The sequence below is a fragment of the Jannaschia pohangensis genome (genome assembly GCF_900113875.1).
GTDB lineage: Bacteria > Pseudomonadota > Alphaproteobacteria > Rhodobacterales > Rhodobacteraceae > Jannaschia > Jannaschia pohangensis.
Genome location: NZ_FORA01000004.1, coordinates 274,718 through 330,328, shown reverse-complemented (window position 1 = coordinate 330,328; position 55,611 = coordinate 274,718). Strand labels below are relative to the sequence as shown.

The window sequence follows — 55,611 nt, the reverse complement described above, 5'->3', positions numbered from 1 at the left end:
GGCACCGTGGCCGGTGCGGGGGGCGGGGTCGTCGGCTCGGGGTCGGCACTGGCCTCGGTGCGGAACTGGTCCAGGTTCGGGCTGTCGGGAAGCGGCGCGGATTCAACGGTCTCCGGCAGTGCGGAAGAGGCCGAGGGCGGAACCGGCGTGGTCGTCCCCTGCCCGGGATCGGGTGTCGCGATTTCGGTCGCACCGTCTTCGCCGATGACCAGCGGGATCAGCAGGAACTGCCCCTCGCGCACGGCAAGGTCGGAGGGCAGGCCGTTCCACTCCGCGAGGCTGGACGGGCTGACACCGTAGAGGCGCGCGATGGAGAACGCCGTCTCGCCGCGCGCGACCTGATGGCGCACAGGCTCCTCGCCGCCCTGGACCGACACAGGCGTCGCCGTCGGACCGGAGGCACGGTCGATGGCTGCCCCAGCAATTGTCGTGATGTCCGTCCGACCGCCGGGCGCGGCACCGGGGTTCACCCGACGCGGAAGCGCCAGAACCGCGTCCTTGTTCAGCGTGTCGCCCGTATTCAAGCCATTGAATCGTGCCAATTCCCCCGCGGGAATGCCGACGCGCGATGCAACCGAGGCGACGGTATCGCCCCGCCGTGCCACGGCGACCTGATAGTTGGGATAGGTGATCAGCCCGCTGTCGTCGGGCCGGGGCCGGTCGGCCGGTGCCTGACGCACCGCACTGGAGGTATCCAGCGATCCGGCCGTGTTGCGCAGATCGAAATCCAGCCCGTTCGGACTGATCCCCTGACAGCCCGCCAGAATGATCACGCTTGAAAGAAGCCCCGCCAAACGGGTCTGCCTGCCTGTTCCGGACATCTCTGTCCCCCATGTCTTCACGCGATGTTTGCCGCGCGGCCCCGTGTTCGGGGTCTGCCCCAATGTCTGGCGGTGACGGTCTTCAGCCGTTCTCCACCCCTTCCACCAATGGCACGAAGCGCACGGTGGAGAGTTCGTCGTAATCGTACCCACCCGGCGTGCGCGTCACCTTGATCAAGGTCTGCACATGGTCGGACACACCCACCGGTACCACCATGCTACCCCCGATCCGCAGTTGTGCCAACAGGGGACCGGGCGGATCCTCTGCGGCGGCGGTTACAAGAATGCGGTCGAAGGGCGCCTGATCAGGCAGGCCGTGGCTGCCGTCGCCCGTGATCTGGGTCACATTGGTCAGGCCAAGCGCCTCGTGATTGGCCCTCGCGGTCTGTGCCAGCGCGCGGTGACGCTCCACGGTATAGACCCGGCGGGCCAGCTGCGACAGGATTGCGGATTGATATCCGGTGCCGGTGCCCACCTCCAGAACCTTGTCGCGCGGCTCCACGCCCAGGGCCTGGGTCATGATGCCCACGACAGATGGCTGGCTGGTGGTCTGGCCCGCGGCGATCGGCAGGGGCACGTCGGCATAGGCGCGCGACGCGAAGGTCTCGGACACGAAACGCGCGCGGTCCACCCGCTCCATCGCCGTCAACACCCGCTTGTCCGTCACACCGCGCGAGCGGAGCGTGACCAGAAGGCGCATCGTATCCTCGGGTGACATCCGCGCCCTACCCCCTGTAGTCGTCCAGAACACCGCGCAGCGCGGCAAGCGTCGCCTGGTCGGTCAGATCGCAGCGCATCGGCGTCACCGACACCCAGCCCTCGACATTGGCCTTCACGTCCGTGCCGGGCTGCGTCGGCTCACCCTGGGCGCTTCCCTGGATCCAGAGGTATTTGCGCCCGGAGGGCGAGGTTTGCGGCGCGACGCCCATGCGGCCATCCCCGCGGTAGCCCTGTGCCACGGCGGCAAGCCCGCGCACCTTGTCGGCCGGCAGCGGCGGAAAATTCACGTTGTAGAACAGCTTGTAATGGTCCCCGCCCCAGGGCGCATCGGACACAAGTCGGCGCACGCAGTCGGCTCCGTGGACAGCCGAGGCCTCGAAGGGATTGTCCAGATCGACATTTTCGGGGCCGTAGAACTGGCTCATCGCGATCCCGCGCACGCCTTGCAATGCCGCTTCCATCGCCGCGCCGATGGTGCCGGAATAGACCGTGTTCTCGCCTGCGTTGTTGCCCCGGTTCACGCCCGACAGGACCAGATCGACCGGCCCATCGACGATTTCGCCAAGGCCCGCCAGAACGCAGTCGGCGGGCGAGCCTTCGACGGCATAGCGCCGCTCTCCCATCTTCGAGACCATGGACGGCTTGACGTAGTTGATGCAATGCCCGACGCCCGATTGCTCGAACGCGGGTGCCACGGTCCAGACTTCGCCCCCCTCGCCCGCGACGTCGCGGGCAATCGCCTCCAGCACCTCGAGGCCGGGGGCAGCGATGCCGTCGTCATTGGTGATCAGAATTCGCATGCTTGTCCCCTTTGCCTAGCGCTTTACGGGGGTGGGTTCGGTCATGTCCAGCGGGGGGCACGCTTTTCCAGAAATGCCTGTATCCCCTCTGCCGTATCCGCGTGGCCCAGGTTCTCGACCATGGCGTCGCGGGCGAGCGTGTATGCGGCATCGACGGGCAATTCGGCCTGCGCATGAAAGATGCCCTTGCCGACCCGGACGGCTGTCGGCAGTTTTTTGGCCAAACGCCCGGCATAGTCGTCCACGCAATCGTCCAGCACCTCGGGCGGCACGGCCCGGTTGACGAGGCCCGCGTCCCGCGCCTCCTCCGCCGTCAGAAACAGACCCATCGACAACATCTCGAACGCGCGCTTGCGCCCGACATTGCGGGTGAGCGCCACCATCGGGGTGGAGCAGAACAGGCCGATATCGACACCGTTCACGCCGAATTCCGCATCCATGGATGCAATCGCCAGATCGCAGGTCGCGACCAGCTGGCACCCCGCAGCGGTGGCAAGGCCATGGACGCGGGCGATAACCGGCTGCGGCAGGTTGCGGATCTGACCCATCACGGCGGCGCAGCGGTCGAAGAGGTCGGCAAAGGCCGCGCGCCCGCCATCCTCGGCCTGTCGCATGGCCTGCATCTGTTTCAGATGGTGACCGGCACAGAACGCCCGCCCCTCGGCGGCCAGAACGACGACGCGGGCATCGCTGGCCGCGATGTCGGACAGCTGTGCCGACAGCGCGGCCAACATCTCGTCCGACAGGGAATTGAGGGTGCCCGGATCGTTCAACGTCAACCTGACGATGCCGCCTTGGTCATCCCACCTTAAGATGTCAGACATCGAATACACCTCCGCCACACGTGGCGAGGGTGCGCAGGCAGCAGAGGTTTTGCAATGACGAAGATGGACATCCCCGCGCTCGGTGCCTTCCTTGCAGAGGCTTTCCCGCAGGTCCGCGACGACTTCACCGTCGAAGAAGTCCGCGCGGACGGCCTGACCGTTCGCTTGATTGTATCAGAGCGGCACCTGCGGCCCGGGGGTACAATCTCGGGCCCGTCCATGTTCGCCCTGGCCGATGTGTCGGTGTACCTTGCCATCCTGGCGCGCATCGGGCCGGTGGCCTTGGCGGTGACCACGAATTGCTCCATCGACTTCATGCGCAAGCCCGTCGCGGGCGTCGACCTTTTGTGCGACGTTCGTCTATTGAAACTGGGCCGCGTTCTGGCCGTGGGCGATTGCCTGCTGCACTCGGTCGGCGACGATCGCCCCGTGGCGCGCGCATCCCTGACCTATTCGATCCCGCCTGTCACCTGAGCGAAAAAAGACCGGATATTCCTGGGAATACCCGGCCAGGGGGGAAGAGAATGGATATGGATCAGGCGCGCCAGAACGGCTTGTCAACTTCCAGCAGCACCTCGGCCGTGGTCAGACCCAGATCGGCATAGCGACTGGGGCAGATGTCGCGAAGATGCCGACGGGTGCGGCCCCGCATCTCCCATGTCGCGAGCACCGTGCCAGCCGTGACAAGCGCCTGGGCCACCGGGGATGCGGCGAAGGGGATATTGGCGTTGAGAGCAGGATTGGCGAAGACTGCGACAGTCATGGGAGGCTCCTTTCAAGGACCGAAGGGGCGTGATGCTCCGTGCTTGTGTTGATACAATTTCACCGATATGGTGTGAATCAGTGATACAATTCCGCACCTGAAACAGCCAGCGAAACATTGTCATGGGTACAATAACGGATCGGAATGTCATCGAGGTCGATTTCGACACTGACAACCGCGCGAAATACATCGTTCTGGAATCCGCGATCCGCGCGGCCATCACCCGGGGCGACCTGGCGCCGGGCACGAGGCTTCCGCCGGTGCGCGATCTGGCCTGGAAGATCGGGGTGACGCCCGGCACGGTTGCGCGGGCCTATTCGCGGCTGACCGACGGCGGCGTCCTCGAGGCCGCCGTGGGACGCGGCACATTCGTGGCCGAGGTGACGGGCCCTGCCCCGATCTACCGCGAATTTCAGGCGCTGGAGGTCGATTCGACCCCGCATCTGACCGGCACCGACGAGACGCGGGTGGTGAACCTGCTGTCACCGCATCTGCCGTCCGTCGGTCAGGCCGATCTGATCCGCAGACTTCTGGGAGAGATCGCCGCCGATCCGCCCTCGGGCATGATGCACTATCCCAGTCACGCCGCCGAACGCCCCGCACGCGAGGCGGTGCGCCGCTTTCTCGACCATCCGACGCTTGGCCCGCTGGAGGCTGATGACATCACCCTGACCAACGGCGGGCAGCACGCCATCGGGCTTGTCATGCAGGCGGTGCTGACCGGGCGACGGCCCGTCGTCCTGATCGAGGAGCTGACCTATCCGGGCTTTCGCCGGGTGGCCGAAATGCTGCGGGCCGAGGTGATCCCGGTCGCCATGGACAAGGACGGCATCCTGCCTGACGCGCTCGAAGTGGCGGCGCGCGGGGCCGATGTGCAGCTTTTGTGCACCTCGCCCGATGTCCACAATCCGACCTGCATCGCGACACCGGTGGCGCGCCGGCGCGAGATCATCGAGGTGGCGCGGGCGGCAAATATCCAGATCCTCGAAGACGACTGTTACCAGATGCAGCGCGGCGACGTGGACAGCTATCGCCTGCTGGCACCGGAACGGACCTGGCATGTCTCCTCCATCGCCAAGACGATCACCCCTGCCCTGCGACTTGGATTTGCGATGGCACCGCGCAGCCATCGCATGGCCCTGCGACGGGCGGCGGAATACAGCTCCTTCGGGCTGGCCACGCCGTTCAGCGATCTGGCGGCGCGGCTCTTCGTCGATCCGGCCCTGCCCGGTCTGATGGCCGAAACCCGCGATGTCGTCGGCACCTACGTGCGGGCCGCCGCCGCGATCCTGTCGGACCACGAGTTGCACTGGCGCGACGATGTCTCGTTCCTGTGGCTGATACTGCCCGACGGCTGGCGCGCCTCGGCCTTCTGCCGTGCGGCCGAGGCGGCGGGCGTCAAGGTCCGCGCCGCCGAGGAATACACGGGCCGGGACGCCAACGCCCCCCATGCGGTCCGTTTTGCCGTCAATTCGGGCGTGTCCCTGGCGATCTTCGAAGACGCGGTCCGCCGGTTGCGTCGCCTGCTGGATCAGCCGCCCGAGGGGCTTCGGGTGTGATGGATGTGGGGTAAAATAGAACCCCAATCACAACCTGTTGAAATAGAACATTTTTCAAAAGACCGGGGGCATTGACGCGGCCAATAGCCTGTCTATAAGCGCGCAATCAGCCGGGGTTCGCTCCGGACGGGGCCTCGGCCCGCCGATATTCACCGATCAGATAGGAATTGGGCCGTGAAAACCTTCACCATGACCCCCGACAAGATCGACAAGAAGTGGATCCTGATCGATGCCGAAGGCGTCGTTCTGGGCCGCCTCGCCTCGATCATCGCAATGCGCCTGCGCGGCAAGCACAAGGCGACCTTCACGCCGTCCATGGACATGGGCGACAACGTCATCGTGATCAACGCCGACAAGGTGCAGATCACCGGCAAGAAGCGTGACAAGCCGAACTACTGGCACACCGGTCACCCGGGCGGCATCAAGTCGCGCACCACGCAGGAGATCCTCGACGGCAAGTTCCCCGAGCGGGTCCTGACCCAGGCCGTCAAGCGCATGCTGCCGGGCAACAAGTTGTCGCGTCAGCTGATGACCAACCTGCGCGTCTATGCGTCGGCCGATCATCCGCACGAGGCACAGTCGCCCGAAGTCCTCGACGTCAAGTCGATGAACCCCAAGAACACCCGGAGCGCTTGATCATGGCTGAGCAACTGAACTCCCTCGAAGACCTCAAGGGCGCCGTCGAAGGCACCCCGGCCGACGGCGGCGACACCGTCCTGCTGGACACCTCCGCCCCGCGTGAGCCGGTGCGCGACTCCTTGGGCCGTTCCTATGCCACCGGCAAGCGCAAGGATGCCGTCGCCCGCGTCTGGATCAAGCCCGGCTCCGGCAAGGTCATCGTCAACGGCAAGGACGTGAACACCTATTTCGCGCGTCCCGTGCTGCAGATGATCCTGCGCCAGCCGTTCCAGATCACCGACCGCGAAGGCCAGTTCGACGTCATGGCCACCGTCAAGGGCGGCGGTCTGACCGGTCAGGCGGGCGCCGTGAAGCACGGTGTCTCCAAGGCGCTGCAACTCTATGAGCCCGGCCTGCGTGGCGCGCTCAAGGCGGCAGGCTTCCTGACCCGCGACAGCCGCGTGGTGGAACGCAAGAAGTACGGCAAGGCCAAGGCCCGCAAGAGCTTCCAGTTCTCCAAGCGCTGATTTCGATCACGATTTCAAAAAGGCCCGCCCGGTTTGGCGGGCCTTTTCTTTTGGTCTGTTGCATATAACTATATTTCTGGTTATTTAGTCTTCATGGACAGACTCGACACCACAGCCCGATCCCTCGCCGCCTTGGGGCACGAAGCACGACTGCAGATCTTTCGCCTGCTTGTCCGCGCCGGTGACACCGGGATGACGGTCGGCCAGATCGGGCACCACCTGGCCCTCGCCCCTTCGACGCTGGCCCATCATTTGCGAAGCCTGACCGACGCAGAGCTTGTCACGCAGGAACGACAGGGGCGCGAAGTGGTGAACCGGGTCGATTACGCCGTGATGAACCGGACGCTGGCGTTCCTCACCGAAGAATGCTGCGCCGGGATCGCAGATGCCAAAGATACGGCCTGACGTGCTTTCTATTTCCCTAATATAACTACAAAACTGGATATGTAGCCATGACTGACATCACCGCCCCTCCCCCGCCGAAGCCCATCTTAACCGCCATGAAGCGACAGAGAGTATGGCTGGCCTCTGCGACGATCCTTGCCATCATCGCCGCCCTCTCGCCGTCGCAAGCCACCGACAGCGCGACCTTCATCGCCTCCGCGCTGCTGTCGACCGGTCCCTTCCTCGCCCTGTCCGTTCTTGTCGCCGCAGGCGCCGGGGCGACAGGCGCCGATAGCCTGATCGCCCGCGCCTTCACCGGCTCGACCGCGGTGATGGTTTTCCTTGCCGCCCTTGCGGGCGGGCTCTCGCCCTTCTGCTCTTGCGGGGTGATCCCGCTGATCGCAGCCCTATTGACGATGGGCGTGCCATTGTCGGCCGTGATGGCATTCTGGCTTGCCTCACCGATCATGGACCCGTCGATGTTCCTGCTGACGTCGGGCGTTCTGGGCGCAGAGTTCGCAGTGGCCAAGACCCTCGCCGCCATCGGCCTCGGCCTCCTCGGCGGGTATACCGTTGCGTTGCTGATGGCCGGCGGATTTCTGACCAGCCCCCTGCGTGATGGCATCGGCAACGGCGGCTGCGCCTCGGCCTCGGTTCGCGCGCCGAAACCCGTCGTCTGGCATTTCTGGTCAGAGCCTGCACGGCTGCACCGCTTCAAGCGGGAAGCACTCAAGACGACCCTGTTCCTGCTGCAATGGCTGGTCCTCGCCTTCCTGCTCGAAAGCCTGATGCTTGCCTTCATTCCGGCCGAAGCCATCACGCAGATCCTGGGTGGACAGGGTCCGGGCCCGATCGCGCTGGCCACGCTCGTTGGCGTCCCTGCCTACCTGAACGGCTACGCGGCGCTCCCGCTCGTTGGCGGGCTGATGACGCAGGGCATGGCACCGGGGGCGGCGATGTCGTTCCTCGTGGCGGGTGGCGTCACTTCCCTGCCAGCTGCGATCGCGGTCTGGGCCTTGGTCCGTCCGCCGGTCTTTCTGCTCTACATCGCGATCTCTCTGGCGGGCGCGCTGGCGGCGGGATTGGCGTTTCAGGTGTGGACGATGGGCTGATGGAACCGGGCAGGCCCCGTGCAGATCGCCGCGCATCCATGGCCCCAAAGGCCACGCGCCTTGCCACTTGGGGGGAAGATCGCCCTAATCCTCGTCATGTTCGCCCCCTTCTCCCGCATCACCCTCTTCCTTGTCGCCTGCTGCGGTTGGGGCGTGCTGTTCTTCGGCGGCTGGATCGCCGGACGCGGGCTTCTGCTCTACGACTGGGATCCGGTCCTGATGGGCACCGGCGGAGGCTTGGCCATCGGCGGCCTTCTGGTCGTCGGGCTGACCATCGGGGCGAGCGCACAGGTCTCGACCGCCCGCGATACGGCTGCTGTTCGCAGGTTGATGGAAAGCGGGGCGACCGTCGCCCCCGCCACGGCCGGGTTGCGCGCCGTGCCGACATTGCGGCGTGATCCGCCGATGGGGCGCGGCGTCTCCTGATAGGCCCTTCGGAAAGCTGCGGACCGCAGCCTTCGATTTTCGCCCCGGATCGCGCGGGCCCGGCACGAACTCGACGGCGTACCGGAAAGCGGATCGCCGCCCGCGTGACGCCCACGTCCAGCACAAGAGCAGAAAATCCGTTGCCAGATGGAAGACCGTTGCTATGGTCTAACCATTCTTGGGGGAATAATTGGAGGTCAGTTTTGACCCGGGTTTCAAGTTGTTTTGCCGTGTTTTTTGCGGCCATGGTCTTCCACGCCAATCCAGTCGCAGCCCAGGGCACAGCCCCTGAGATCGGTGCCTGTGCTGTCGTCGCCCCGAACGGAGAGGTGACGGACTTCGCCACCTGCGAACGACTTCCCGACCTTTGTGGCCCCGAGGGATGCGACCTCTATTTCCGCTGGCCGTCAGGGTCGCTGACCGTGGTGTCATCCGCGACGCCGGACATGGCGGCCGGAACGCGGATCAACGGCAAACCCGCCCAGACAATCAGCAGCCGCCCCGTGAATGTCGGCGGCAGCTGCCTGCGCAACACGGAATCGGCGCGACTCTTCTGTTGGGACGCGGGCGTCGGCGCGCAGACGTCGGGCGCACCCGAGTCGACCCTCCCCGCGCAACCGGCACCCGCCGCCACGTCGCCCGCGTCCCTGGCCCGGCTGCAAGGGCTTTACCGGCTCAGCTCATCCTGGTCCTGCCGCGCAGACCAGATCGGGATGGACGGCGGGGCCATGGCCGTCGAGGGCGACAAGTTGATGGCTGTCGAATCGGTGTGCACCCTGGGCAGCCCCAGTCCCGTGGGCGCGACGGGTGCCGTGCTGACCCGCGCCGAATGCAGTGGAGAGGGCGAGGCCTTCTCCGAGGACATGATCCTGTTCCGCGACGACACCAGCCTGACCATCATCCGCCCGGCGGGCAAGATTACCTGGATGCCCTGTCCCTGAGATCGCATCACGGCCCTTGCCCCCGGCGCGACAGTCGCGCAATTCTATCCGCAGGAACCGGGGGCGCATTTGAATCAAGACAGCAAACGCGGACTGACGCTGATTGCCCCGCCGCTGGCCTATGCGCTGGCATTGCTTGCGGGGCCTATGCTGGCCATCGTCCTGTTCAGTTTCTGGACCCAGGATTACCTGACCATCAACCGCACGCTCAGCCTCAAGAACTATGCCGAGGCGCTGAGCGATCCGTTCTATCGCGCGATCATGGGGCGCAGCCTTGTCGTGTCGGGGTCGGTCACCGTCATCACCGTGCTTCTGGCGTTTCCGGTGGCCTATTACGTCAGCTTCCGGGTGCGGCCGGACCGCAAGTCGCTCTGGCTGTTCCTTATCACCATCCCGTTCTGGACCAGTTACCTGCTCCGCATCTTCCTGTGGAAGGTGATGCTCGGCTATAACGGGGTGGTCAATTCCGCCCTGACCGGCCTTGGCCTGCGGGACGAGCCGCTGACCTGGCTGCTGTACAATGCCAATTCGGTGGTCCTGACGCTCAGCCACGCCTTCGCGCCCTTTGCCATCCTGCCGATCTTCGTGGCCCTCGAAAAGATCGACCGCAGCCTGCTGGAGGCATCGCGCGACCTTGGCGAAAATGCCTTCACCACCTTCTTTCGCGTCACCCTACCGCTGGCCGCGCCGGGTGTGGTGGCGGCCCTGCTGATCGTCTTCATTCCGACCGTCGGCGACTATGTCACGCCCGCTCAGGTCGGCGGGCCGAACGGCATGATGATCGCCAACGTCATCCAGGCACAGTTCCGCGACCTGAACAACGCGCCCCTTGGCGCAGCCTTGTCGGTGGTGGCGATGCTGATCGTGACCGTGATCGCGCTTGGCACCGTCTGGCTGGCGCGCCGCCTGTCGCGAGGAACCTGACGTCATGCTGCGCACCTATGTCATCGCCTTCCTGATCTTCCTCTATGCGCCGATCGCGCTGCTCCCGATCTTTGCGTTCAACTCCGGGTCGGTCATCGCCTTCCCGCTCGACGGGTTCACGACCGACTGGTTCGCGCAACTGGGTCAGCAGACGGAACTGCACGCCGCCCTTCTGAACTCGCTGTTCGTCGGGGTGCTGGCGTCGATCCTGTCGGTCCTTCTGGGTCTGGCGGCGGCGCGGGCCAACGTGCGCTACCGCTTTCCGGGCAAGACAGCGGCCATGGGCCTGATCATGGTGCCGCTGGTGCTGCCCGAGATCATCGTGGCGACGTCGCTTCTGGTGGTGATCGTGCGGTTCTTCGACTGGCCGCTGTCGCTTTGGTCGCTGATCGCGGCCCATGTCCTGATCTGCACGCCCTTCGCCATCGCCATCCTGAACGCCAGCTTTCAGGCCCTCGATCCCGCGCTGGAAGAGGCGTCCATCGACCTGGGCGAGACGCGGCTGTCGACCTTCCGCCTTGTGACCCTGCCCCTTGTCATGCCGGGAATCGTGGCGGCGCTGCTGATCTCGTTCACCATCTCGCTGGATGAATTCATCATCGCGTTCTTCCTGACCGGGTCGGATGTCACGCTGCCGGTCTACATCTGGTCGACGCTGCGGTTTCCGAAATTGCTGCCGGTCATCATGGCGCTTGGCACCATCATGGTGGTCATCTCGATCCTGATCCTGACATTGGCCGAATGGAACCGCCGCCGAGGCCTGCGACGGGTCGGCGCCAAAGATACCGGAGGGTTCCTGTGAGCCTCGCACCCGAGACCGAACCGCTGATCCGCCTGCGCGGCATCCAGAAGTACTACGGCGAATACCATGCCCTGCGCGGCATCGACCTGGACATCAGGCCGGGCGAATTCTTCTCGCTTCTGGGGCCCTCGGGCTGCGGCAAGACAACCCTGCTGCGCACCATCGCGGGCTTCGAGGGGGTGAGCGAGGGGACGGTGACCCTGGGCGGCCAGGACATGACCCGGGTGCCGCCGAACAAGCGGCCCACCAACATGGTATTCCAGTCCTATGCCATCTTCCCCCATCTCAGCGTGGCGCAGAACGTGGGCTTCGGTCTGCGCAAACGCAGCGACCTGAACGCCGCCGCCCGCCAGACCATGGTCGAGGATGCGCTGGATATGGTCGGCCTCGACGGTTACGGCAGCCGGGGCGCCAACGCTCTTTCGGGCGGCCAACGGCAGCGCGTGGCCCTGGCCCGCGCCCTTGTCCTGCGGCCCAAGGTGCTGCTGCTGGATGAGCCGCTCAGCGCGCTCGACAAGAAGATGCGCGAACAGATGCAGGTTGAATTGATCCGCCTGCAACGACAGGTCGGCATCACCTTCATTCTGGTCACCCACGATCAGGAAGAGGCGCTGGTCATGTCCGACCGCATCGCCGTGATGTTCGAGGGCGAGATCGCGCAGCTGGCCGAGGCCGAGGCGCTCTATCGTCGCCCCATCGACCGGCGGGTGGCCGAATTCATCGGCACCATGAACTTCCTGCCCGCCAGCGTGTCGGGTGACCGGGTCACCGTCGCGGGTCTGGGCGACATGGCCCTGTCGGAGCTGCAATCGACGGCGACCACCAAGGGCGACACCGTGGCCGGATTTCGCCCCGAGACCGCGACCCTGCTCTTCGAGGGCCAGACGACATCGGACCGCGTGGCCGAGGGGACGGTGAGCGAAGTCGTCTATTTCGGCGACATGACCTATTACGACGTCACCTTGGAAGGCTGCGAACAGCCGGTCCGAATCTCCATGCGCAATGTCTTCGGCCGCCCGGTTCTCGAAATCGGAACCCGGGCCCGGCTCGCCTGGTCGCCGGGTGCGGTGACGCTGTTCCGCCCCGGCGGCTGAAGCGGCGCTTTCCTTCGGGTATCTTCCTGCGGCCCGCCCCCAAGGGTTGATCCGACCGGCCAGACAGGTCACCACTGGGACACCGCAATTCGACACCCGGAGACCGCGATGCGCCTTGCAACCCTCCTGCTCGTCCTGCTGCTTTCGCCGCTCGGGGCGATGGCACAGACGCTTTTTGTCTCGCAGAATGATGACGGCTACCTCAACCTGCGCTCCGGTCCGGGGACGCGGTTCGACATCCTGCGCCGCCTGTCGCCTGGCGATTCTGTCGCGGTGCTGGAAACCGTGGGACGCTGGTACCGGGTCCGCGTGTCGTCGGGACAGGAAGGCTGGGTCGCGGGCGATTTCCTGGAGCGGGGACCGGCAATCCCCAAGGCGTTGTTCGTCGACCAGACCAATGACGGATACCTGAACCTGCGCGCCGGGCCGGGAGTCGGGCATCCGATCCTGCGGCGGATGTATCCGGGCGACCGGCTCACGCCGCTGGCCACCTCGGGAAACTGGGTGCAGGTCCGCCACGTGTCGGGCGCGGTCGGTTGGGCGCACTCGGGCTACATCTCGCCCTGAGATCGCGCGTCAGAGCGAGATGATCTTGACCGTCTGCCCCTTGCAGGCGAGCGCGATCTGACCTTCGCACAGGCGCAGCGCATCGGCCCCGAAAACCTCAAGGCGCCAGCCATGCGCCCAGTCGCCGTCCCGCGACCCGGCGGCGATATCATCAAGGTCGGAGGCCGTCGCGATCAGCTTGGACGCCACGCCCGCCTGTTCCGCCTTGGCCTTGAGCAGCACGCGCAACAGGTCGGCAAGCGCCCCGTTGATCTGGTCGCGCGACTTCTGGTTCGGCGGCTCGGGCAGGTCTTCGCGCGGCATCTCCAGCCCCCTGGCCACGGCGGCGAGGATCCCATCGGCCACCGCACCGCGTCGCCCTTCGCGCAAAAGAAGGCGCGCCTTCGACAGCTCGGTCAGGTCCTTGGGCTTGAGCGAGACCAGCTCGATCAGCGCATCGTCCTTGAAGATCCGGGTGCGGGGAATGTTGCATTCCTGTGCGTGGGATTCGCGGAAGGCTGCCAGTTCCCGCGCAATGGCCAGAAACCGGGGCGACGGGTTGCGCATCTTGAGGCGCAGGTAGGCCTCGCGCGGCTCGACCCGGTAGGTGCCGAAATCGCGCAGGACGGCCATTTCCTCTTCGACCCAGGGGGTCCGGCCGGTCTTGGCCAGTTCCGCAGAAAGATGCTCATAAATCACCCGCAGATGCGTCACATCGGCAAGGGCATAGCTCTTCTGTGCATCCGACAGCGGGCGGCGCGACCAGTCGGTGAAGCGGCTCGACTTGTCGATCTGCGCCTTGGCGACGCGGCGGGCCAAGGTTTCATAGCCGACCTGTTCGCCGAAGCCGCAGACCATCGCGGCCACCTGCGTGTCGAACAGGGGTGCCGGAATGACCTCACCCTCGATCGCGAAAATCTCCAGGTCCTGACGGGCCGCGTGAAAGACCTTCACCACCCCTTCGTCGCGAAACAGGTCGTACAGCGGCGCCAGCGACAGACCATCGGCAAGCGGATCGACCAGCACCGCATCGGTCTTGCCGTCGCCCGGAAAGGCCAGCTGGATCAGGCAGAGCTTGGAGTAGTAGGTCCGTTCCCGCAGGAACTCGGTGTCCACGGTGACATAGGGTGCCTTGGCGGCCTCGGCGCAGAATGCGGCCAAAGCGTCGGTCGTTGTCAGCGTTGTGATGTGAGGGGCAGAAATTTGACGAAGCCTTTCAGATTTCGTCCCGGTCTAGGACAAATTCCCGTCCGGGGAAAGGTCAAGCCGACGGCGGTCGCCACACGCAAACCGGCGCAGGACAGCCGGATAGAGGCGATGCTCCTGCACCAGCACACGGGCGGCCAGCGTATCGGCGGTGTCGTCCGGCAAGATGGGCACCCGGGCCTGACCCAGGATCGGGCCACCGTCCAGATCGGCGGTGACTTCGTGGACGGAACACCCGGCCTCGTCATCGCCCGCCTCGAGCGCGCGGGCATGTGTGTGCAGCCCGCGATACTTGGGCAGAAGCGAGGGATGGATGTTGAGCATCCGACCGGCCCACTGCTCGGTAAATGGCGCGGTCAGGATACGCATGAACCCGGCCAGCGCCACGATGTCGGGAGCGGCCTGCTGCAACTGCGCCTGCAAGCCCGCCTCGAAGGCCGGACGGTCGGCAAAGGCGCGATGATCGACCACCGCGGTCGGGATACCCAAACTCGCCGCGCGCGCCAGGCCAGCCGCGTTCGCATCGTTCGACAGGACCAGAACCGGCACGGCGGGATGATCTGCGTCGGTCATATCCTCGACCAGGCGGAGCATGTTCGACCCGCCCCCCGAGATCAGGATGGCGACCCGCTTGCGCGTCTCGCTCACCAGCTGATGGCTCCGGAATAGCGCACGCCCGCACCCGGGGTCACGGTGCCAAGGCGCGACACCGTCTCGCCCGCGTCGGTCAGGAGCGCGGTCAGGGCTTCGGCCCGGTCGGGCGCGCAGACGAGGACCATGCCGATGCCGCAGTTGAAGGTCTTGAGCATCTCGCCTTCGGCCACGCCCCCGGCCCGGGCCAGCCAGCCGAACACCGGGTTCGGTTGCCAGGCGGTCAGGTCGATCTGTGCGCCCAACCCTTCGGGCAGGACGCGGGGCAGGTTCTCGGTCAGGCCGCCACCGGTGATATGGGCCAGCGCGTGCACCCCGCCCGCCCGCACCGCAGCCAGAACCGACAGCACATAAAGCCGCGTCGGCGTCAGCAGCGCCGCGCCAAGCGTGGCGTCCGCAAAGGGGGCGGCATCATCCCAGGTCAGGCCCGCGTGCTCCGCCACCCGCCGCACTAGCGAGAAGCCGTTGGAATGCACGCCATCGGACGCCAGCCCCAGAAGGACATCGCCCTCGGCCACGTTGCGGGGCAGGTCGTGGCCCCGTTCCATCGCGCCCACGGCAAATCCGGCCAGGTCGAAATCGCCCGCATGATACATGCCCGGCATTTCCGCCGTCTCGCCGCCGATCAGAGCCGTGCCGCTCGCGCGACAGCCGACCGCAATACCTTCAATGATCTGCGCGGCCTCGTCGGTGACCAGCTTGCCGGTGGCAAAGTAGTCCAGAAAGAACAGCGGCTCTGCCCCCTGACAGACCAGGTCATTGACGCACATCGCCACAAGGTCGACGCCCACGGTATCCAGTTGCCCCGTGTCGATGGCCAGGCGCAGCTTGGTGCCCACCCCGTCGGTCGCCGCCACCAGAACCGGGTCGGAATAGCCCGCGGCCTTCAGATCGAAGAGCGCACCGAAGCCGCCCAGACCGGACATGGTGCCGGGCCGTTCGGTCGCGCGGGCCGCAGGCTTGATCCGGTCGACCAGCGCATTGCCCGCATCGATGTCCACACCCGCTTGGGCATAGGTCAAACCGTTCTTGGCATCTGTCATGGCGTCTCCCGTGTGACTTGGCCCGCGCCCTAGCAGGCCGCCGGATGCGCTGCAATCCGGGGTATGCGACCTCAGGCCTTCAGCGCCGACTTTGCCCCGAACGTCAGGAACAGGCGTCCGACCCCCGCCGAGACGACGCAGAGGACGGCGAGCAACCCGAAGGTGATGAACAGCCGGTCAGGCGTCACCACGCCCTCGGTCACCCGCGACAGCGAAGCGAAGGCTCCGCCCGCGACCACGATCTGCATCATGAAATAGAGGAGCGCGCCGACGCAGGCCAATTTCCAGGCGGGTCCATTGGGCGGCAGCGCGCCGGTCTGGCGCGCCCAGGCCTGCCCGGTGACCATCGCCGCCGCGATCGGCGGCAGGATGGCCACGGCCCCGCCCGGCAGACTGATCCCGGCAAACCGCGACAACAGGACGCCCACCACCATCAATCCGCCCCAGGTCAGGACAAGGGTCAGCGCATAGCGCCCGATCCATGGTTGGATTTCCTGCATTTCGACCCCTCTCCTGCCCGTTCTTCTTGACCGTCCGTCCCTGTCTGCTACGCCCTAGCGGACGGGGGCCTGTAGCTCAATTGGTTAGAGCAGAGCGCTCATAACGCTTTGGTTGCGGGTTCAAGTCCTGCCGGGCCTACCAAAAATTCATCTCAATGCGTCTCAGATTGACGGTAATCTACTTCAAAACAGTAGGTTACCGTCATTTCGCCTGTTCATACGTCTCAGTGCGTCTCCATACGTCTCAGCTTTTGTTGGTATCATTTGTTGGTATGATGGCGGCGATACCAACAAATCAGAGTCGCCTGGATGCCCCTCACCGATGCCCAATGCCGCGCGGCTAAGCCTGCCCAAAAGGTCCAGAAGCTATCGGACGGACGCGGGCTATTCCTGCAAGTCACGCCAGCCGGATCGAAACTCTGGCGCATGAACTATCGATTTCAGGCCAAACAGCGCACCGCCGCATTCGGATCATACCCCGATGTGTCGCTTGCAACTGCTCGTCTCAGGGCCGCCGAACTCAAGGACAAACTGGCAGCCGGGGCTGATCCCGCCTTGAAGGACGGCGAAACCGCAACGCCCGTGAAGACTTTCAAGGAAGCCGCCCGCGAATGGTATCGCGCCCGCGAAGCGCAATGGGTCAGCGGCTACGCGGCGCGCCTCTGGGCACGGCTAGACGGGGACGTGTTCCCAAGGATCGGCCACAAGGACGTGGCAGCGGTCACCCCTGCCGAGGTGCTGGCGCTATTGCGTGAGGTTGAGGACCGGAACGCTTTGGAGATGGCAAAGCGCATCCGACAGACCATGAGCGCCGTGTTCAAGTATGCCGTGGCAAATGGATGGGCGACTTCTGACCCCGCCGCGCCGCTTGCCGGTGCGATGAAGTCGGCCCCGCGTCAGAAGCACCGCGCATCCCTCAAGGAAGATCAACTGCACGACTTCTTTGCAGCACTCGCCACCTACAGCGGGGACCGCGCAACCGCGCTGGGCTTGAAGATCATAGCGCATACATTTGTGCGAACGTCCGAATTGCGCCTGGCCACATGGAATGAAATCGACGGCGACACATGGCGCATCGAAGCAAGCAAGATGAAGATGCGGAAGGAACACATCGTTCCCTTGTCTCCGCAGGTCCGGGCCATGTTCGCAGAACTGAAAGACTTGGCAGGCACCTCCCCTTTCATCCTGCCCGGCCAGTCCGATCACAAACCCATATCCGAGAATACGCTAATCTATGGCCTGTATCGTTTGGGCTATCACAGCCGCGCATCGGTTCACGGCTTTCGCAGCACCGCGTCGACCATCCTCAACGAGTCTGGCTTGTGGCGCGCGGACGCAATCGAGAGACAGCTTGCCCACGTCCCCGCCAATGAGGTTCGCAGTGCATACAACGCAGCACTGTATTTGGAAGAGCGGCGGAAGATGATGGTTTGGTATTCCGACCTGATGGAACAGCACGAAAAGAGAAAGCCAAAAGGCCAGCCGGTGAGGAGAAAGTCAGACACTGACTTGACTGATCTGCTGTCATAGACTTTCACATTGAATGTGAAACTTTATTTTTTATTTTCAACGCCTTGACTGGATTTTAGGTCGCAACCATGTTGAGGCCGTGGCCCAATTCATTTTTCGCATGGTGCGCAAAAGGAAAAGGCCACCGGGGTGCAACCCGATGACCTTTAAGGTTTATTTATATGGATAGAGATAGCGATGACTCCGGCTTTTTTCAAGAGAGTAGCGCAACAAATCTGAGTAATTTACTCGGATTTGCAAAACCCAAAGCACTCTCCTCAATTAGCTTGCACGATCTGTTCGGGTTGAACGATCAAGGCTGCGATGTGCCTTTAGCGGTTTCTATGTTCGCTGATGTGAAAGCGCAGCGGATCGAACCGGCGCGGCTTTCCCTTCGGCAGATTCACGCCCGGTTGACTGCCACAACCGCCCCCGCAAAATCCGACCTGCCCCTTGTGAAGCTGGGCACCTTCGGGGATGTGCGAACCGAAAAGGGCAGCCTACGCCACGATGCGAACCTCTTGAGCGTGTCAGGGGTGGAAGGCGACTATGACGCGGGCGAGGTGTCACCGCAGGAAGCCGCTGACCGGCTCGACCGGGCTGGCATTGCCGCGCTGGTCTACACCACGCCTAGCCATACCGCAGAAGTGCCCCGGTTCCGCGTCCTACTGCCTCTGGCGACGGAAGTTGCACCGGCTGAGCGGGCAGCCCTCTGTGCCCGGCTCAACGGGGCGCTGGGCGGCATCCTTGCGGCTGAATCCTTCACCCCGTCGCAATCCTTCTACTTTGGCAGCGTGACATCGAACCCGGTAGAGTCGTTCCTTGTGGAAGGGCAGACGCTGGACCGCGTGCCCGGCCTTCCCTCTATCGGCCCGGCACCCAAGCCGGTGAAGTTGACCACCGATCTGTCAGACCTGTTCCGGGACCCGGCAGACCGGGCGGAAGTGCGGCGCGCTTTGGCGCTGGTCAAGGATGCGGACGACCGCGACCAATGGCTGAATATCGGCATGGCCCTTCATGCGGAATTCAATGGCAGCGATGAAGGCTATGACATCTGGTCGCATTGGTCGCGCCTGTCGCTGAAATTCGATGAACGCAGCCAGCGCAGAACTTGGAAATCGTTCCGGCATGGCGGAATCGGCATCGGGACGCTGTTCAAAATCGCAATGGATTATGGCTATGAGCACGGCCCGTTTATCCAAGATTCCGATTTTGACGATCTGCCTGCACTACCTGAACCCGAAAAACCGAAACCGTCGACGCTGACCTTCCTGACCCCAGACGAATGCGAAGCGTCCCCGGCGCGGAAATACCTCATTAAGGGCTTGCTGGCTGAAAAGGACGTTGCTTGCATCTTCGGCGCGCCAGGCGCGGGTAAATCGCTCATCGCGCCCTTCCTTGGCTACATGCTGGCTCAGGGCAATGGAGCCTTCGGGATACGCACCAAAGCGGGCGGGGTGTTCTATGTGGCGTCCGAAGATTCCCACGGAATGCGCGGGCGCGTGAAGGCGCTGCGGAAGGCGCATGGCAGCGCACAAGCCTTCAAACTGGTGGAAGGCGTGTCGAACCTGCTTATCAAGGACTCGCCCGACTATCTGGCGCTGAAAGAAGCGGTGAAGGCGGAACGCCCCGCGCTGATCTTTATTGACACGCTGGCAATGGCGTTCCCCGGCCTGGAAGAGAACAGTGCGGAAGCGATGGGCCGGGTTGTGGCGGTGGCGCGGGCGCTGACCCGCTGGGGCGCAGCGGTTGTCCTGATCCACCACGACACAAAGGCAGAGGGTGGCACACCGCGCGGGCATAGCCTGTTGAACGGGGCGCTTGATGTTGCCCTGCATGTGAAGCGCGACGATGAACAGAAGATCATTCGGGGCAGGTTGACCAAGAACCGGAACGGCACCTGTGATCGAGGCTTTGCTTTCACCATCGCCACTGATGACTTCGGATTTGACGATGATGGCGACCCGTTGACCTATCCGCGCTGCAACCCGCTTACCGGCATTCCGGCCAAGGTGAAGCGGCTTCCCCCGCAAGCTGCGGCTGCGCTGAAAATCCTGGAAGGCATGCCGCAGCCGGTCAACCGGGACGACTGGAAGAACGCTTGCATGGCGTCCGATGCGGTTTGCGCGAATGACGATCCGGCAACCCGACGAAAAGCGTTCAATCGGTCACTCGAAACGCTGGCACGGGATGGATTGGTTTCAGGCGATGATGGCTTCTATTCCATCCGCGACGGCTTTGATGATGGTCGGTCAGATGACGATGAAACGGGACGGACTGAGACATGAGCGGGACATGTCTCGCATGTCTCAACCGGCAAAAGGGCACACCGGCGAGACGGACAGGGACACACCCCTTAAGGGTGTCCCTTGTCTCGGTGCCATGCTCAGCAATGGAACTAGAAGATGAAGCACAATCAATCAGAAGCGCGGATGCAGCGCAGCCGATCATCGGTTTTCCGCGATCATCGCCCCCAAGCGATCATGGGTCCTTCCCTAAGGGCGGCACCCGCGGGGACTCCGAACCCCGGCCCGACCCTCTTTGCAAAGTATTTGGAATGAGGGGGCCAATCTAACTGTCACTAAATTGAAATCACGCGAATTGGGCGAGTCGGTGATCCCGCCCAGCGCACCCCCACCCCAAGAAGGACCCGAAGCCAAGTTGGGCCACACACAATCAACGCAAAGGAACGACTGAAATGACCGAACAACCTGAACGCTACTACCTGAACGGAGACCAAAAAGAAGGTGCCCCTGATCTTTGGTTCTGTTCGCGCTGCGACTTATTCGTATCCGAGGTTCACTTCTCCGAGGACCACCACAGCAAACAAACGCTGTCGAATTACGAAAAATACCTGGCGGAAATAAAGAGTCTCCCGATCTACATGAAAAACACGCGAGGTAAAATGCGTCGACCGGCAAATCCACCCAACTGCCTAGCCTGAACCGAGTCTGACGTGTCCCGTTTAAGTATACGCTGAGCGGACACGCGAAAGTCTCTCGAAAGTGTCCGATTGGACTTGTAGAATCACTTACCGGACGGTAGCGATTTACAGGACAGTCTAATCGGACATAAGGGGATAATACTGTGGGCGAGTTGATCGGATACGCGCGAGTTAGCAGCGTCGGGCAAAAGCTGGACGTGCAGGTTGCGGCGCTGACCGCTGCGGGCGTGAGTGCGGAACACCTCTACAGCGAGAAGGTCAGCGGCACCAAGCGGGACGGGCGGCAGGCGCTGGACGATCTGCTGACGCGCGGCATTCGCAAGGATGACACGCTGGTAGTAACCCGCTTAGACCGGCTAGCGCGGTCCACCCGCGACCTGCACAACATTGCCCACACGCTTACCGCCAAAGGCGTAGGACTGCGGGTGCTGGAACAAGCGATTGATACCACGACGCCGGAAGGGCGCATGTTCTTTACCATGCTGTCAGCGGTAGCCGAGTTTGAAACTGAAATCCGCAAGGCGCGCCAGCGGGAAGGCATAGACGCAGCTTTGGCCAAAGGACCGGACTCCCCGTTCAAAGGCAGGCCCGCGACAATAGATGGGGAAAAGGTGAACGCCATGCGCGCCAGAGGCATAACCCCCACAGCGATTGCCAAGGCGTTGGGCGTGGCGCGATCCAGTGTCTATCGCTACCTCCAAGAGGCGTCCTGACTCATTTTGAGACCCGCCACTCAGTGCTGCTCTTGGATGATGCACGATGCTCTCCCGAATGCAGTAGGTTTGCCTTAAAGAGTTTACTCTCAAACAAGTGTTCTGGAAGGATCACCACTTGATCGTCGACGCATTCGGGGAAATTCCGAACTAAATGGCTGCGAAAGCCAAGATGCAGGAGACCGCATGTCGGAAGTGATGAAATCCCTAAGAGGCAGCGCCGATCCGTTAGAAAACGATCTCGCCCGGGTCTACGATCATTGGCAAGAGGTCAAGCGCAGCCAAGGCCAGCGGGCGGGCCTCGGGTATGAACCCTGGGACATCAACGCCTTGGGGGCGGTCTCGGTGATTTCCAGCCGGGTCTTGAACGCCTCGGCCGGGTTCGAGGAGATTGACCCGGATCAGAGCTATGAAGCCTAGGTGCTCAGATACCCCGAGCGGTTCACCCCGGACGTGATCGCCGCCGCGCAGGAGCGATTGAAGCTCGGGGCGAGCAAGGTGCAGGAGTTCCGACGGCAGGACATTCAGTTCTTCGTCAAATCCAGTGCAATCGAGCTATTCGGAGAGCCGGACGTTCGCGCCACGGCCGAAAGCTGGATTGGTCGGGACGCTGCCCTGCCCGAGCTTCACAAAGAAAACAGCTATGCCGACGAGATATTCACCAAGGGCTTCCGGGGCCTCGTGTGGCTGCATGAGCAGCAGAAGACCAACGAGCGCGGGCGGGGCTTGACGGCCGTGGTAGAGTTCGGGCCCATGCAACTGGATCGCCGCGCCCCGGTGCTAGACGTTGTGTTCTTCGAGCGCCCTGTTGGGAAAGAACTCTTGGAAGCGCACAAGGATGACGGGACGTTCATTTCCGGTGTCGGAGCGAGCCGCCATAGCCGGATTTGGCCGATCTCCGATAGCGACGTGGACAGGCTTCTGTCCGCCGTTCGGGAAAAGGCCCACAAGATCGCGCAATATGAAAACCAGAACCCGGACCCGCACGAGCCCCTGAACCTTGGGAAGATCGAAGACGCCACGGTCTTGCGCCAAGTGGTCCTGCGGCGATACCAGAGCGCGTTCCGGCAGGCCCTCATGAGCAAGCGCCCGAACCGCTGCGCGATCACAGGGACGAGCGAACTTTCGGTTCTGGAAGCCGCCCATATCATCCCCTATTCGGAGCGGTTTGCCGACCGGGACATGCCCGAGAATGGCCTTCTGTTGCGTAGCGACATTCACAAGCTCTTTGACGCGCACCTAATTTCGATCAACCCCGAGACCATGGCTATCGAGGTTTCAGACCGGATCGCATCCCCGAATTACCAGAGCCTTCGCGGCAAAACCGTCACCGATAAAGTCTCGCCCAAAAGCCTCGGTTTCCACTTCGAGAACTTCCGAAAACAGCACTCATAGGGGTGAACGCTGGGCTATAGTGCCCAGCCCCGAAGCGCGTTGACCTGATCCACGAAAGCGGGTGACGGCCGATCAGCGCGATTGGGCGGCACTTCGATCATGGGGAACAGCCGCGCCCGGAATTCCGCCAAGCCACCGTCCAAACTTGCAGCGACAAGTTCCCTTTCCATCGGCTCGTTTCGATGAATTCGATAACCGGAGTCGAATGTCAACAAGCCACGGTCATAGGCCCGGTGATGCAGGGCACAAAGCGCAATGCCGTTGCTCGTTTCATCGGTGCTGTCGGGGTGCGCGGCTGGGAGGATGTGCGCGGCATCCAAGAGCCGAAGTTGCACCCCGCACATCGCGCAGGAATGAGAATAGGCAGTCAGAACCCGGTCTTTGAAATTCGCGTCCCTAAGCGCCTTCATCGTCGACACAACGCCATACCGGCGCGGCTCGGGCACTTGGTCTTCAATATCCTGATCGTCAACGCTTGCGGGGTCTTCGCAGAGTTCATCGAGAAGCTGCAATGCCTCCTCGGAAGAACCGCAGGCGTGTAGTTCGTCCATATTGTCCAGATACAAGCCCATGTAAGCAGGCTTGACTGCAAAGGCCACCTCCGCTTCGCCCTTGAAATGCGGCGCGAGCCCGTTGACCCGCGCGGATTCAAGAGCGGGCTGCCGAATTTGGATAGAAGGCGAACCACCAAGCGCCCCAAGGTGTTTGCTCACGTCATAGGCTGCGAAAACCCCGAGTTCGCCGCACCACCCGAGAACCGCAGTCCTTCCACCAAACTCGGGCACGAAGCGTTGAGCGCCACTAATCTCAGGCAACCCAGTGACTTGAATCCGCCATTCATCCGGGAGCGTGACACGCCCCCCGAAGGTCAAATTCCAGATATAAACGCGAACCCGAAATGAGGTTTGATCCCGGATGATCTGATAGGCAGCCGGATGATCCCCATCCGCCGATGGGCGCAAAAAGCTGAGCCCGCTTTTGCGCAATGAGTCCTCAAAAACCCGAAAAAGGGCGGCCTTTCTGAGAGGTGGCATCGTCTACTCGGCAGCCCGGATAATAGTTACGCTCTGGGTGCCTTTGGCCTTGTCGCGCATATGCTTCGGTCGCTGTCGGCCACCGTCCTCGGCCAGCGGGGCGCTCTCGCGTTCGTCGCCACCATTCCAAAGCAAACCCGGGTGCGGAACACGATAATAGCCGTCATCCTGATTCTTCTGAGCTTTACGCTTGGGAGGCTCGCTGGGGCACTCAAACCGCCCCTTGGCCCCTTCCAGGTATGCCGCAACTAACTCTGCGCATACCCACTTTCGCCCAAGACGTTCGGCAACCTCCCCTGTGATGCAACTGCCGCCGAAGGGATCAAGCACCACGTCACCGGGATCGGTAACCATGCGAATAAAATATTCAGGCAACGCAGAGGGGAACCGCGCCGGATGCGCTTTTATCCCCTTTTCCTTGCAATACCGCATATAGCTACTGTTGCTCTCGGTATTCGGAATGGCGATTAGGTTCGGCGGGATCGCGGCCCCGTTGTCGATTGCGAACTTCTCGCTAATGTCGTGCCCAGACGGCCGGAGCTTCGCTGTGTAACCATTGGTGAGGAGCGTCTTCATGCTTTCGCTATAGGGCTGAAGCACACGGCGGTTGCTTGCCCGGGGCCAAGGCGACTTTGAAAGCCACCAAACCGTGTTGATTCCGTCCTTAACGCGAATGCGGCGCACATTCACCCATTCGGCAGGGGTCGGAAGCTTTGACGGATTCCACCAATAGAACTCTTGAGCGAGGTGAAAACCGTATTCCTCGCAGAGCATAATCAATAGTTTGAAGTGGTAAAGGCTGCGCACCGGAATGCCTGGTTTCCACGCCCCGCCTAGGTCGATCACTAGGCTTCCGTCTTCCTTGAGGATGCGATGAAACTGGACGGCAAAATCCCGAAACCACTCAAGATAGGCATCTTCCTGTTCATTCCCGTAATCCTTCTTGCGCGTGAGAGCGAAAGGCGGACTGGTCATAATCAGGTCAACGGACTCCTTCTTGCGGCGCTTCATCACGTCTAAGCTATTGGCATGATAAATGCGCCCCAATTGGGTTTGGTGATAGATCGCAAGAGACTCGTTCTTGGTCATATTTGCCCCCTCAGAGCTCTAGCTTTTTTAAGTTCATAGCGTGCCGGGCTTCGCGGTCGAAAGAGCGAATGATCGTGGCCGGGCTGTCGCTGATCGCGCCCAGATCACCGCCATCGAGCATTACAATGGCAAGATTGGAATCGGCCATGATCTTGTTGGCATAGCGGCGCGCTTCGCTTCCAATGTTGCCCGTGGTCACCACGACGATCACATTACTCTTAAGAAAGTGTGTAAGGCCGACTTCTTTGGCCACATCATCAAGAGAGACGTGCGCGGTGTTCTTACATTGCACCTGCCAGCGGGAAAACACGAGGCGGGCACTCTCAAACACCAAATCGACTTCCGCCCCACCGGTTTGATTGGCCCGCAGGCGGGTCGCCACATAGGTCATATCGAGCAGCCGCATGATCTTGAACGCCAATGCCTCAAGCGCAAGCCCGGCCTTGTAGCGGTCTTTGTCCTTGATCTCGTCCAGAATAGCCGAAAGCGGAGTGCGGAGCAGCGCCAGCAACTTTGGGTCGGTTTGCCCTTTCAATTGCTCAATCAGCGGGTCCACCACATCGGCAATCAGCTTGCCGGTGGGCTTCACCTGAAAGGGCTTTGCCCCTCGGCCGGTCGTGGTCTTTTCCGCGACGATATACCCGGCACTTTCGAGTGCGTTGAGCACCAGTTTGGGCAGGCTTTTCTCAGGAAACCTCACCCCGTAGGTCGCTGCTGCCAATTTGGCGATTTCATTTGCGGGCTGCGGATCGGTGGTGCCGGTATTCGCAAGGGCGCGCAAGAACGCCCGTTGCTCGGCCGTAAACCCCGCCAACACCTCGAACTCGTCCGGGTTGAGCCCGAGGACAGTTTCAATGCGGAATGGATCAACCTGCCACCGACTGCCGACAAACACGCCCGCTTTCGCAAGCCACAGGCGCATCATGCTCGGGTGCTTGCCGCCCGGCGGATAGTGAACCCCACGGGCCGCAAGGCCGTCGCGCAACGTGGTCAAACTGACGACTTCACCGGCGGCCACCATGTCCTGAATGCAGCGCACAAGAGTCATGCCGTGCAAGTTCAGAAGAATGTGCTTGGCGAGGCACCCGTAAAGCTCTGCCCCGTCATCCTTGAGGGCATAAAGCTCCCGTCCGAAGTCGGTCAGGTTTGCGTCACGTTCTATGATCCCATAGGCAATCATGCCCAGCTTGGTATTATTGGCGAGCTTGCCTCGATTGTAGTCGGTGGTGCTATGGCCGTCGAAATACGCGGCGCGCACTTCAGCCTCAAATGCCTTCCAGTCACCACCATGAAGCTCGGCCATTTCCAAGACGGCCGAAAGCTCAATCTGCGAAGGCGAAAACTCACTACCGAATGGAAGGTCACTTCTCTTCATCGGCCAGCCACTTTCTCGGGCCAAACCTCATTCTGATCTGCCGACTTCCGATCCAAGAATTCAGAGACGGCGCGTCGCACGATCCAAGCGGCAGACACATCGTTCTTGTCTGCGATCTCTCGCAGCACCTGATAATCTTGGTCATCCAAGCTCACGCTGATGCGGGCGATCTTGCGATCTGTCCGAGGTCTACCCACTGCGGCCTCCCGTGGTGTTTTTTGCACCAAAAAACACATCATCTAGCTCGGAGCAAGCACAATTCTCCAAGATTTGGCTGTTTTCCCCGTCTATCACAGTCGGGGCAACGCGTGACGCAGGGCGGCCGCGCTACTGTGGCGGTTCGGTGCCTAGGTCGTGGCAGTCCCGCGCACTCTCGGAAAGCTGACCGATCTTATCCTGACATGGGGGCTATGCCGCCCTTAGGTGACGGACCAATGTGTTGGTATCGCAACAGTCGGACGAATCCGTGAAACAGCAACGGTTTTGTTGGTATTTCTGTTGGTATCCGCCACTTTTCTCTTTGAGATTAAGGTTATTCAAGTCCTGCCGGGCCTACCATCCTTCCCGTTCCCCTCTCGCGTGGCAAAACGATTTGCGCCGACAGACCGCCCAGGTCGGAATTGGCAAGTCGCAGCGCGCCGCCATGGGCGCGGGCGACGTCGCGCACGATGCTCAGGCCCAGGCCGACGTTGCCCGCGGTGTTGGATCGCGCGCTGTCGAGGCGGGCAAAGGGACGCATGGCGGCCTCCCGCTGGCCGATGGGAATGCCGGGCCCGTCATCCTCGACCGCGATGACAACGGCGCTGTCGCCCGCATCGACCGTGACGCGAACCACGGTGCCATAACGCTGCGCGTTCTTGACCAGGTTGGCGACCGCCCGCCGGATCCCGTCGGGATAGACCCGGATCCGCACCGATGGCCCCGCAACCGTCAAGCCTGCTCCGGGGGCGGCCATGTCCACCACCTCCTGCAACAGGGCGGTGAGATCGACCTCGGCCAGCGCGTCGTTGGCCGAATCGCGCGCGAAATCGAGGAAGGTATCGATGATCCGCTCCATCGCCTCGACGTCGCGGGTCAGATCGCCGGCCTCGGGCGCGTCCATCATCGACAGTTCCAGCTTCATCCGTGTCAGCGGCGTGCGCAGGTCGTGGCTGACCCCCGACAGAAGCAGCGTCCGCTGCTCGATGTGCCGCTCGATCCGATTGCGCATTTCCAGGAAGGCGGTGCCGGCCGCCCGCACCTCGGTCGCACCGGAAGGGCGGAACTCGGCCACATCCCCCCGGCCAAACGCCTCGGCGGCGCGCGCCAGTCGCCGGATTGGCCGGATCTGACCGCGCATGAAGAGGAACGACACCGCCGTCATCAACAACGCCGTGGCCATCATCAGGACCAGCAATTGATGCGGATTGGCCGCGGACACGTTGGATCGGGCGAACGCCATTCCGGTGCCGTCCTCGAACCCGATCATCACGACCTTGCGCGTCGTCAGAAGGTCGACCGTGGCCAGATCGGGAAACAGCAGATCCATCTGCTCGCGCATGGCACGGCCCGACAGATCCCAGAAACGCACCCGCGTTTCGGTCGGCGCCGGGACGAGTTGGATGCCGAGGTCGGGGGCAAGGCGCGGGTCGCTGCGGACCAGGTTGATCTCGCGCGACATGTTCGACGTCATCTGGACCGTGACGCCCTCGTAATGGCGTTGCAGGAACATCACCGCGACGGCAAGCTGCAAGGTGATGATCGGCACGATCAGGATCAGCGCCGCGCGGGCATAGAAGCTCCGCGGCAGCCAGCGGCGGCGCAATGTGCGGCGCGAGAGTTCGGAGGCACTGTCCATGAACGCAAGCTATCCGCCCGGCGGGGCGGTTGAAAGCGGCCTGATCCGTGTTCTTGCCCCGAACCCGTCGCCGATGACGCAGGCGGGCACGAACAGCTTCGTCCTCGGGACCGACGAGGTGGCGGTGATCGACCCCGGCCCCGAAAGCCCTGCCCATTGCGCCGCCCTTCTGGAGGCCATCGCCGGGCGTCCGCTGCGCGCGATCCTGGTGACCCATTCGCATCTGGACCACTCCCCCGGCGCGGCGGCGCTGGCGCGGGCGACGGGGGCGCCCGTGATGGCGTTTGGCCCCTCGGATGCGGGCAGGACACCGATCATGGCAGAGCTGGCGGACATCGGCGGCGGCGAAGGCGTGGACCGGGCCTTCGTGCCCGACGTGACGCTGACGGATGGCGCGACCGTCGCGGGCGATGGCTGGACGCTGCGCGCCCACTGGACGCCGGGCCACATGGCAAACCACCTGAGCTTCGAATGGGTGGAGCGGGGGGCGGTCTTTACCGGCGACACGGTGATGGGATGGGCTTCGACGATGATCTCGCCACCCGATGGCGACCTGTCGCAATTCATGGCCTCAATGGATCGACTGGAGGCCTTGGACGCGCAGGTCTTCCACGCGGGCCACGGCGCGCCGATCGCGAGCCCCGCCGCCCGGTGCCGCGACCTGCGGGCGCACCGCCTGGCCCGGACCGAAGCCTTTCTGGCCGCCCTGCCCGACCACCCGACGATCCCGGCGCTGGTCGCCCATGTCTATGCCGACACGCCGCCCGCCTTGCACGGCGCCGCCGCGCGCAACGTGCTGGCCCATCTGCTCCACCTGATCGAGGCTGGTCAGGTCGCCGCCGAACCGGGCGCCGCCCTTGGCACCAGATACACGCGGCTCTGAAAAATTCGAAACACCCTCTTGCGCCACGCGGCCGACCCCGGTAACCCCGCCCTCGGTATTCCGGCGTAGCTCAGCGGTAGAGCAGTTGACTGTTAATCAATTGGTCGTAGGTTCGATCCCTACCGCCGGAGCCAAATCTCCTCCTCATTGAACGTCCCGCTTATGCCCGTCGCCAGCGATGATTCATGGCGCGCGGTGTTGCCTCGGTCATGGGTTGGCCATGCCGAAAGCAGGAATTCGCCGAGCTTTGCAGGCCCGCGTCGTCTTGAAGAGGGAACGGATTTCACCGCCCGCACAAGCCGCGCCCTGACATCGCACACCGCAAATGGACCACTCGGAACGCCACGATTCCCCGATCTTGAGCTTTGGGTCGACATGAGGACCCCAAGCCGTCATGCTGGAATTCTAGTCTGCCAGGTCCGGCATTTTTCGGACCCGGCGCAACCGCACGAGGGGGGCGCGGGGGCACTTCGGTTTCCGTGAATGATCGTGCAAAGCCGACAGAGAGGACATTTCATGTCATCTGGTGACATCACGCCGCGCAAACCGTCATTCGGGCTTGCGCTTGTGCCGGTCGTACTCACGCTGATGGTTCTTGGTATTCAGCTTTTCTATTTCGGGGACTTCACCCCGCACATTCCCCTGGCCATCGGCCTTGCCATAACGGCCCTGGTCGGCATCTACCTCGGCCATGACTGGGGCAACATGGAAGACGGCGTCTTCCGGGTGATCAACGTCTCGCTTCCGTCGGTCTCCGTGCTGATCGTCGTGGGCATGATCATCGGGGTCTGGATCGCGTCCGGCACGGTGCCGTCGCTCATCTATTACGGGCTCAAGATCCTGTCGCCCGAGATCTTCCTCGCCGCGTCCATGATCATGTGTTCGGTCGTGTCGGTGTCGCTTGGCACGTCCTGGGGCACGGTCGGCACCGTTGGGCTGGCGCTGATGGGGATCGGCGCAGGCTTTGACGTTCCGGTCTACTGGACCGCCGGTGCGGTGGTGTCGGGCGCCTTCTTCGGCGACAAGATCTCGCCCCTGTCGGACACCACGAACCTGGCCCCTGCAGTGACGGGCGTGAACCTGTTCGACCACATCCGCAACATGATGCCGACGACGGTGCCCGCGATGCTTATCGCCCTGGGCATCTATGTCTGGGCCGGTTTCGCCCTGGTCGACGGCGGCAACACCTCGTTCGAGCGGATCGACAGCATCACCACGGCGCTGGACGACAACCTCACGATTTCGGTCTGGCTTCTGTTGCCTGCGGTCATCGTCATCGCGCTGGCGATCATGAAGAAGCCGCCGATTCCGTCGCTGTTCGCGGGGGTCGTGGCCGGTGCGATCACGGCGATGTTCGTTCAGGGCGCGTCCATCCACGACATCTTCGGCTATGCCAATAGCGGCTATTCCATCGAGACCGGCATTGCCGAGATCGACAGCTTGCTCAACCGGGGCGGCATCCAGTCGATGATGTGGACCATCTCGCTGATCCTGATCGCGCTCGGCTTCGGCGGCGCACTGGAGCGGACGGGCTGCCTGCAGGCCATCATCGCCAAGATCCTGTCGAAGGTGCATTCCTTCGCCGGTGTCCAGACGGCGGCCATCGCGACCTCGACGGCGACGAACCTGGTGGCGGGCGACCCCTACCTGTCCATCGCCTTGCCCGGCCGGATGTATTCGCCGGTCTATCGGGGCATGGGCCGCTCGACCCTGAACCTCAGCCGCGCGATCGAGGAAGGTGGCACGCTCATGTCGCCGCTGATCCCGTGGAATGCGGGCGGTGCCTTCGTCATCTCGGCCCTGGGCCTTGGCGTCGTCGACGGCAACTTCGAGAACCTGCTTTATATCCCGCTGGCCTTCGCCTGCTGGATGACGCCGGTGATTGGCATCCTCTTTGCCTGGACCGGGCTCTTTTCGCCCTATGCCAGCGATGCAGAGATCAAGGACTGGAAGGACCACAACCGGTCCGTCGCCGACATGAGCGAGTTCGGGTATGAAGACCCCTTCAAGGGAACGAACCCGAAGCCCGTCGCCGCCGAGTAACCGGCAACCCATGAACAGACCTGCGCCTATTCGGGCGCAGGTCACCCGCCAAGTCCCGAACGCTTTGGACTTGCGAAGCCCGGTGCCCTGTTGATATGCCCCGACGTGTGAGAGCGCGGGTATGGTGAAAAGGTATCACGGCAGCTTCCCAAGCTTTAGTTACGAGTTCGATTCTCGTTACCCGCTCCACGATTTCCGATCCTTGCGCCCGGGCCTGCGACCGCTAGAAGCGGGCGCATGACATTTCCGCTTCTGACACCGCTCGATACACCCACCCTGCGCACCGCGGGCGTGCCTGCCCCCTTTGCCTTCGGGCAGGCCGACCGGGTGAAGTTCCACGAACTCGACGTTCTGGATCATGTGAACAACGCCCGATACCTCAGCTGGTTCGAGACGTTCCGCATCGCCTATCTGCGCGCCTACGGGATCAGCGATTATGCCAAGTCCGAAGGACGCCCGGTGCTGGTCCTGAAATCCGTGGCGGTGGATTTCAAGGCACCCCTGCATCTGGAGGACGTGTATATCGTCACGGGCCGGACGCGGGCCTATCGCCGCACATCCTGGACGATGGATTACGCCGTCTATTCGGACGGCACACTTTGCGCGACATCGCAGGCCGTCATCGTCCTGATGGAGGACGACTTCGTCACGCGCCGCCCCCTGCCCCAATCCTACATCGACGTCTTCCGCGACCGCGACGGCGCGACGTTCTAAGGCTAGCCCTTCACCGCGCCTGCCGTCAGGCCCGAGACGATCTGGCGCTGGAAGATCATCACCAGAAGGAACAGCGGGGCCGTGATGCTGACGGCGGCGGCGATTGCCTCCACCTGGTCGGTCGTCGTCGTCTCGCGGTTGAAATAGCCTGCGATGGCCGGGACCATGGTCTGGTTCGACGCATCCAGCAAAAGCGACGTTACCAGAAAGTCGTTATAGGCCAGCAGGAAACTGAAAAGCCCCGTGGTGATGATGCCTGGCCACATGACCGGCATGATGACCCATCGGAACGCCTGAAAATGGGTGCAGCCATCGACGCGGGCGCTTTCGTCCAACTCGTGCGGGATGTTCTGGAAGAAGGACCGCAGCATCCAAATCGTGAACGGCTGGTTGATGGACACCAGAACCGCGATCACTGCCAGCGGCTGACCATAGAGCGTCGGGGCATTCTCCCCCAGGAATGGCCGCAGGATTTCGGCCGAATTGATGAAGACCGGCAGATAGCCTGCCACCAGAACCGAATGCGGCAGGGCCCGGAATACCAACGCGATGATCAGGATCCAGAACGCCAGCGTGCTGCCCGACCTTGCCAGTCCATATCCTGCCAGGGTGCCGACGGTCAGGGATACGGTGACCACGCCGAAGGTCACGATCATCGAATTGCGGAAGTTCTCGTAGAACGCATTCTCGACCCAGACCGATTGATAATGCTGCGTCGTCAGGCCCAGGATCGGTTGACCCAAGGGGCCCAGAAGCCCCTCGATCGGCGTTGCCACCCAAGGCAGGGCGACAAAGAAACCCAGTATGAACAGCAGCGCGAAGCCCAGGCTGACCACGATCCAGCTGAAGGCCTTTTGCGCCAGCCCCTCGCCCGCCGCCATCGGCATCAGCCAGCGGGTCGCGGCCCGGATCGCACCCCAGGCGACCGCGATCCCGAGGACGATATCCACGATCGACAGGCCATTGCCATCGGCCAGCGTGCGCGGCCCGCTCAGGACCGCCCAGGCCGAGGACGAAAAGGCATCGACCGGCGACTTGAACGACATCGCCAGAACCCAGACCAACGGAAAGGCCGCCAGCAAAAGCCAGAACAGCAGGAAGACATTGGACGCCAGCCGCAGCGAAACCGGCTGCCGCATGGCCAGCGGGACGGATGTGTCGGCCATGGCCTAGGCCCCCCTCTGGTCGCGCCAGGTCCGCCGCAAGGGCGCCGCCAGCAGTATGACGACCCCGATCATCGTCAGCATCGCCGACGCCGAGGCGGAACTGATCTGACGGTTTCCGGCATCGTCGGGCTGAAGATAGTCATAGGTCAGGTATTGCAGCGTGATCCGGTGGCTTTCGGAGGAGAAGCCGATGACCTCCTCGAAGGCGCGGTAAGCGTCCATCAGGTGGATCAGCGTGATGAAAACGATCAGCGGCATCAGGTGCGGGATGATGACGAAGCGCAGACGCTCCCACCGGCTGGCCCCGTCGATCATCGCCGATTCCAGCGTGTCCCGGTTCACCGTCTGAAGCCCCGCATAGAGGATGACGAAAGCAAAAGGCGCGACATGCCAGACGCGGTAGAACATCATCAGGAACTCCACCGCCCATCCATTGGCGGCCACCGACAGGTTGGTGTCGAACAGCGCCTCGAGCCAGACCGTCACGATCCCGTCGCCATAGAACAGCCAGCGGATCGACAACGCGCCGATCACGGGCGTGATGATGAACGGCAGCAGCGACACGAAGATCACCGGCCCCTTGATCGACTTGGACGCATTGTTGACCACAAGCGCGATGGAGAGCCCGAGGACCAGGACAAAAGGCAAGGTGACAAGCGTGAAGGTCAGCGTGAAGCGCAACGCCTTCCAGAAATCGATGTTGGCCAATTGCCCCAGATCGAGATCGGCGATGGCCCGGCTGAACCGCTCGCCGCCCAGAACATTGGCATAGCTGCTGAACCCCACCCACTGCGTGACGCGCACGACATCTCCATCCTCGTCGAGCACCGGGATCGTCTTGACCTCCGTGGTGCAAGTCTGGGTGACGAAACCCGGGGTGCAGGTCTCGACCTCCTGCGTGATGAAGACGGGGTTCGTCACCTGGAACGAATTGATGAGGACGGTCACCAGCGGAAAGGCGATGAACAGCAGCATCAGGACGACCGATGGGCCCACGAACATGGCGAATGTCTTGAACTTCATGACGACTCCCCCGAGCGGATCGCACCCTGACGACAAGACTTGCATACGTAGTCAGGGCCTGTCACGAATTTTTGCCCCAAGGCCCGCATTCCGCATCGATCCCATATCTTGCAATGCAAGTCGCGGCATCGTCCAGTCGACGTTGAATGCCCGGTCGTTGCAAGCCCCATAGGGCGCAGTAAAATCGGCCTCGTCATCAAGGATCGGGACCATGATCTCCGAAGACGACGCATATGCCCGCGCCAAAGATGCCGTGGCCGGTGAAGCCTCCGGGATGGTGGCCTCCCGCAGGCCGCTCGGCCAGAGCGCATCCGCTTGGGTCTTCGGCGATCACAGCAAGTCCTATGCAGCCAGCGGGGAAATCCGGGGCCCGCTTGCCGGGAACGCCCTGATCGCCATCAGCGACTGCCGTGCAGGCGGACGCCCGATGGTGACCTGCCAGACGCCCGAGGGTGCCGCGACCTTGGTGGAAGCCCTCGCACCGCATGATGTCAGCGCAAGACGGCTGAAACGTCCTCGCTGATCATCGACCGGTATTGCTCTTGACGGAAAAAGGGCCCCGCCGGATTTCCCGGGCGGGGCCCTGTCCTCTGACGCGGTCGCCTACTGAAGCAGACCGGCTTCCTTGGCTGCGGAGGTATAGGCCTCCTCGATGGCGGCCAGCGTCTCTTCGGCGCTGCGGTCGCCGGTAAAGAAGCTGTCCAACTCGTTGCCGATGGCGGTGTGCATCAGGCCCATCTGGCTGGTCGAGGGATAGCTGATCGGGGTCGGCGTCGCGGTGGCGGTCGCAATCGCGCCCGCAGCCATCTCGTCGGGCACATAGCCGGGGATCAACCAGATCGCGTCGGCGTTGTTGGCGGTGACCATCTCTTCGTCCAGACCTTCCATAGCGACGCGGAACGCCGCTTCGGCCAGATCGTCGGGGATGTTCTTGGCGATGACGATGCCGTCCCACCAAAGCGTGGTCGCGGGCGCGCCGCCCTCCATCGCGATCGGGGCCATGGCCGAGCCGACCTTGCCGACGACCTGGCTTTCCGCCTCGTCGTTCATGGCCGCGCCGCGCGACGCCCAGAGGTTCGCCATGGCGATCTTGCCCTGCTGGAACTGCTGCTGGACATAGGTGGAATCGGACACGAGGTATTCGGGGTCCATGTATTCCGTCAGCGCCTTCATCATCTCGAGCGCCTTGACCCCGGCTTCGGAATTCACGGCAGGCGTGCTGTCCGCGTTATAGAATGTGCCGCCGAAGCCCAGGAACATGTTGTTGAAGTCCTGCGCCAGGTTCCACCCCGAGGCCATCGTCGCCCCGAGCGGGTATTCCACGACGCCCGCCTCCTTGATCGCGGCGGCGGCGGCCAGCACCTCGTCATAGGTGGTGGGCACGTCCAGCCCCAGATCCGCGAAGATGTCGGTCCGGTACATCAGGTGCTGCGTGTTCACCATCATGGCGATGGCCATGATCTGCCCGTCCACGCGGATCAGCTGGTTCGGCGTCAGGTTGCCGCCATACTCGGCCACCAGATCATCGAGCGGCCGGATCGTGCCTTCGTTGATCAGGGGCGTCACGGTTCCGTTCGACACACCGCCCACGGCATAGAGCGAGGGATCGGCGGCAAAGGCGGCGGGTTGCTTGGTGCGGAATTCCTGGTCCAGCTCGGCCGAGACGTTGCCGCATTCGGCCATGGCGTCGGTCACGGCCTTCCAGGCCTCGAAGCCGGCGGACAGCGTCTTGACCTCCTGGCTGTTTTCAAACGCGCAGGCCGCCATGGCGGTGGACGCGCTCAGCGCAAAGATGCCCGCAAGGGCAAGTTTCTTGATCAGCATCGGTTTCTCCCCATCGACAACTGCCGGTTTGCGGGTCCGGGACGTCCCTTCCCCTCTCCCACCACACTAGCCGCGGTCCGGTGATATGCCAAAGCGAAAGCACTTTCCTTCCTCTGGCACCTAGGTAGGGTGGCCACTTGCATACGTTTGCAACTCTGTTGCCCAATATCAAGCAAATCCTTTGGACCCGCCGATGACCGACTTCCGCGCCACCACCCGCACCGGCCTTGCCTCCCTCCTATCCGCAGATGATCCGGCAGAGGCGGCTGAAGCGATCCTGACCGAATACGCCCAGTGGGACATGATGGCCCCGGTCAATGGGATCAGCGGCAGGCAGGCGATCCTGAACCAGGCGATCCTGCCCCTCCGCGCGGCCCTGCACGGCGCGCATCGCCGCGACGAGATCGTGATCGGCGGTGACAACATCCGTGCGCCGGGCGGACGATGGGTCGCCACGGTCGGGCATATCGTCGGCACCCATGTGGGCGACCTCTGGGGTGTCGCGCCGTCGGCTCGGCTGGCCTTCCTGCGCTACGGCGAATTCCACAGGCTGAATGGCGCAGGGCGCATCGCCGAAAGCCGGATCATCCTGGACCTGCCGGACCTCATGCGTCAGGCTGGGCGCGCCGCCTGGCCAGAGCTCCTGGGCACCGAGATGCTGTTTCCCGGCCCCGCCACCCATGATGGCGTCTGCCCGACGACCGGCGACGGGACCGCCTCGCTCGACCTGGTTCAGCGCATGTTGGGGGACCTCCACGTCTACGACCCCAAGACCGGCGCCTCCAGGGGCCAGACCGGGGCGGACGGAACCTGGGCCGACGATATGCTATGGTACGGGCCCGGCGGGATCGGGTCGAACTTCCGGTGGGACGGGTTCGTCAGGGATCACCGCACGCCCTTCCTTCGTGCCTTCCCGGATCGCAAGGGCGGCAACCATTACTGCCGCATCGGCGACGGCAACTATGCCGCCGTGTCCGGCTGGCCCTCCATGACGATGACGCACCGGGGCGACTATCTCGGCGTGCCCGCCACCGAACGCGCCCTGACCCTGCGGGTGATGGACTTCTATCGTTGTGCAAACGGACGCATCGCCGAGAACTGGGTCCTTCTGGACTACGTCGACCTGTTCCGGCAAATGGGCCACGACATCCTGCACTAGGGCCAGGCTCCTCCCGCTTGGGCGTTGCGGGACCGCTCGCATCCGCGTATCTGGCCCCCATCCAATACCCGGAGACGATCATGACCACTGCAGTATTCATCGATGGCGAGGCAGGCACCACCGGCCTCCAGATCCGCGACCGCTTGCATGACCGCTCCGACATTCGCCTGATCCAACTGGGCGAGGCGGACCGCAAGGACGAGGACGCGCGGCGGGAAGCCTTTGCCGAAGCCGACGTGGCCATCCTGTGCCTGCCCGACGATGCCGCGCGGCAGGCCGTCACGATTGCGGGCGACACGAGGATCATCGACGCCTCGACCGCGCACCGGGTCGCGCCGGGCTGGACCTATGGCATGCCCGAACTCCCCGGCCAGCGGGCCGCCATCGCCAAGGCGCGGCACGTGGCCAACGTCGGCTGCTTTGCCACCGGGTCTATCGCGATGCTGCGTCCGCTGACCGATGCGGGCATTCTGCCTCCGGATCATCCCGCCGTCCTGACCGGCGTGTCGGGCTATACCGGCGGGGGCAAATCGCTGATCGCCGAGCACGAGGCGGGTCAGGCCCCGGACTTCTACCTCTATGCGAGCGGCCAGTCGCACAAACACGTGCCCGAAATCATGGCGTATGGCGGCCTGACGCGTCGGCCGCTGTTCCAACCCGCCGTCGGGAACTATGCGCAAGGCATGATCGTGCAATTGCACCTTCATGCCGACCTTCTGCCCGGAAATGTCGCGGGCTACGCCCGGATCGAGGCAGCCTTGCGCGACTTCTACGCGGGCGACCCCTTCGTCAGCGTCGCCCAATCCGGGGATCGAATCGATCCGCAGGCGGTAAACGGGACAAATCGAATGGTATTGTCGGTTCAGGGAAACGGCACCACACATGTCACGATTGTGGCGGCTCTCGATAATCTGGGCAAAGGTGCGTCAGGAACGGCGGTCCAAAATCTGAACATCATGATTGGGACACAAGAAGACGCGGGCCTGTCATAATCGGTCCGTATTTCGGTCAGCTTGCGGCGTCATAAGGCTTGGGAACCTTAACCAACCCCTGAGGCCACCTGCCATGCTTCGCCTGCCCCTGATCGTCCTGATGCTGACCTCTGGTATCGCCCAAGCCCAATCAACCCAAGGCCAATCAAACGGAAACGGACAGCCCGTCCAGGTCCAAGACGTCCAGAACGTGTCGCAGCCAAGCAGCGGTGGCCAGTCGTCTGTCGTCGACCCCGTCGGGACACCCAACTCGGGCAGCACCGTGATCCTGTCCGTAGGCGACTCGCTTTATCTGTCCGAGGAGTTCTTCTCCGAGGGTTCGATCGAGAACGGCACCAATCGCAACGTCGACTCCCTGACCGCGATCAGCGCATCGGACATCGTCTGGGAAGAGAATGGCAATTTCGAAGCCGCGACGCTCGCCTTAGGCGAATGCAACCCCGGTTCGACCTGGAATCCGGAAACCGCAGACTGCCGCGTCTCCGGCGGGAACTGATACTCGGGTCCTCACGGACCTGTCCCTGGCAGGACGCGGGGCCCTTGTCGGCCCCGCAATGCCAAACCCACCAACGGACATCGCCAGAGATTTAGCGCGGTTGCACCCTTTCTGGTGCAGGCGCGAATTGGCTTGCGGTCACCGGGCTTTCACCGATCCTCCTCCATCCAGTCCCGTCATTCGGCAATCCCTGCCGTGCCCCCTGGGCATGGACTGATCCGCCGAACCGAAACGAAATCTTAGGGCTTTCGCCCCACAAGAGGGCATCACGGTAAAACGGGTGCCCCTTGTCCTTCCTCGATCCGACATCGCTGGTCACGATGCGCGACAGCGCGACGCGACAATTGACGCAACGCCAGAAAGCGGCGGTGGTTGTCCATCTGCTGATCTCCGGCGGGGTCGACCCCGGGGTCGGCGATCTGCCCCGTGAGCAGCAACGCCAACTTGTCTGCGACATGGCCGGTCTGCGGTTCGTCGACAAGGAAACCCTTGCCGCCGTAGTCAGCGAATTCGCCGCCGAACTCGACAACATCGGCCTGCATGTTCCACGCGATCCGGCCAAGATCCTTGTGGCGCTGGACGGGATGCTGTCGCTCGACGTGGTCGAGGCGCTGGCGACCGAACTGGGTCTTGACGGTGTTCCGGGCGCAGGCCCCTGGGAACAGGTCGCGGGCCTCGATGCCGAGGCTGTGGTCAAGATGCTCGATGGCGAAACGGACGAGGTTTGCGCGATCCTTCTGTCGAAACTGCCGGCGTCCCGCGCGGCGGACCTGATGAAACTTCTGCCGCCCGAGCGGGCCTCTGCCGTCTCGGCGGCCTTCGCGCGCACCGAATCCGTGGCCCCCGACGCCGTGGCGCAGATCGGCGTGGCCCTGGGCCAGCAATTCGCCTCGCGCCCCGCCATGGCCTTCGCGACCGACGGGGTCAAACGGGTGGCGGCGATCCTCAATTCCGCAACTGCCTCTGTCCGGCGCGGCATCCTCGAAAGCCTCGACCAGGAAAACGCCGACTTCGCCGCGCGCGTCCGCGCCTCGGTCTTCAGTTTCGAGAATATCCCCGACCGCATCGACCCCCGCGACATGCCGCGCGTCCTGCGCAACATCGACAATGTCACACTGGTCACGGCGCTGGCCGGTCTTTCGCCGGAACAGGCGCATATCGGCGAATTCATCCTCGGCGCGATTTCCAAACGGATGGCCGAACAGATCCGCGAAGAGATGGCAGAGCGCGGCACCATCCCGACCGAAGAGGTGGAAGAGGCCATGGGCCGCGCGGTCGCCGCCATCCGGGAGATGGAAGACGCGGGCGAACTGACGCTGAACGCCCCTCCCGACGGATAGACCACGCCGGGCACGAGCGGACGCCGCCCGCGCCGCGGCGATCCGGCCAAGGCCTGCGCACAGCCTCCACCGGGCCCCCGGAAACGACCCGCAGGACAGAGATCGCGCGCTGGCCACGGACGCCCTTCCTGCTAGGTTGTCGGTCATGGTCCTCGAATTTCGCGATGAAGGCATCTATTGCCCCGCCGGTCGGTTCTACATCGACCCCTGGAAACCCGTGGACCGGGCGCTTGTTACCCATGGCCACGCCGACCACGCCTATTTCGGCCACCGCCATTACCTGAGCACCAACGCCGCCGCACCGGTCATCCGACACCGTCTGGGGGACATCGACATCGAGGGCCTGGCCTACGGTCAGGCGCGCGACATCAACGGCGTCACGGTCAGCTTTCACCCCGCAGGCCACGTCCCGGGCAGCGCGCAGATCCGCGTCGAACACCGGGGCGAGATCTGGGTGGCCTCCGGCGACTACAAGACCACGGCGGACGGCCTGTCGGAGCCATGGGAGCCGGTGACCTGCCATGCCTTCATCACCGAATGCACCTTCGGCCTTCCGGTGTTCGACTGGAAATCCGACGATGTCTTGGCCGCCGAGATCAACGCCTGGTGGCAGGATTGCCGCGACACCGGCCGCGTCGCAGCCCTTGGCGCCTATTCTCTGGGCAAGGCGCAGCGGGTCATGACGATGGTCGACCCATCCATCGGCCCGATCCTGACCCATGGCGCGATCGAGAACACCAACGCCGTGCTGCGCGCCCAGGGCGTGACCCTGCCCCACACCATCCGCGTGACCCCCGACACCGACCTCAAGGCCCTCAGGGGCGCGCTGGTCATCGCGCCGCCTTCGGCCCTCGCGGGTGGCTGGATCAAGCGGTTCGGCCCCGTCTCGACCGCCTTTGCCTCGGGGTGGATGGCACTTCGGGGCGTGCGCCGCAGACGGGCCGCCGACCGGGGCTTCGTGGTCAGCGATCACGCCGACTGGAAGGGCCTGAACGCCGCAATCGCCGCCACCGGGGCGACCCGCATCTTTGCCACCCATGGCTACACCACGGTCTTTCGGCAATGGCTGGAAGAGCGGGGATACGACGCGCAGATCGTTCAGACGGAGTTCGGCGACGACCTGCTCGAAATCGAAGAGGCCGACGCATGAGCTGGCGGGATGACGCAGTGGCCTTGACCTGTCGATGGCTGGTCAAACCCGCCATGTCCGTGCCGACGCCCTGGTGGTTGCACCGCCGGGGGTTCGAGACGTTCGCGCCCCGTCCGCGCGGCGATGGCTTCACCGTGACACGCCGCGATCTGGGCGGAATACCGGCCCGCGAATATGCGCCACCCGATCCGCAGGGTACGCTGCTCTGGCTGCACGGTGGTGGCTTCGTCATGGGGTCGAGCTACAGCTATGCCAATCTGGCGGCGGCGCTGGCCCGCGCGTCTGGGCGCCGCATTATCCTGCCCGATTATCGCCTGGCCCCCGAACACCCCTTCCCGGCAGGCCCGGACGATTGCCTGGCCGCCGCCCGTGCCCTGATTGAGGAAGGGCCATTCGGCATCGGCGGTGACAGCGCCGGGGGATGCTTTGCCCTCACCACCCTGGCCAGCCTGCTGGCCGATGGCACACCGCCCGAACGGGTGATCCTCGCCTCCGCCGCCGTCGATCTGGACCCGGCGCGGCCGGTGCCACCCACCGACGGTGAACTGATCCTGCCGGTTTCGATGCTGCGCCGCGTCTCGCGCGATTATGCCGGGCAAGCCGATGTGACGGACCCTCGCGTCTCGCCGATCCACGCCGATTTTACCGGCGCGCCGCCGGTTCTGATTCAGGTCGGCAAGGGCGAGATCCTCGAAGGCGACAGTGACGCGATTGCCGAACGCCTGCGCGCCTTTGGCGGCGAAGTGACCGTCCAGAAGGAAAGCGGCGTGCCTCATGTCTGGCAAATGTTCGCAGGCCGCACCCCCAAGGCCGACCGCGCCGTCGCCGCCATGGCGGATTTCCTGCGATGAGGTTGTTCGCCGAGCTGTTCAAGACATTGGACCAGACGACCAAGACCTCTGCGAAGACCAACGCGCTTGCCGAATACTTCGCGCAGGCCCCGGATGGCGACCGGCTCTGGACGATTGCCCTGCTGTCGGGCCGTCGGCCGAAGCGCACGGTGACGACGACCCGATTGGCCGAATGGGCGTCCGAGGCGGCGAGCCTGCCGATGTGGCTTTTCCGGGCCAGCTATGACGTGGTCGGCGACCTGGCCGAGACGATCCACCTGGTGCTGCCCGACCCCGGCACGACCAGCGACCGCAGCCTGAGTGACTGGATCGCCGATATCCGCGCCCTCGCCCCTCTGGACGAGGCGACGCGCAAGGCCGCCATCCTGGCCGCCTGGAAACGCCTGGCGGGGACCGAACGCTTCGTCTTCAACAAGCTGATAACAGGCGGTTTTCGCGTCGGGGTCAGCCAGAAGCTCATGACCCGCGCCCTGGCCCGCGCCACCGAAATAGACGAGGCGGAACTGGCGCACCGGCTGATGGGCGACTGGTCGCCGGACAGCACGACCTTCGCGACACTCATCACCGCGCCCGACCCCGAGGCGGCGCTCAGCCGACCCTATCCGTTCTGCCTTGCCCACGGCGTCGACGACGATCCGACCGCCTTGGGCGACCCGGCGGATTGGCTGGCCGAATGGAAATGGGACGGCATCCGGGGTCAGTTGATCCTGCGGGGCGGCCAGCACTTCCTGTGGTCGCGGGGCGAGGAGTTGATGACCGACCGCTTTCCCGAATTCGCCCGCGTCCGCGATTTTCTGCCCGACGGCACCGTGCTCGATGGCGAAGTTCTGGCCTGGGATGCGGCGGCGGCGCAACCGATGGGTTTCAACGCGCTGCAAACCCGGATCGGCCGCAAGACCGTGCCGAAGAAGGTGCTGGCCGACGCGCCGGTGGTGCTGCGCGCCTATGACCTGTTGGAGGCGGACGGCACCGACCTTCGCACCCTGCCCTTCGCCACGCGCCGTGCCCGGCTGGAACAGATGCTGGCCGACCTGCCGGCCGAGGCCCCGGTTCTTCTGTCCCCGCTCCTTCACTTCGACACCTGGGCAACCCTGGCGGGCGAGCGGGCGACCGCGCGCGACAGAATGGCCGAGGGCCTGATGTTGAAGCGCCGCGACAGTCCCTATCACGTCGGGCGCAAGCGCGGCGATTGGTGGAAATGGAAGCTGGACCCACTCTCTATCGACGCCGTCATGATCTATGCGCAGGCCGGCCACGGTCGCCGTGCAAATCTTTATACAGACTTCACATTCGCCGTCTGGAAGGGAAATGAACTCGTCCCCTTCACCAAGGCCTATTCCGGGCTGACCGACGCCGAATTCCGTCAGATCACCCATTGGGTGCGGCGCAATACGCTGGCCCGCTTTGGTCCCGTGCGGCAGGTCCCGCCGGAGCATGTCTTCGAGATCGGGTTCGAAGGCATCCAGCGCAGCACGCGGCACAAATCGGGCGTGGCCCTGCGCTTTCCCCGGATGCTGCGCTGGCGACACGACAAGACCGTGCAAGACGCCAATACCCACGACGACCTGCTCGAAATGCTGAAAACATATGGCTAGGGCCGTGCCCGTCGCCCGCGCCGTCAGACCGCGACGCGAAGTCCGGGATTGCGCGCCGCGCGCCAGTCGCGACAGGCTTGTCCAAAGGCCTTGAACAGGGGACGCGACACCGGATCTTCGGCGGCGCGGTATTCGGGATGCCATTGCACGGCCATGCAGAACCCGGGCGCGTCCTTGATCCAGATCGCCTCGGGCGTGTCGTCGGGCGCGCGGCCATCGATGACGATGCGCGGCCCCGGCGTCTCGATCCCCTGACCGTGCAGCGTGTTCGTCATCACCGTCTGCGCCCCCATCAGGCGGTCGAAGGGTCCGCCGGGCGTGAACCGCACTTCGTGACGCAGGGCAAATTTCTCCTCCAGCGTGCCATCCGGGGGCATCCGGTGGTTCATGCGCCCCGGCAAGTCGCGGATCTCGGGGTGCAGGGTCGACCCCATGGCGACCGCAACCTCCTGAAAGCCCCTGCAAATCCCCAGGACCGGCTGGCCCCGCTCGACGCAGGCGCGGATCAGCGGCAGGGCCACGGCATCGCGGCCCCGGTCAAAGGTGCCATGCGCCTCGGTTTCGGCGGCGCCGTATTCTTCGGGGTGAACGTTCGGCCGCCCGCCGGTCAGCAGGAAGCCGTCAAAGACCTCCAGCAATTCATCGATCCGGCTGGTTTCGGGACAGGCCGGAAAGACCAGCGGCATGGCATCGGCGACGCGGTTGATCGCCTCGGCATTCATCGCGCCATTGGCATGGGCGGGATACTGGTCGTTGATGAGGTAGCTGTTCGAGATGATGCCGACGATGGGGCGCATGCGGTCCTCCGGTTTCGGCGCATTTTACCCAATGCCGGGCGCAGGGCATAGCCGGCCTGACCGCAGAGGCGGGCCTGCTTGGGTGCACAGTTGTGCATTTGCCCAGATTTTCATCACCGGCACCCCCGGAATGGTCAGGCTTCGCCCACAAGGCCCAGGCTGTCGATGCCCGCCAGGCCCGCCGCCGCATCGTTGTCGGACGTGTCGCCCGTCACGCCGATCGCCCCGAGCAGGTTGCCCTTGGCATCGCGCACGAGAATGCCGCCCGGAACCGGAACGACCTGCCCCCCGAAAAGTCCGTTCACCGCCTGCATGAAATAGGCCTGCTGCTCGGCCCGCGCCATCTGGGCAGTGCCGCCGATGCCAAGCATGATCGCGCCATAGGCCTTGCCGTGGGCGATGGCGAAACGCCCGGCGGAGGCGTGATCCTCCCGCTCGAAGGCCTTCACATGGCCACCCGCGTCCAGAACGACGACAGACAGGGGCTTCAGGCCCATCTCCCGGCCCTTGGCAAGCGTGCCCTTGATGATCTGGCGGGCGCGGCGGAGTGAGATTTCGGGCATGTGTCAACCTATGGTTCGCAAAAAGGAAGGCGGGCACCGCAGTGCCCGCGCGTGTCTGTGGTGGCGTCAGCTGGCCTTCAGCTCAAGGCGACGGGCGTGCAACACCGGCTCGGTATAACCTGACGGCTGAACGCGGCCCGCAAAGACCAGGTCCTTGGCCGCCTGATAGGCCACCGAGTTGAACCCCGGCGCCATCGCGCGATAGGTCGGGTCACCCGCATTCTGGGCATCGACCTTGGCGGCCATCTTCTGCATCGCCGCCTCGACCTGATCGGGCGAGATCAGACCGTGGTGCAACCAATTGGCCAGCGCCTGACTGGAAATCCGGCAGGTCGCGCGGTCTTCCATCAGGCCCACATCGTTGATGTCCGGCACCTTCGAGCAGCCGATGCCCGCATCCACCCACCGGACGACATAGCCCAGAATGCCCTGCGCATTGTTCTCGATCTCGGCGGTAACCTCGTCCTCGGAGAGGTTGCGCCCCTCCATCACCGGAATGGTCAGCAGATCGTCCAGCGTGCCACGCGGTCCGGCGGCGGCCAGCTCTTCCTGACGGGCCAGCACATCGACGTGATGGTAATGAGTCGCGTGCAGCGTCGCGGCCGTGGGTGACGGCACCCAGGCGCAATTCGCACCCGATTTCGGATGACCGATCTTCTGCTCCAGCATCGCCTGCATCAGGTCGGGCATCGCCCACATCCCCTTGCCGATCTGCGCGCGCCCCCGCAGGCCGCAGGCCAGGCCGATGTCGACGTTACGATCCTCATAGCTGGTGATCCAGGGCGTCGACTTCATCTCGCCCTTGGGCAGCATCGGGCCGGCTTCCATCGAGGTGTGGATCTCGTCGCCCGTCCGATCAAGGAAGCCGGTGTTGATGAAGGCCACGCGGGACTTGGCGGCGCGGATGCACTCCTTGAGGTTGGCCGACGTCCGGCGCTCCTCGTCCATGATGCCAAGCTTGACCGTGTTGAGCGGCAGCCCGAGCAGGCCTTCGACACGGGTGAAGATTTCGTCGGCAAAGGCGACCTCTTCGGGCCCATGCATCTTGGGTTTGACCACATAGACCGACCCCTTGGTCGAATTCCCGCCCGCCCGCGACAGGTCGTGCATCGCGATCAGCACGGTGACCACGGCGTCCATCAGGCCTTCGGGAATTTCGCCGCCGTCCTTCATCAGGATCGCCGGATTGGTCATCAGGTGCCCGACATTGCGGATCAGCATCAGGGCGCGGCCCTTGTGGGTGACCTGCTCCCCGTCCGGGGCGGTAAAGACCACGTCGTCGTTCAGGACGCGGGTAAAGGTCTCGCCGCCCTTCGCGACCTCTTCACTCAGGTCGCCCTTCATCAGGCCAAGCCAGTTGGCATAGGCACCGACCTTGTCTTCGGCGTCCACGCAAGCGACCGAGTCTTCGCAATCCATGATCGCCGACAGCGCGCTTTCAAGCAGGATGTCGGCGATGCCCGCCTTGTCCTGTTTGCCGATCTGGTGGTCCCGGTCGATCACCAGATCGATGAGCAATCCGTTGATGCGCAAGAAGACCTCGGCCAAGCCCTGCGGCCCGTCGTTATAGCCCGCGAACTGCGACGGGTCGCGCAAGGCCGGGGCCAACACGCCGTCCGTCACCGACAGCGATGCGACATCGGCCCAGGACCCGTCGGCCAGCGGCACAACCTGGTCCAGGTGCTTGCGTCCCCAGGCGATGACCCGCGCGCCGCGGTCGGCGTCGTACCCCTTGCCCTGCGGCAGGTCGCCCATGGCATCGGTCCCATAGAGCGCATCGTAGAGGCTGCCCCACCGGGCATTCGCCGCGTTGAGTGCATAGCGCGCATTGGTGATCGGCACGACCAGTTGCGGACCCGGAACATGGGCGATCTCGGGGTCGACATTCTCGGTCTCGATCTCGAAATCGGGGCCTTCGGGCACCAGATAGCCGATATCGCTCAGAAACGCGCGGTAGGCCGCGCCATCATGCGCCTGCCCTGCGCGCGCCCTGTGCCAAGCGTCGATCTGCCCCTGAATTTCGGCCCGCTTTTCCAGCAAAGCCGCATTGCGCGGCGCCATCTCGTGCACCAGTCTCGAAAAGCCGGCCCAGAACGCGTCCGGGGCAAGGCCCGTGCCCGGCAAGGCCTGGGTGTCGATGAATTCGGCAAGCGTCGTGGAAACGGAAAGGTCGGACTTCTGGGCGCGCGTCATGGGATCTCCGGGCATGGCGAGGGGTCATTGTATACTGTCGTCGATCTAACGCGCAGGTTTCCGATCGGCAACAGGATGTGGTCAGGATTTCTTACCGGTTCGGGTCAAACGACACCGATCCGAGCAATATCGCACCTCATCCCAGACTTTCGCCCATTTCTTGCGCCAGGTGAAAGGCCGCCCGCAGGTGGCACAGGTCTTGGTGGGCAGATCGCCCTTTCGCACCATCCGCGCCATCAGAAGCCGAACTCCCCTTGCCGTGCGTCCGCCGGGGTCTTGCGGATGCCGCGCACCCGTTCGCGCGGCGCCTTGCGCGACCCCAACCGCTCATAGACCTGCAAGGCGTCCTCGCGAAACCCGGGGTGTCGCCGCGCCGCGGCCATCCGCTCGCGGGCGGCGCGGGCGGCCAGGGCCACATCGACCAGCGGCGCGGGATAGCGGCGGACCCCGCCGATCTCCCAGGGTTGCTGCAAGGCCGCATCGGGCACGTCGCGCAACTCGGGCACCCATTTGCGGGTGAAGATCCCCGTCGGATCCTGATCCTGTCCCTGCTTGACGGGGTTATAGATGCGCAGCTGGTTGATGCCCGTGACGCCCGATTGCATCTGCACCTGCGACCAATGGATGCCCGGCGCGTAGTCGGTCCAGAGCCGGGCCAGAACCGGCCCCGTATCGCGCCAATCCAGCCAGAGGTGATAGGACGCCACGCATTGCACCATCGCCCGCATCCGAAAATTCAGCCATCCGGTCGCCCGCGCATATCGCATGCAGGCATCGACAAATGGCAGACCCGTCTGCCCCGTCGACCACCGCTCCAGCCGTTCGGTCAGCTCCGCCTGCCCTGCCGCAGACGCGCGCAGATCGGCAAAGGCGGGGTGCATCGGGCGGCTGTCGAGGGCGGGGAAGTCCTCCAGCTTCTGGGTGAAATGATCCCGCCAGGCCAGCCGCGACAGGAAGGACGACATCGACCGCGCCCACTCCCCCTGCCCGCCCTCGGCGCGCAATTCGGCCAGAAGCGCCGCCGTCGCCTGATGCACCTCGCGCACCGACAGCGTGCCCCAGGCCAGATGCGGGCTGATCCGGGAACAGGCGACCTCGCCCGCAACGGGCGACGACATGTCGGCGCGGTAGCTGCGCCCCCGCTCGGCCAGGAAGCCACCCAGAAGCGACAGCCCCGCCTGCCGCCCGCCCGCTTGCCGCCCTGGACAGGGGTCGAAGGGCAGGCCCAGGTCGCGGGCGTCGGGAATGTCGCCCGGCTCGACGATCGGCCCCGACAGCCGTGCAGGCGGCTCTGCCCGCGTGGCCCGGACGAAGGCATCGCGCCGCCCAGACCACAGGTCGCGATTGCCCAGTCGCCGGAACACCGCGCTGTCGATCGGTTCATCCCATTGGATGCCGTGCGACCGCGCCCAGTCTGCCACCCGCCGGTCGCGCTGCCAGGTCGGCATGAGCCCGGTTTCCTGATGGCTGACCAGACGGTGGAGGGGATGGGCCTGCCGCAAGGCCTCCAGCACGGCCACGGCCTCTCCCTGTCGCACCACCAGCGGGGTGCCACGGGTGGCCAGGTCGGCGCGCAGCTCGGTCAGGCTCTCGGCCACGAAACGCCAGTGCCGCGCCGCCGCGTCCGGCGCGGACCAGACCTCCGGCTCGGCGATATAAAGCGGGATCACCCGCCCCTGAACCGAGGCCAGCGCCGGATGATCGGCGCTGCGCAGATCGCGCTTGAACCAGAGGATCGTGACGGGCTGAGACATGCTGCGCAATGTCGAGCGCGCGCCGCCCGGGTCAAGGGCCCCTGCGCAGCAATTCGGGGGTGGCAGCCGCCGCCGCACCGCCGTAGCGTCGCCCGCGAAGCCCGAAGGAGACACCCATGCGCGACGCCGCCCCCGACCAGTCGAACCAGACCATCTACCTGCGCGACTATGCCCCGGTGCCGGTGACGGTGACCCATGTGGACCTGTCGTTCCGGCTGGACCCCAAGGCGACGCGGGTGCAGGCCCGCCTGACCTGCGCCCGGCAAGGTCCGGGCGACATGGTGCTGGACGGCGAAGGGCTCAAGACGATTTCCGTGGCCATCGACGGCACGGCGATCACCCCCCGGATCGACGGCGACCGGATGATCCTGACCGACCTGCCCGACGCCTTCCTTCTGGAGACGGAGGTGGAGATCGCGCCGCAGGACAATACAGCCCTGTCCGGTCTTTACATGTCGAACGGGATGTACTGCACCCAATGCGAGGCCGAGGGGTTTCGCCGCATCACCTGGATGCTGGACCGCCCGGACGTCATGGCGACCTATGACGTGGAGATCGAGGCGGACCTGCCCGTCCTTCTGTCAAACGGCGACGAAAAGGGCGCGGGACGGTGGCACGATCCCTGGCCGAAGCCGACGTATCTCTTTGCGCTGGTCGCGGGCAACTTGGTCGCCACGTCCGACAGCTTCACCACCTCCGAGGGGCGCGACGTCGCGCTCAACGTCTGGGTCCGCCCGGGTGACGAGGGGCGGACGAGCTATGCGCTGGACGCCCTCAAGCGGTCGATGCTCTGGGACGAGAAGGTCTATGGCAGGGCCTACGACCTGTCGGTATTCAACATCGTGGCCGTCGACGATTTCAACATGGGCGCGATGGAGAACAAGGGCCTCAACGTCTTCAACTCCCGCTATGTCCTGGCCTCGCCCGAGACGGCCACCGACGCCGATTACGCCAATATCGAGCGGATCGTGGCCCATGAATACTTCCACAACTGGACGGGCAACCGCATCACTTGCCGCGACTGGTTTCAGCTTTGCCTAAAAGAGGGTCTGACCGTCTTCCGCGATCAGCAGTTCAGCCAGGACGCCAGGGGCTTCGCCACGCAGCGCATCGGCGACATCATGACCCTGCGCGCCCGCCAGTTCCGCGAGGACGCGGGCCCGTTGGCCCACCCCGTCCGGCCCGAAAGCTTTGTCGAGATCAACAATTTCTACACCGCCACCATCTATGAAAAGGGCGCCGAGGTTATCGGGATGCTGCGGACCCTTGTCGGGGCCGAGGGCTACGATGCTGGCGTGGCGCTCTATTTTGAACGGCACGACGGTCAGGCCTGCACCATCGAAGACTGGCTGGCCTGTTTTGCCGAGGCGACGGGCCGCGACCTGAGCCAGTTCATGCTCTGGTATCGGCAGGCCGGCACGCCCCGCCTGACCGTGACCGAGGACTTTAACAACGGCGTCTATACCCTTGATCTGAAACAGACCGTCCCTGACACGCCGGGCCAGACGAACAAGTCGCCCATGACGCTGCCGCTGGCCTACGGCCTCCTCGATGCGACGGGCACGGAAATCCGCCCCACCGATGTGTTCGAGATGACCGACCGGGCCGCGCGCCTGTCCTTCAACCTGCCCGAGAAGCCGGTCCTGTCGATGCTGCGCGGCTTTTCCGCCCCCGTCGTGCTGGAGTTCGCGCAGTCCGACGCCGACCGGCTGATCCTTCTGGCCCATGACACCGACCCCTTCACCCGGTGGGAGGCGGGCCGCGCGCTGGCCAAGGACCGGCTGATGCGCGCCGTCGCCGAAGGTGCGGGCTTCGACGCGGGCTGGATCGACGCGGTCGCCACCCTTGCCACAGATGCGGACGCCGACCCGGCCTTCCGCGCCCTGGCGCTGGCCCTGCCGTCCGAGGACGACCTGGCCGCCTCGCTCCACGGCTCCGGCGTGGTGCCCGACCCCGACGCGATCTACATCGCGCGCCGGGCCGCGTCCCATGCCATCGCCACGCGTCTGGCAAGCGATCTGCCGGGCCTGCGCGCCGCCTGCGCGACACCCGGTGCCTATGATCCCCGGGCCGAAGACGCGGGCAAACGCAGCCTCTCCGCCACGCTCCTGCGACTCCAGACCCTGCTCGACGGCGGGGCGGCGGCGCGCGCCGCCTATGACGCGGCAGACAACATGACCGACAGGATGGCGGCCTTCACCTGCGTGCTCGATGCGGGCGACACCGAGGTCGCCGCCCGGTTCGAGGCCGATTGGCAGCATGACCGCCTTGTCATGGACAAATGGTTCATGGCCCAGGTCGCCCATGCCGCCCCGAACGATGCCGTGGACGTGGCCAGCAAGCTGACGGCGCACCGCGATTTCGACCCGGGCAATCCCAACCGCTTCCGCGCCGTGATCGGCGGTCTGACGGCGGGCAATCCGGCGGGCTTTCACCGGGCGGACGGGGCCGGCTATGCCTTCCTCGCCGATTGGCTTTTGCGGCTGGACAAGGCCAATCCGCAGACGACCGCCCGCATGTCCACCGCCTTCGACAGCTGGCGGCGTTTTGACGCCGACCGGCAGGACCTGATCCGTACCCAGCTGGACCGCATGGCCGGGACCGAGGGTCTGAGCCGCGATCTGGGCGAGATGGTCGCGCGAATGCTGGCATGAGCCGGCCCATCCTTCTGGTCACCGGCGCCTCCTCGGGGATCGGGGCGGCCGTCGCCCGGATGGCGGCCCCCGACCACGATCTGGCCCTGCACTACAATTCCAACAGCGCCGGGGCCGAGGCTGTGGCGCAGACCTGCCGCGACGCTGGCGCAAGGGTCGCCGTGATACAGGCGGACCTCGGCGCGCCCGACGGCCCGGCGCAATTGTTCGACGGCTTCGACGCGGCCTTCGACCGCCTCGACAGGCTGGTCAACAACGCGGGCATGGTCGATCAGGCCGCCCGCGTGGCCGACTTCACCCCCGAGCGCGTGGCCCGGATGGTGGCGGTCAACCTGACGGGGCCGATCCTTGTCGCGGGACTGGCCGCGCGGCGGATGAAAACCGGCGCGTCCATCGTCAACATCTCCTCGGCGGCGACCAAACACGGCGGCGCGGGGCAATACGTCGACTATGCCGCGACCAAGGGCGGGCTGGAAGTGTTCTCCAAGGGACTGGCCAGGGAACTGGCACCGGAGGGCATCCGCGTGAACGCGCTGCGCCCCGGCATCATCGATACGGAGATCCACGCCAAGGGCGGCCAACCCGACCGCGTCGCGGCCCTCGCCCCGAGCGTGCCTCTGGCCCGCGCGGGCACCGCGGAGGAGGTGGCGCAAGCGGTTCTGTGGCTGCTGAGCGACGCGGCCAGCTATGTGACGGACGGCATTCTAGACGTGTCGGGTGGGCGTTGAGTCGCCGAAGACGACCCCGATATGGCATTCGCCCATGGATAATTCCCGCAGCCGCCTATAATTAATGCAGTGATAAAGTCGACCGTCACAGGGCCGACACGTAGTTCTGGTGAGAATGCGCCATGCGCGACCGTCTTGACCCGCTGATTGCCGAACGGGCCCCCTGGCTTTTCGACGGCGCGATTCACCACCGTGCCGCCAAGGCCGTTCTCAATCGCCTTCTGGCCTATGAGCGCTGCGTCGAGATCGGGACATCCTATCTGGATCTGCCGGTCGAGGATATCATGGCCGACCTCGCGCGGCGCATCGCCCGGCGGGTGACCGTCGACGGGCTGGACAATGTGCCCACGGACGGCCCCGCCCTGATCGTGGCGAACCATCCGACCGGAATCGCCGACGGCATCATCCTGCAGGACCAGCTGCTCAAGCGGCGGCCCGATGCGTTCTACTATGCCAACAGCGACATCCTTCGGGTCCTGCCGCAATTCCGGCAGATCATCGTTCCGGTCGAATGGCGCGAAGAGAAGCGGACCGTGGCCAAGACCCGCGAGACGATGCAGCAGACCCGCACCGCGCTGGAGGCCGGTCGCCTCGGCGTGATCTTCCCCAGTGGTCGCCTTGCCAAGCGGCGCGGCCTGCGCCTGCATGAACGCCCCTGGATGGCCAGCGCCGCCATGATCGCGCGCAAGTTCGAGCTGCCGGTCATTCCACTGCACATCCGGTCGCGCAACTCGGCGATGTTCTACAGCTTCGACGCCCTGCACCCGACCCTGCGCGACATCACCCTGTTCCACGAGACGTTGAACAAGGATGTGCAGCCCTATCACCTGAGCTTCGGTCGCCCCATCGACGGGGCCAGCCTGCCCAGGGACGCCAATGCCGGGATCGAGGTCCTGCGCGAGGCGACGTTGCGCCAAGGCTCCGAGCGCGGGGGCGAGATCAAGCTGGTGGACAACCGCCCCGGAGTGCGCGGCTGGCGCAGCCACCCGGCCTGATCCGCTTGTCCGCACCGGTGCGACCGGGCTAGGCTGTCGTCGCAGCTTGGCCGAGGGGTCCGATGTTCAAAGGTTTGTTCGGGGGCCGCGCGCCCGTGATGTGCGACCCGACCGAGGGTCTGGACCGCGTCGGGAACGGCGTCGAAGCCGTTCTGGCCGACGATCTGCCCGCAATTGCCCCGCATCTGACCGAGATGACAGCGGACGGGCGCATCCAGTGGATGGTGGCCCTCCTCCAGAGCTTGCCCTTGGACCATCCCCTGCCCGAACCTTCGGTCGAACAGGACCCGGACCGCGATTTCGTCATGGGCTGCCTTCTGGCCGCGTGGCTTTTGCGGACCGTCGATGTGCCGCGCACGGCGAAGGTCACCACCGTGGGCGACGATATCGAGGCCCTCCTGACCGTCGTGGCCGAGCGGGCCATGGGCCTGCTGATACGCGCCGATGCGACCCGGCCGGGGTTGCCGGACCTCTGGGGCTGGCGCCTGCTCTGCGCCAGCGTTCTGAAGGCCCCGGAGGAGGAAATGGCCGAACTGGCCGACGGTCTGGACCGATGCGCCCCACCCAGCCTGATGGCCGCGCATCTGCATCTGATGTCCCTGCGCCGCACGATGGGCGGGTCGCAGGCCACAATGTGGCGCTATGTGACGGACCAGACGGCGATGCTTCCTGCCTCCGGGTGGCTGGGCCTGATCGCCTGCGCACATCTGGAAGACATCTATTGGTTTCTGAACCGCGAACCCGACAAGGCCGTGCAGAAACGCTATCGCGCCCAGATCACCACGCCCGCCTTCCGGGCCGAGATCGTCGCACTGAGCCAGAGGTTTCTGGACCGCTCCGCCGCCGAAGGCCCGTCACACCACGCGGCGCAGCGATACGGCCGGAACATGATCGCGGCGCTTCTGGCGCAGATCGGTGAAGGCGGCCATCTGGTGCCGCATCTTCGGGAGATCGACGCCGTTCCGATGCACATGTGTTGGGGTGGCATGGTTCGGCTGAAAGACCTGAATTCCGTTCGCAATCTTGCGATGATGCCGCCCCTTCGCGGGGGTTGAACGACCGACCGGTGAACAATCGACCGCCCTGCTGCCCCGGAACCGCCCGAATTTGATGCAATTTCGAAGGACCCTTCCTTGTCCGGATTCCGCGTCATGTCCTTTCTGTCCCGCATCTTCCCCCGCAGCACCGGGTTCGACCCGTTCGAGGGCCATGCCAGAGGTGCCGAAGCCGAGGCGATGATGCGCGCGGGCGACTGGTCCGGTCTGGGACGCCTCTATGCGGAGCAGGCCCCGCAAGCCCGCGCCCAGATGGTTCATGGCCTCGGCATGGTCTGGCCACTGGACCGCGATCTCTCCGTCGATCGCGACACCGCCGAAGCCAAGGCCGTTCTGGGCGGAATGCAGGTGACCCTGGCCTTTCGGGAACGCGGCGATCTGCGCGGCGACGATGTTCCGCCCGAGGCTCTGGCCCGGATGGAGGCCCGGCTAGCCGACGCGGAACGCCGCCTTGTCGCGTCCAGCAACGCCCAACCCGACGACCCCTGCGTCTGGGGCTGGCTGATCCGGGCGAACACCGGGCTGGGCGGCGACCGCGCGCGCTTTGCCTTTCTGTCCGAGCGGCTCGACGCCTGCTCCGACCGCTGCCTGACCGCCGATCTGCACCGGATCACCGACCTGCAACGCAAATGGCACGGCAATCAGGCCCAGATGTGGGAGGCCGTGGCCCGCGCCATCGACCCTCTGCCCTCTGCCGCCTACCTGGGCCTCGTCGCGCGCGGGCATATCGAGGATTGGCTCTGGTATGTGGCCATGGGCGACGATGCCGCGATTGCCGCACGGTTCCGTGAGAAGATGCAGGACAACGCCTATCTCGCCGATCTTGACGGGTTGGACGGGCTCTTCTGGCGCACGCTGAAGGCCGAGGGGCCGGACAGCGCCCCCGAAGACAAGGCCGACCGCCAGTTCGCCCACAACCAGTTCGCGATCCTCTGGGCCCTGCTCCACAGGATCGAGCGGGCCAAACCCCATGTCGCGGCCATCGGCCCGGTCCCTATGGCATTGCCGCTTGGCTATCTGGGCGAAGATCCGACCGAAGGCTGGATCGATCTGCGCCAGCGCTGCGGGCTGCCTGCCAAGGCCTGATCCCAAGGGTCCGAACGCAGACCGCCGCCCAGAAGGGCGGCGGTTCCGATGTCCAAGGGCGTGGTGCGGTCGAGAAGACTCGAACTTCCACGGGTGTTACCCCACAGCGACCTCAACGCTGCGCGTCTACCAATTCCGCCACGACCGCAAGCCGCCTTCGGACAGGCGCGGGATAGCGGCGGTTGCGGGGAAAGGAAAGGGGGTTTTGCACCCTGCCCGCGAAAAAGCCGATACGCCCCGCATCACGCCCGTTCGCTCCGCATCGGCGCATCCGCGCGTCGCCGCAACGCCCGCCACGCAAGGATCGAGACGCCCAGACCAACGATGAGCCAGCCGAGTTCCGGGGCCTCCGGGAACAGCGCGCGATTCAGCCGTCGGCCGGGAAGGAAAACG

At 64.4% G+C, this 55,611-nt stretch carries 57 protein-coding genes and 4 tRNA genes (2 of these 61 only partly in view); 37 read left to right on the top strand and 24 right to left on the bottom strand.

Going from position 1 to position 55,611, the window contains the following annotated elements; translation table 11 throughout:
• From BM002_RS15470 to BM002_RS15455, 4 genes are all read right to left on the bottom strand, one after another.
• Positions 1-773, bottom strand: the 5' portion of a protein-coding gene (locus BM002_RS15470; RefSeq protein WP_245749287.1) for a peptidoglycan DD-metalloendopeptidase family protein. 343 nt of this gene lie to the left of the window's left edge; the window shows 773 of its 1,116 coding nt (coding positions 1-773); its start codon is at positions 771-773; its stop codon lies beyond the left edge, outside the window.
• A gap of 130 nt (positions 774-903) precedes the next feature.
• The gene (locus BM002_RS15465) at positions 904-1,539 is read right to left on the bottom strand and encodes a protein-L-isoaspartate(D-aspartate) O-methyltransferase (RefSeq protein WP_092783174.1); all 636 of its coding nucleotides are present in this window, start codon (positions 1,537-1,539) and stop codon (positions 904-906) included.
• A 7-nt stretch (positions 1,540-1,546) separates the two neighbouring features.
• Positions 1,547-2,341, bottom strand: a complete 795-nt coding sequence (gene surE / locus BM002_RS15460; protein WP_092783171.1) for a 5'/3'-nucleotidase SurE — start codon at positions 2,339-2,341, stop codon at positions 1,547-1,549.
• Positions 2,342-2,382: 41 nt separating this feature from the next.
• On the bottom strand, positions 2,383-3,165 hold the full coding sequence (locus BM002_RS15455; protein ID WP_092783329.1) for an enoyl-CoA hydratase: 783 nt from the start codon (positions 3,163-3,165) through the stop codon (positions 2,383-2,385).
• A gap of 54 nt (positions 3,166-3,219) precedes the next feature.
• Here BM002_RS15455 and BM002_RS15450 point away from each other — a divergent pair, with 54 nt between their 5' ends.
• Positions 3,220-3,639 carry a PaaI family thioesterase gene (locus BM002_RS15450; protein WP_092783168.1) on the top strand — a complete coding sequence of 140 codons (420 nt, stop codon included), beginning with the start codon at positions 3,220-3,222 and terminating at the stop codon, positions 3,637-3,639.
• 61 nt (positions 3,640-3,700) lie between these two features.
• Here the strand turns inward: BM002_RS15450 and BM002_RS15445 are convergent, their stop codons facing one another.
• Positions 3,701-3,928 (bottom strand): DUF1127 domain-containing protein, encoded by a 228-nt coding sequence (locus BM002_RS15445; protein ID WP_175484904.1) that lies wholly within the window; start codon positions 3,926-3,928, stop codon positions 3,701-3,703.
• Positions 3,929-4,050: 122 nt separating this feature from the next.
• On the opposite strand from BM002_RS15445, the gene BM002_RS15440 reads away from it, so the two are divergent.
• The 11 genes from BM002_RS15440 to BM002_RS15390 all read left to right on the top strand — a co-directional run bounded on the left by BM002_RS15440 (position 4,051) and on the right by BM002_RS15390 (position 12,882).
• Positions 4,051-5,487, top strand: coding sequence for an aminotransferase-like domain-containing protein (locus tag BM002_RS15440; protein ID WP_092783165.1), 1,437 nt, complete (start codon positions 4,051-4,053; stop codon positions 5,485-5,487).
• 174 nt (positions 5,488-5,661) lie between these two features.
• Positions 5,662-6,123 (top strand): 50S ribosomal protein L13, encoded by a 462-nt coding sequence (gene rplM / locus BM002_RS15435; RefSeq protein ID WP_092783162.1) that lies wholly within the window; start codon positions 5,662-5,664, stop codon positions 6,121-6,123.
• 2 nt (positions 6,124-6,125) lie between these two features.
• Positions 6,126-6,632, top strand: coding sequence for a 30S ribosomal protein S9 (gene rpsI / locus BM002_RS15430; protein WP_092783159.1), 507 nt, complete (start codon positions 6,126-6,128; stop codon positions 6,630-6,632).
• Positions 6,633-6,725: 93 nt separating this feature from the next.
• Positions 6,726-7,037 (top strand): ArsR/SmtB family transcription factor, encoded by a 312-nt coding sequence (locus tag BM002_RS15425; RefSeq protein WP_092783156.1) that lies wholly within the window; start codon positions 6,726-6,728, stop codon positions 7,035-7,037.
• Between the two features lie 47 nt (positions 7,038-7,084).
• On the top strand, positions 7,085-8,128 hold the full coding sequence (locus BM002_RS15420) for a permease (RefSeq protein WP_092783153.1): 1,044 nt from the start codon (positions 7,085-7,087) through the stop codon (positions 8,126-8,128).
• Between the two features lie 96 nt (positions 8,129-8,224).
• The gene (locus BM002_RS15415) at positions 8,225-8,554 is read left to right on the top strand and encodes a hypothetical protein (RefSeq protein ID WP_092783150.1); all 330 of its coding nucleotides are present in this window, start codon (positions 8,225-8,227) and stop codon (positions 8,552-8,554) included.
• Positions 8,555-8,784: 230 nt separating this feature from the next.
• The gene (locus tag BM002_RS15410; RefSeq protein WP_092783148.1) at positions 8,785-9,495 is read left to right on the top strand and encodes a hypothetical protein; all 711 of its coding nucleotides are present in this window, start codon (positions 8,785-8,787) and stop codon (positions 9,493-9,495) included.
• A 69-nt stretch (positions 9,496-9,564) separates the two neighbouring features.
• Entirely contained in the window at positions 9,565-10,419 is an 855-nt protein-coding gene (locus tag BM002_RS15405) for an ABC transporter permease (RefSeq protein ID WP_245749286.1), read from the top strand.
• Positions 10,420-10,423: 4 nt separating this feature from the next.
• The gene (locus BM002_RS15400; protein WP_092783145.1) at positions 10,424-11,221 is read left to right on the top strand and encodes an ABC transporter permease; all 798 of its coding nucleotides are present in this window, start codon (positions 10,424-10,426) and stop codon (positions 11,219-11,221) included.
• Positions 11,218-12,315, top strand: a complete 1,098-nt coding sequence (locus BM002_RS15395; RefSeq protein ID WP_245749285.1) for an ABC transporter ATP-binding protein — start codon at positions 11,218-11,220, stop codon at positions 12,313-12,315. The genes BM002_RS15400 and BM002_RS15395 overlap by 4 nt, the downstream gene beginning before the upstream one ends.
• Positions 12,316-12,423: 108 nt before the next feature.
• Positions 12,424-12,882: an SH3 domain-containing protein gene (locus tag BM002_RS15390; protein WP_092783139.1), complete on the top strand. Its 459-nt coding sequence runs from the start codon at positions 12,424-12,426 to the stop codon at positions 12,880-12,882.
• Between the two features lie 9 nt (positions 12,883-12,891).
• Here BM002_RS15390 and rnd read toward each other — a convergent pair whose 3' ends face one another.
• From rnd to BM002_RS15370, 4 genes are all read right to left on the bottom strand, one after another.
• Complete coding sequence (rnd, locus tag BM002_RS15385; protein ID WP_092783136.1) at positions 12,892-14,049, bottom strand: ribonuclease D; 1,158 nt, start codon at positions 14,047-14,049, stop codon at positions 12,892-12,894.
• Between the two features lie 45 nt (positions 14,050-14,094).
• Complete coding sequence (gene purN / locus BM002_RS15380; RefSeq protein WP_092783134.1) at positions 14,095-14,715, bottom strand: phosphoribosylglycinamide formyltransferase; 621 nt, start codon at positions 14,713-14,715, stop codon at positions 14,095-14,097.
• Positions 14,712-15,761: a phosphoribosylformylglycinamidine cyclo-ligase gene (gene purM, locus BM002_RS15375; RefSeq protein ID WP_092783131.1), complete on the bottom strand. Its 1,050-nt coding sequence runs from the start codon at positions 15,759-15,761 to the stop codon at positions 14,712-14,714. The genes purN and purM overlap by 4 nt, the downstream gene beginning before the upstream one ends.
• Positions 15,762-15,832: 71 nt before the next feature.
• Positions 15,833-16,261, bottom strand: coding sequence for an ABZJ_00895 family protein (locus tag BM002_RS15370; RefSeq protein WP_092783128.1), 429 nt, complete (start codon positions 16,259-16,261; stop codon positions 15,833-15,835).
• Between the two features lie 65 nt (positions 16,262-16,326).
• Here BM002_RS15370 and BM002_RS15365 point away from each other — a divergent pair.
• The 7 genes from BM002_RS15365 to BM002_RS15340 all read left to right on the top strand — a co-directional run bounded on the left by BM002_RS15365 (position 16,327) and on the right by BM002_RS15340 (position 22,822).
• Positions 16,327-16,403 (top strand) — tRNA-Ile (locus BM002_RS15365).
• Positions 16,404-16,570: 167 nt separating this feature from the next.
• Complete coding sequence (locus BM002_RS15360; RefSeq protein WP_092783125.1) at positions 16,571-17,791, top strand: tyrosine-type recombinase/integrase; 1,221 nt, start codon at positions 16,571-16,573, stop codon at positions 17,789-17,791.
• A gap of 266 nt (positions 17,792-18,057) precedes the next feature.
• Positions 18,058-20,058, top strand: a complete 2,001-nt coding sequence (locus BM002_RS15355) for an AAA family ATPase (protein ID WP_175484928.1) — start codon at positions 18,058-18,060, stop codon at positions 20,056-20,058.
• A 410-nt stretch (positions 20,059-20,468) separates the two neighbouring features.
• Positions 20,469-20,714: a hypothetical protein gene (locus BM002_RS19355; protein ID WP_175484927.1), complete on the top strand. Its 246-nt coding sequence runs from the start codon at positions 20,469-20,471 to the stop codon at positions 20,712-20,714.
• Positions 20,715-20,857: 143 nt separating this feature from the next.
• Positions 20,858-21,427 (top strand): recombinase family protein, encoded by a 570-nt coding sequence (locus BM002_RS15350; protein ID WP_092783119.1) that lies wholly within the window; start codon positions 20,858-20,860, stop codon positions 21,425-21,427.
• A 186-nt stretch (positions 21,428-21,613) separates the two neighbouring features.
• Positions 21,614-21,847 carry a hypothetical protein gene (locus BM002_RS15345; protein ID WP_139212395.1) on the top strand — a complete coding sequence of 78 codons (234 nt, stop codon included), beginning with the start codon at positions 21,614-21,616 and terminating at the stop codon, positions 21,845-21,847.
• Positions 21,848-22,822 (top strand): HNH endonuclease, encoded by a 975-nt coding sequence (locus BM002_RS15340; protein ID WP_092783113.1) that lies wholly within the window; start codon positions 21,848-21,850, stop codon positions 22,820-22,822. It abuts the gene before it with no gap.
• Between the two features lie 14 nt (positions 22,823-22,836).
• Here BM002_RS15340 and BM002_RS15335 read toward each other — a convergent pair whose 3' ends face one another.
• From BM002_RS15335 to BM002_RS15315, 5 genes are all read right to left on the bottom strand, one after another.
• Positions 22,837-23,856, bottom strand: coding sequence for an HNH endonuclease (locus tag BM002_RS15335; protein WP_092783110.1), 1,020 nt, complete (start codon positions 23,854-23,856; stop codon positions 22,837-22,839).
• 3 nt (positions 23,857-23,859) lie between these two features.
• A complete protein-coding gene (locus BM002_RS15330) occupies positions 23,860-24,945 on the bottom strand; it encodes a DNA-methyltransferase (protein ID WP_092783107.1) in 1,086 nt (361 codons plus the stop codon).
• Positions 24,946-24,955: 10 nt separating this feature from the next.
• Entirely contained in the window at positions 24,956-26,320 is a 1,365-nt protein-coding gene (locus tag BM002_RS15325; protein ID WP_092783104.1) for a restriction endonuclease, read from the bottom strand.
• Positions 26,317-26,556, bottom strand: a complete 240-nt coding sequence (locus BM002_RS19755; RefSeq protein WP_139212397.1) for a ribbon-helix-helix protein, CopG family — start codon at positions 26,554-26,556, stop codon at positions 26,317-26,319. The genes BM002_RS15325 and BM002_RS19755 overlap by 4 nt, the downstream gene beginning before the upstream one ends.
• Before the next feature lie 296 nt (positions 26,557-26,852).
• The gene (locus tag BM002_RS15315; protein ID WP_092783098.1) at positions 26,853-28,157 is read right to left on the bottom strand and encodes an ATP-binding protein; all 1,305 of its coding nucleotides are present in this window, start codon (positions 28,155-28,157) and stop codon (positions 26,853-26,855) included.
• Here BM002_RS15315 and BM002_RS15310 point away from each other — a divergent pair.
• From BM002_RS15310 to BM002_RS15290, 5 genes are all read left to right on the top strand, one after another.
• Positions 28,156-29,040, top strand: a complete 885-nt coding sequence (locus tag BM002_RS15310) for an MBL fold metallo-hydrolase (protein WP_092783095.1) — start codon at positions 28,156-28,158, stop codon at positions 29,038-29,040. The genes BM002_RS15315 and BM002_RS15310 overlap by 2 nt on opposite strands.
• Before the next feature lie 59 nt (positions 29,041-29,099).
• Positions 29,100-29,174 (top strand) — tRNA-Asn (locus BM002_RS15305).
• 382 nt (positions 29,175-29,556) lie between these two features.
• The gene (gene nhaC, locus BM002_RS15300) at positions 29,557-31,083 is read left to right on the top strand and encodes a Na+/H+ antiporter NhaC (RefSeq protein WP_092783092.1); all 1,527 of its coding nucleotides are present in this window, start codon (positions 29,557-29,559) and stop codon (positions 31,081-31,083) included.
• A gap of 115 nt (positions 31,084-31,198) precedes the next feature.
• A tRNA-Gly gene (locus tag BM002_RS15295) sits at positions 31,199-31,272 on the top strand.
• A gap of 48 nt (positions 31,273-31,320) precedes the next feature.
• Complete coding sequence (locus tag BM002_RS15290) at positions 31,321-31,797, top strand: acyl-CoA thioesterase (RefSeq protein ID WP_092783089.1); 477 nt, start codon at positions 31,321-31,323, stop codon at positions 31,795-31,797.
• Between the two features lie 2 nt (positions 31,798-31,799).
• On the opposite strand, the gene BM002_RS15285 is transcribed toward BM002_RS15290, so the two are convergent.
• Positions 31,800-32,963: a carbohydrate ABC transporter permease gene (locus BM002_RS15285; RefSeq protein WP_092783086.1), complete on the bottom strand. Its 1,164-nt coding sequence runs from the start codon at positions 32,961-32,963 to the stop codon at positions 31,800-31,802.
• A gap of 3 nt (positions 32,964-32,966) precedes the next feature.
• Positions 32,967-33,986: a carbohydrate ABC transporter permease gene (locus BM002_RS15280; RefSeq protein ID WP_092783084.1), complete on the bottom strand. Its 1,020-nt coding sequence runs from the start codon at positions 33,984-33,986 to the stop codon at positions 32,967-32,969.
• 211 nt (positions 33,987-34,197) lie between these two features.
• Here BM002_RS15280 and BM002_RS15275 point away from each other — a divergent pair, with 211 nt between their 5' ends.
• On the top strand, positions 34,198-34,509 hold the full coding sequence (locus tag BM002_RS15275; RefSeq protein ID WP_092783082.1) for a hypothetical protein: 312 nt from the start codon (positions 34,198-34,200) through the stop codon (positions 34,507-34,509).
• An 80-nt stretch (positions 34,510-34,589) separates the two neighbouring features.
• Here the strand turns inward: BM002_RS15275 and BM002_RS15270 are convergent, their stop codons facing one another.
• Positions 34,590-35,810: an ABC transporter substrate-binding protein gene (locus BM002_RS15270; protein ID WP_092783079.1), complete on the bottom strand. Its 1,221-nt coding sequence runs from the start codon at positions 35,808-35,810 to the stop codon at positions 34,590-34,592.
• Between the two features lie 193 nt (positions 35,811-36,003).
• On the opposite strand from BM002_RS15270, the gene BM002_RS15265 reads away from it, so the two are divergent.
• The 7 genes from BM002_RS15265 to BM002_RS15235 all read left to right on the top strand — a co-directional run bounded on the left by BM002_RS15265 (position 36,004) and on the right by BM002_RS15235 (position 43,393).
• Positions 36,004-36,969, top strand: a complete 966-nt coding sequence (locus BM002_RS15265; RefSeq protein WP_092783076.1) for a nuclear transport factor 2 family protein — start codon at positions 36,004-36,006, stop codon at positions 36,967-36,969.
• Positions 36,970-37,049: 80 nt separating this feature from the next.
• Positions 37,050-37,961: an N-acetyl-gamma-glutamyl-phosphate reductase gene (gene argC, locus BM002_RS15260; protein WP_092783321.1), complete on the top strand. Its 912-nt coding sequence runs from the start codon at positions 37,050-37,052 to the stop codon at positions 37,959-37,961.
• Positions 37,962-38,034: 73 nt separating this feature from the next.
• Positions 38,035-38,457, top strand: a complete 423-nt coding sequence (locus BM002_RS15255; protein ID WP_092783073.1) for a hypothetical protein — start codon at positions 38,035-38,037, stop codon at positions 38,455-38,457.
• A gap of 287 nt (positions 38,458-38,744) precedes the next feature.
• Positions 38,745-39,797, top strand: a complete 1,053-nt coding sequence (locus tag BM002_RS15250) for a flagellar motor switch protein FliG (protein ID WP_092783070.1) — start codon at positions 38,745-38,747, stop codon at positions 39,795-39,797.
• Between the two features lie 145 nt (positions 39,798-39,942).
• Complete coding sequence (locus BM002_RS15245; RefSeq protein ID WP_092783067.1) at positions 39,943-40,947, top strand: ligase-associated DNA damage response exonuclease; 1,005 nt, start codon at positions 39,943-39,945, stop codon at positions 40,945-40,947.
• A complete protein-coding gene (locus BM002_RS15240) occupies positions 40,944-41,798 on the top strand; it encodes an alpha/beta hydrolase fold domain-containing protein (protein WP_175484926.1) in 855 nt (284 codons plus the stop codon). Before BM002_RS15245 ends, BM002_RS15240 begins: the two co-directional genes overlap by 4 nt.
• Complete coding sequence (locus BM002_RS15235; protein WP_092783061.1) at positions 41,795-43,393, top strand: ATP-dependent DNA ligase; 1,599 nt, start codon at positions 41,795-41,797, stop codon at positions 43,391-43,393. The genes BM002_RS15240 and BM002_RS15235 overlap by 4 nt, the downstream gene beginning before the upstream one ends.
• A gap of 23 nt (positions 43,394-43,416) precedes the next feature.
• Here the strand turns inward: BM002_RS15235 and BM002_RS15230 are convergent, their stop codons facing one another.
• The 5 genes from BM002_RS15230 to BM002_RS15210 all read right to left on the bottom strand — a co-directional run bounded on the left by BM002_RS15230 (position 43,417) and on the right by BM002_RS15210 (position 48,700).
• Positions 43,417-44,190 carry a gamma-glutamyl-gamma-aminobutyrate hydrolase family protein gene (locus BM002_RS15230; protein WP_092783058.1) on the bottom strand — a complete coding sequence of 258 codons (774 nt, stop codon included), beginning with the start codon at positions 44,188-44,190 and terminating at the stop codon, positions 43,417-43,419.
• Between the two features lie 134 nt (positions 44,191-44,324).
• On the bottom strand, positions 44,325-44,753 hold the full coding sequence (locus BM002_RS15225; RefSeq protein WP_092783055.1) for a GlcG/HbpS family heme-binding protein: 429 nt from the start codon (positions 44,751-44,753) through the stop codon (positions 44,325-44,327).
• Positions 44,754-44,819: 66 nt separating this feature from the next.
• Positions 44,820-46,946: a malate synthase G gene (locus tag BM002_RS15220; RefSeq protein WP_092783052.1), complete on the bottom strand. Its 2,127-nt coding sequence runs from the start codon at positions 46,944-46,946 to the stop codon at positions 44,820-44,822.
• Positions 46,947-47,027: 81 nt separating this feature from the next.
• Positions 47,028-47,183 carry a DUF2256 domain-containing protein gene (locus tag BM002_RS15215; protein WP_092783049.1) on the bottom strand — a complete coding sequence of 52 codons (156 nt, stop codon included), beginning with the start codon at positions 47,181-47,183 and terminating at the stop codon, positions 47,028-47,030.
• Entirely contained in the window at positions 47,183-48,700 is a 1,518-nt protein-coding gene (locus BM002_RS15210) for an FAD-binding domain-containing protein (protein WP_092783046.1), read from the bottom strand. Before BM002_RS15210 ends, BM002_RS15215 begins: the two co-directional genes overlap by 1 nt.
• Positions 48,701-48,816: 116 nt before the next feature.
• Between BM002_RS15210 and pepN the strand changes: the two genes are divergently transcribed.
• The 5 genes from pepN to BM002_RS15185 all read left to right on the top strand — a co-directional run bounded on the left by pepN (position 48,817) and on the right by BM002_RS15185 (position 55,218).
• Positions 48,817-51,354, top strand: a complete 2,538-nt coding sequence (gene pepN, locus BM002_RS15205) for an aminopeptidase N (RefSeq protein WP_092783043.1) — start codon at positions 48,817-48,819, stop codon at positions 51,352-51,354.
• On the top strand, positions 51,351-52,082 hold the full coding sequence (locus tag BM002_RS15200; protein ID WP_092783040.1) for an SDR family oxidoreductase: 732 nt from the start codon (positions 51,351-51,353) through the stop codon (positions 52,080-52,082). The genes pepN and BM002_RS15200 overlap by 4 nt, the downstream gene beginning before the upstream one ends.
• A 122-nt stretch (positions 52,083-52,204) precedes the next feature.
• A complete protein-coding gene (locus BM002_RS15195) occupies positions 52,205-53,077 on the top strand; it encodes a 1-acyl-sn-glycerol-3-phosphate acyltransferase (RefSeq protein WP_092783037.1) in 873 nt (290 codons plus the stop codon).
• Positions 53,078-53,139: 62 nt separating this feature from the next.
• The gene (locus tag BM002_RS15190; RefSeq protein ID WP_092783034.1) at positions 53,140-54,132 is read left to right on the top strand and encodes a hypothetical protein; all 993 of its coding nucleotides are present in this window, start codon (positions 53,140-53,142) and stop codon (positions 54,130-54,132) included.
• 96 nt (positions 54,133-54,228) lie between these two features.
• The gene (locus BM002_RS15185; protein WP_092783031.1) at positions 54,229-55,218 is read left to right on the top strand and encodes a hypothetical protein; all 990 of its coding nucleotides are present in this window, start codon (positions 54,229-54,231) and stop codon (positions 55,216-55,218) included.
• Positions 55,219-55,279: 61 nt separating this feature from the next.
• Here BM002_RS15185 and BM002_RS15180 read toward each other — a convergent pair.
• Positions 55,280-55,366: transfer RNA gene (locus BM002_RS15180), tRNA-Leu, on the bottom strand.
• A 94-nt stretch (positions 55,367-55,460) separates the two neighbouring features.
• Positions 55,461-55,611, bottom strand: partial view of a DUF2306 domain-containing protein gene (locus BM002_RS15175; protein ID WP_092783028.1) — the 3' end only. Its footprint extends 350 nt past the window's final position; 151 of the gene's 501 nt are visible here — the last part of the coding sequence; its start codon lies off the right edge, out of view — the gene reads right to left on this strand; its stop codon occupies positions 55,461-55,463.

What these genes read in the sequence shown, in the direction of transcription:
- BM002_RS15465 (WP_092783174.1), bottom strand. Translation starts at nt 1,539, where the DNA reads ATGTCACCCGAGGATACGATGCGCCTTCTGGTCACGCTCCGCTCGCGC.
- surE (WP_092783171.1), bottom strand. Translation starts at nt 2,341, where the DNA reads ATGCGAATTCTGATCACCAATGACGACGGCATCGCTGCCCCCGGCCTC.
- BM002_RS15455 (WP_092783329.1), bottom strand. Translation starts at nt 3,165, where the DNA reads ATGTCTGACATCTTAAGGTGGGATGACCAAGGCGGCATCGTCAGGTTG.
- BM002_RS15450 (WP_092783168.1), top strand. Translation starts at nt 3,220, where the DNA reads ATGACGAAGATGGACATCCCCGCGCTCGGTGCCTTCCTTGCAGAGGCT.
- BM002_RS15445 (WP_175484904.1), bottom strand. Translation starts at nt 3,928, where the DNA reads ATGACTGTCGCAGTCTTCGCCAATCCTGCTCTCAACGCCAATATCCCC.
- BM002_RS15440 (WP_092783165.1), top strand. Translation starts at nt 4,051, where the DNA reads ATGGGTACAATAACGGATCGGAATGTCATCGAGGTCGATTTCGACACT.
- rpsI (WP_092783159.1), top strand. Translation starts at nt 6,126, where the DNA reads ATGGCTGAGCAACTGAACTCCCTCGAAGACCTCAAGGGCGCCGTCGAA.
- BM002_RS15425 (WP_092783156.1), top strand. Translation starts at nt 6,726, where the DNA reads ATGGACAGACTCGACACCACAGCCCGATCCCTCGCCGCCTTGGGGCAC.
- BM002_RS15420 (WP_092783153.1), top strand. Translation starts at nt 7,085, where the DNA reads ATGACTGACATCACCGCCCCTCCCCCGCCGAAGCCCATCTTAACCGCC.
- BM002_RS15415 (WP_092783150.1), top strand. Translation starts at nt 8,225, where the DNA reads ATGTTCGCCCCCTTCTCCCGCATCACCCTCTTCCTTGTCGCCTGCTGC.
- BM002_RS15400 (WP_092783145.1), top strand. Translation starts at nt 10,424, where the DNA reads ATGCTGCGCACCTATGTCATCGCCTTCCTGATCTTCCTCTATGCGCCG.
- BM002_RS15390 (WP_092783139.1), top strand. Translation starts at nt 12,424, where the DNA reads ATGCGCCTTGCAACCCTCCTGCTCGTCCTGCTGCTTTCGCCGCTCGGG.
- purM (WP_092783131.1), bottom strand. Translation starts at nt 15,761, where the DNA reads ATGACAGATGCCAAGAACGGTTTGACCTATGCCCAAGCGGGTGTGGAC.
- BM002_RS15370 (WP_092783128.1), bottom strand. Translation starts at nt 16,261, where the DNA reads ATGCAGGAAATCCAACCATGGATCGGGCGCTATGCGCTGACCCTTGTC.
- BM002_RS15360 (WP_092783125.1), top strand. Translation starts at nt 16,571, where the DNA reads ATGCCCCTCACCGATGCCCAATGCCGCGCGGCTAAGCCTGCCCAAAAG.
- BM002_RS19355 (WP_175484927.1), top strand. Translation starts at nt 20,469, where the DNA reads ATGACCGAACAACCTGAACGCTACTACCTGAACGGAGACCAAAAAGAA.
- BM002_RS15345 (WP_139212395.1), top strand. Translation starts at nt 21,614, where the DNA reads ATGTCGGAAGTGATGAAATCCCTAAGAGGCAGCGCCGATCCGTTAGAA.
- BM002_RS15335 (WP_092783110.1), bottom strand. Translation starts at nt 23,856, where the DNA reads ATGCCACCTCTCAGAAAGGCCGCCCTTTTTCGGGTTTTTGAGGACTCA.
- BM002_RS15330 (WP_092783107.1), bottom strand. Translation starts at nt 24,945, where the DNA reads ATGACCAAGAACGAGTCTCTTGCGATCTATCACCAAACCCAATTGGGG.
- BM002_RS15325 (WP_092783104.1), bottom strand. Translation starts at nt 26,320, where the DNA reads ATGAAGAGAAGTGACCTTCCATTCGGTAGTGAGTTTTCGCCTTCGCAG.
- BM002_RS19755 (WP_139212397.1), bottom strand. Translation starts at nt 26,556, where the DNA reads ATGTGTTTTTTGGTGCAAAAAACACCACGGGAGGCCGCAGTGGGTAGA.
- BM002_RS15310 (WP_092783095.1), top strand. Translation starts at nt 28,156, where the DNA reads ATGAACGCAAGCTATCCGCCCGGCGGGGCGGTTGAAAGCGGCCTGATC.
- BM002_RS15315 (WP_092783098.1), bottom strand. Translation starts at nt 28,157, where the DNA reads ATGGACAGTGCCTCCGAACTCTCGCGCCGCACATTGCGCCGCCGCTGG.
- nhaC (WP_092783092.1), top strand. Translation starts at nt 29,557, where the DNA reads ATGTCATCTGGTGACATCACGCCGCGCAAACCGTCATTCGGGCTTGCG.
- BM002_RS15290 (WP_092783089.1), top strand. Translation starts at nt 31,321, where the DNA reads ATGACATTTCCGCTTCTGACACCGCTCGATACACCCACCCTGCGCACC.
- BM002_RS15285 (WP_092783086.1), bottom strand. Translation starts at nt 32,963, where the DNA reads ATGGCCGACACATCCGTCCCGCTGGCCATGCGGCAGCCGGTTTCGCTG.
- BM002_RS15280 (WP_092783084.1), bottom strand. Translation starts at nt 33,986, where the DNA reads ATGAAGTTCAAGACATTCGCCATGTTCGTGGGCCCATCGGTCGTCCTG.
- BM002_RS15275 (WP_092783082.1), top strand. Translation starts at nt 34,198, where the DNA reads ATGATCTCCGAAGACGACGCATATGCCCGCGCCAAAGATGCCGTGGCC.
- BM002_RS15270 (WP_092783079.1), bottom strand. Translation starts at nt 35,810, where the DNA reads ATGCTGATCAAGAAACTTGCCCTTGCGGGCATCTTTGCGCTGAGCGCG.
- BM002_RS15265 (WP_092783076.1), top strand. Translation starts at nt 36,004, where the DNA reads ATGACCGACTTCCGCGCCACCACCCGCACCGGCCTTGCCTCCCTCCTA.
- argC (WP_092783321.1), top strand. Translation starts at nt 37,050, where the DNA reads ATGACCACTGCAGTATTCATCGATGGCGAGGCAGGCACCACCGGCCTC.
- BM002_RS15255 (WP_092783073.1), top strand. Translation starts at nt 38,035, where the DNA reads ATGCTTCGCCTGCCCCTGATCGTCCTGATGCTGACCTCTGGTATCGCC.
- BM002_RS15245 (WP_092783067.1), top strand. Translation starts at nt 39,943, where the DNA reads ATGGTCCTCGAATTTCGCGATGAAGGCATCTATTGCCCCGCCGGTCGG.
- BM002_RS15240 (WP_175484926.1), top strand. Translation starts at nt 40,944, where the DNA reads ATGAGCTGGCGGGATGACGCAGTGGCCTTGACCTGTCGATGGCTGGTC.
- BM002_RS15235 (WP_092783061.1), top strand. Translation starts at nt 41,795, where the DNA reads ATGAGGTTGTTCGCCGAGCTGTTCAAGACATTGGACCAGACGACCAAG.
- BM002_RS15230 (WP_092783058.1), bottom strand. Translation starts at nt 44,190, where the DNA reads ATGCGCCCCATCGTCGGCATCATCTCGAACAGCTACCTCATCAACGAC.
- BM002_RS15225 (WP_092783055.1), bottom strand. Translation starts at nt 44,753, where the DNA reads ATGCCCGAAATCTCACTCCGCCGCGCCCGCCAGATCATCAAGGGCACG.
- BM002_RS15220 (WP_092783052.1), bottom strand. Translation starts at nt 46,946, where the DNA reads ATGACGCGCGCCCAGAAGTCCGACCTTTCCGTTTCCACGACGCTTGCC.
- BM002_RS15215 (WP_092783049.1), bottom strand. Translation starts at nt 47,183, where the DNA reads ATGGCGCGGATGGTGCGAAAGGGCGATCTGCCCACCAAGACCTGTGCC.
- BM002_RS15210 (WP_092783046.1), bottom strand. Translation starts at nt 48,700, where the DNA reads ATGTCTCAGCCCGTCACGATCCTCTGGTTCAAGCGCGATCTGCGCAGC.
- pepN (WP_092783043.1), top strand. Translation starts at nt 48,817, where the DNA reads ATGCGCGACGCCGCCCCCGACCAGTCGAACCAGACCATCTACCTGCGC.
- BM002_RS15200 (WP_092783040.1), top strand. Translation starts at nt 51,351, where the DNA reads ATGAGCCGGCCCATCCTTCTGGTCACCGGCGCCTCCTCGGGGATCGGG.
- BM002_RS15195 (WP_092783037.1), top strand. Translation starts at nt 52,205, where the DNA reads ATGCGCGACCGTCTTGACCCGCTGATTGCCGAACGGGCCCCCTGGCTT.
- BM002_RS15190 (WP_092783034.1), top strand. Translation starts at nt 53,140, where the DNA reads ATGTTCAAAGGTTTGTTCGGGGGCCGCGCGCCCGTGATGTGCGACCCG.
- BM002_RS15185 (WP_092783031.1), top strand. Translation starts at nt 54,229, where the DNA reads ATGTCCTTTCTGTCCCGCATCTTCCCCCGCAGCACCGGGTTCGACCCG.